This is a genomic window from Microbacterium soli (genome assembly GCF_039539005.1).
Lineage (GTDB): Bacteria > Actinomycetota > Actinomycetes > Actinomycetales > Microbacteriaceae > Microbacterium > Microbacterium soli.
Map to the genome: position 1 here is coordinate 628,128 of NZ_BAABCP010000001.1, position 56,652 is coordinate 684,779.

The following is a 56,652-nucleotide window of genomic DNA, read 5'->3' on the forward strand; positions in this document are numbered from 1 at the left end:
TCCGGCCGACACCCGCCCGCCGCGCTTGTTCACATCCGTGTCATAGCCGTCCGGCAGCGAGGAGATGAACTCGTCGGCGCCCACGGCGCGCGCGGCCGCCCGGATCTCGTCGAGCGTCGCGTCGGGCCTGCCCAGCGCGATGTTGTCGGCGACGGTTCCGCTGAACAGGTACGCCGCCTGCGTGACCATGACGATCGCCCGGCGCAGGTCCTTGGGATGCAGCGCCCGCAGGTCGACGCCGTCCAGCGTGATCACCCCCTCGGTGGGATCGTAGAAGCGCGACACGAGCTTGGCGAGCGTCGACTTGCCGGCGCCCGTCGTGCCGACCAGGGCGATCGTCTGCCCGGCGGGGATGTCCAGCGTGAACGTCGGCAGGATCGTCTTCTCGCCGTTGTACCCGAAGGCGACCTCATCGAAGCGCACGGCCCCGCGCGAGGTCCACAGGTCGACGGGCTGCTCGGGGTCGGGCACCGTCGGCACCTCCTCCAGCACTCCGGAGACCTTCTCCAGCGCCGCCGCGGCGGACTGATAGGAGTTCAGGAACCCCGCGATGTCCTGCATGGGGGCGAAGAAGTTCCGCACGTACAGCACGGCCGCCAGCAGCACGCCGACGCCCAGGGCGCCGTCGGCGACGCGGAGGCCGCCCCACAGCACGACGGCGGCGGTGGTCAGTGCCGAGACGGCCATGAGGCCGGGATCGAACGTGCCGAACAGGTTCATCGAGCGCCGGTTGATGTCGCGGTACTCGCCCGCCACCCCGCGGAAGGCGACGTCGTTGCGGGCCTCCTTGCGGAAGGACTTGACCGCGCGGATGCCGGTCATCGTCTCGACGAACTGCACGATGACCTTCGCGCTGATCACCCGCGACTCGCGGTACAGCAGCTGCGAGCGCCGGTGGAACCAGCGCATGAGCAGCACGAGAGGCACGCCCGCCAGCAACAGGACGATGCCGGACTGCCAGTCCGCGATCACGAGCGCGATGAACGTGAAGACGCCGAACAGCGCGCCGGAGACGAGGTTGTTCAGACCGCCGTCCAGGAGCTCGCGGATGGAGTCCAGGTCGCTGGTCTGCCGCGAGATGATGCGCCCCGAGGTGTACGACTCATGGAACTCCAGGCTCAGCCGCTGGGTGTGCAGGAAGATGCGCTTGCGCAGATCCAGCAGCACGGCCTGCGTGATGCGGGCGGCGAGCACGACGTAGTAGCCGATCAGCGCCGCGCCCGCGGCGCCCGCGACGAGGTACACGGCGGTGACCGCGATCGCCGGCATCCAGTCCGCCTCCTGCAGCAGCCGGGGCAGGGCGTCGTCGAGTGCGATCCCGATCAGGATCGGCCCGGCCACCTGCAGGCCCGTCGAGACGACGAGCACGAGCGCGGCCATCACGACGCGCAGGCGCAGCGGCCGCACGAGCGAGCCCAGCAGGCGCAGCGAACGCCGCCGGATGGCGCGGCTCTCCTCCTTGGTGTAGTTCGAGCGGTCCTCGCCCTGCGTCCCGACGACGGTCATGCCCGCACCTCCTTCTCGGCGGTGTCGGATCCGTCGGGGATGGTTCCGGTCCGGGCGGCCTCGTCGGCCTCCAGGCTGGAGATCACGTGACGATAGTGCGCGCTGGTGCGCAGCAGCTCGGAGTGCGTTCCGACGGCCGTGATCCTGCCCTTCTCCAGCAGCGCGACGCGGTCGGCGAGCGCCACGGTCGACGGGCGATGCGCGACGATGAGCGCCGTCGTCTCCGCCAGCACGCGCCGCAGCGCCTTCTCCACGAGCGCCTCCGTGTCGACGTCCAGCGCCGACAGCGGGTCGTCGAGGACGAGCACCCGGGGAGCCGCGGCGACGGCGCGCGCGAGCGCGAGGCGCTGACGCTGCCCCCCGGACAGGCTCAGCCCCTCCTCGCCGATGACGGTCTCCAGCCCCTCGGGGAGGGTGTCCGCGAACCCGGCCTGCGCCACGTCGAGCGCCTCGCGCAGCACCCGATCGGCCTCCGGGCTGTGCAGGTCGAGGTCGGCGCGGCCCAGCAGCACGTTCTCCCGCACGGACGCGGAGAACAGTGTGGCGTCCTCGAAGGCCATCGCGATGTGCCGGCGCAGCTCGGACAGCTCGAGGTCGCGGATGTCGACCCCGTCCAACGTCACGCACCCTCCCGTGACGTCGTACAGGCGCGCCGGCAGCGTGGTGAGCGTCGTCTTGCCCGAGCCGGTCAGACCCACCAGTGCCATCGTCTCGCCGGGGCGCAGCACCAGATCGATGCCGTCGAGCAGGTCGCGCTCCGCGCTCCCGGCATCCTGATACCGGAAATGCGCACCCTCGAAGGCGAGCTCCCCCCTCGGCTCGGACAGGTGCACGGGCTTCTCGGGATCGGAGATGGTGTTGACCTCGCGGTAGATGTCGAACAGGCGGTCCGTGGCCGTGCGCGCGTCGAGCATGAACGAGAACAGGAATCCGATCGACTCGATGGGCCAGCGCAGCACCGTCGCCATGGCGAAGAACGCGAACAGCTCCGCGACGTCGATCCCGCCGGCGAAGATGAGCAGGATGCCGGTGATCAGGCTCGCCCCGAAGGCGATCTGCGGCATGAAGTCGAGCCAGAACCAGATCATCCCCACCGCGCGAGCCTTGCTCAGCTCGGTCTCGCGGAGCGTCTCGGCCTGGCGGCTGAAGCTGCGCAGAGCGTGCTTGCCACGACCGAAGGCCTTGAGCACGCGGATGCCGTGCACGCTCTCCTCGACGCTGGTGGCGAGGTCCCCGGCCTGATCCTGACTGCGCCGGGCCAGAGTGCCGTAGCGCTTCTCGAACACGTACCCCGAGATCCACAGCGGGATCCCGGTGAGGAGGAAGATCGCCCCCAGCAGCCAGTGCCAGCGGAACAGCAGCACGGTGCCGATGCCGATCGTGAGGATGTTCACGATCAGCAGGATCAGTCCGAACGAGATCCACCGGCGGATGAGGCTGATGTCCTGCATCATGCGGCTCAGCAGCTGCCCGGACTGCCAGCGGTCGTGGAACGCGACGGGCAGGCTCTGCAGACGCGAGTACAGCTCCGCACGCATGCCGAACTCGATCTCGGTGGCGGGGGTGAGCACGAACCAGCGGCGCAGCCACACCATGACGGCCTCGCCGAGCGCGAGGGCCAGCACCCCCAGTGCGCCGCCGACGACGAGGGCGACCGCCCCGACGTCCGCCCGTGCGCCGGCGGCCTCGCCGAGTCCGCGGACGATCTGCTCGAGCACGATCGGCACCATGAGAGCGATGACGGCCGCGGCGAGCGCGCTGAGCGCACCGCCGACGAGACGCCCGAACGCGGGCCTGATGAACGGCTTCAGTCGCCACAGCGCGGCGAAAGTGGACAGGGACGACGAAGAGGAGGTGACAGACATGACTCTCGATGAGGTGGCGATCGGATGACGAAGAGGGGACGGATGCCGGGCATCCTTCGGTCGTGCGGACGGGCCACGGGAAGACCCCGCGGAGACGCCCTGCTCGCGCTATCCGCGCACGCGGAATGCGTGCGGGCCTGCGACGATGAACGGTGTGACGGTCGTCGTGACCATGTTCTCCCCCTCGGGCTCCGCGTCGTCAGCCGGTCGGCATGACAGCCTTCCAGCTTAGATCCCCTCCCGTGGAGATGACAACCACGCATCCGTGTTCCCGGTCGCCGGGAGCGTGTGCGGGGTCGTGTCAGGCGGCGAGCGCGCGCTCGCGCTCGAGCAGGCTGCGCTTGACCTCGATGCCCCAGGCGAAGCCGCCCATCGTGCCGTCGCCGCGCAGCACGCGGTGGCACGGCACGAACAGCGCGGGAGCGTTGCGTGCACAGATGGACGCCGCCGCGCGCACGGCACGCGGGCTGCCCAGCTCGATCGCGAACTCGGTGTAGGTGAGTGGATGACCGGGGACGATGCGGCGCAGCGCCGCCCAGCCCGCCCGCTGCAGCGCTGTGCCGTGCTGCCGCACCGCGACGGTGCCGATCGCCGTCAGATCGCCCGCGTAGTACGCGCGCGCCGCGTCGGCGGCATCCGTCACCCCGTCGGTGATGTCGGTGGGGCGCAACGACGGATGCACGCGATCGATGACGGCGACATGGTCGTCGCTCCAGCCCGACGCCAGCACGCGCTGCGCGTCGTCGGCGAGGATCGTCAGCGCCCCGTCGGGCGTCTCGATGGTCTGGATGACTGCGGTCATGTTCTCCGCTTCTCCTTCTCTGCTCCCGCCGCGCTCTCCGTCGCCCTCCCACCCGGACGGCGACGGGAACGGGGTGGACGGATGGGAGCGGCGCGCCACAGGTGGGCGGTGAGGTAGCTGCGCCATGGGGCGATGCGCCCCGCCCAGGCCTCGATGGCCCGGGGCTCCGAGGGCAGTCCGGATGCCGCGGCGCCGGCCCGCATGGCGACGTCGCCGGGCAGCAGCACATCGGGGTCGCCGATCACCCGCATCCGCACGTAGTCGGCCGTCCACGGGCCGATCCCCGGCATCGCCAGCAGCCGTGCGCGCTGCTCGGCGGCGGCGTCGCCGACGGTGAGCACGAGATCCCCGGATGCCAGCGCCGCAGCGGCCCCGGTGACGGCCCGGATGCGGGCGGACGGCCCGCGCAGCACCTCGGCGCCGTGCTCGGCGATGGCGGTCATGGTCGGGAAGAGGATGCCTCCGTCGACGGTGCGCTCGCCCAGCCGCTCGGTCAGCGCCGTCAGCACCGTGCGGGCGGCGGCGACGGTGATCTGCTGGCCGACCATGGCGCGGATCAGCATCTCGTGCGGATCGGCCGCGCCGGGCACGCGGATGCCGGGGATCGCCGCGACGAGCGGGGCGAGCGGCGGATGCGCGGACAACGCCTGATCGATGCCGGCCGGGTCGGCGTCGAGGTCGAACAGCCGGCGGGCGATGGCCACCAGCGGCGCGAGATCGCCGAGCCGGGTGACCCGGGCACGCAGCCGCAGAGCGCCCTTCGTGTCCTGACGGATCTCCAGGTGCGCCGGGCCGCCCGGCATGCGCAGGTGACGGGCGAACGACGTCGCGGTCGCGGTCTCCATGCCCGCCAGCGCGCGTGCGGACATCCAGGCGAACACACCCGCCGTGTCGATCGGCGTCCGGTGCGCGAGCACCAGGTCGATGGCACCGGGCGTCACGGCATCCGTCGATTCCGCATTCCGGTGGCGGCGCGTGGCGCGCAGCTGACCCGGCGTCATGTCGAACACCTGCCGGATGGTGTCGTTGCACTGCCGGATGCTCGTGAACCCCGCCGAGAACGCCACCTCCGAGACGGGCATGTCCGTCCCGACCAGCAGCATGCGCGCGGTGTGGGCGCGATGCGCGCGTGCGAGGGCGAGCGGACCCGCGCCGAGCTCGGCGGTGAGCAGCCGGGTCAGGTGCCGTGACGAGTATCCGAGCCGCCGCGCCAGCCCCGTCACGCCCTCCCGCTCCACGACGCCGGCGGTGATGAGGCGCATCGCGCGCGCCGCCGCGTCACCCCGCGCATCCCACGCCGGCGATCCGGGCGTGGCCTCGGGAAGGCACCGCTTGCAGGCCCGGTATCCGGCCTCATGCGCGGCCGCGCTGGTCGGGTAGAACGTCACGTTCGCCGGTTTCGGAGTGCGGGCGGGGCAGCTGGGGCGGCAGTAGATGCCGGTGGATCGCACGGCCATGACGAACTGGCCGTCGAAGCGGGCGTCACGCGCGCTGATCGCGCGGTACCGCTCGTCGAAGCTCGTCGCCGTGAAGGTCATGACTCCACTCTGGCACGCGCGCGCCACCTCGGCTGGCGGGAATCGGACATCTCGGTGCGACCGTCAGCGCGGGTCGAGGTGGATGCCGGCGAGCATGCAGCGCACCGAGCCGCCGGCCAGCTCGATGGGGGCGACGTCCAGCGGCAGGATGCGGCAGGACTCCGACACGATGCGCACCTGCTCAAAACTGAGCGCGCGCAGTCCGGTCTCGGAGATCACCAGCAGCCGTTCGCCGCCGCGACCGCGCAGCTCGAGCGCGTTGCCGGCGAAGGCGGCGACCTGCTGCGCGGACAGCGGGACCAGCGTCCGCCCCGTCTCCCGGATGCGGCGGGCGACCTCGGCGCGGCGCGCGTCGCCGACGATGGCGTCCAGCCCGATGAGCGCGATGTCGGTGCCGATGCACATCATGACGTTGGTGTGGTAGATCGGCATGCCGTCCGGGTCGGTGGCGTCGAAGACGACGGGCTCGTAGCCGAACACGGTGCAGAAGCGCTCCACGAGCACGGGGTCGCACCGTCGGGAGCGCACGGCGTAGGCGATGCGCGACACGTGGTCGAGCACCATCGCCCCGGTCCCCTCCAGGAACAGGTCGTCCGGCTCCAGCCCGGAGTAGTCGATGACCTCCTGCACCCGGTACTCGGCCTTGAGCATCTCGATGATGTCCGCCCGGCGCTCGCCCCGGCGGTTCGGGGCGTACATGGGATACACCGCGACCCGCCCGCCCGCGTGCGTGGAGAACCAGTTGTTGGGGAAGACGCTGTCGGGATGCCCGTCGCCGGTGTCCTCGAACACGTGCACGCGCACGCCTTCCGCGCGCAGCGCCTCGGCCACGCGCGTGCAGGCGTCGTAGGTCTCCCGGGAGACGTCGTGGTCGGCGGTTCTCTGGAACGCGTTGTCGGCCGCGGTCTGCGGGTTGGGGCGGAAGTGGTGGGGCCTGATGAGCACCACCGCTCCCGGCGCCTGCGCGGAGGCCGCTCTCACGTCAGGCTCGGTGCCGCCGCGCCCTGCGCGACGAGCGCGAAGAGGTTCTTGGGGTCCTCGGGCTCGGCGATGATGTCGATGTCGGTGCAGTAGTCGGTGCCGTCGACGGCCGATGCCAGGTAGCGCAGCGCGGCGAAGTCCTCGATCGCGAATCCGACCGAGTCGAAGATCGTGATCTGCTCGTCCGAGGTGCGCCCGGTCGCCTCGCCGCGCAGCACCCGCCACATCTCGGTGACGGGGTGCTCGGGGTCGAGCTGCTGGATCTCCCCCTCGATGCGGGTCTGCGGCGGGTACTCGACGAAGATGTCGCCGCGGAGCAGGATGCGCGGGTCCAGCTCGGTCTTGCCCGGGCAGTCGCCGCCGATCGCGTTGAGATGCACGCCCGGTGCGACCATGTCGTCGGTGAGCACGGTGGCGTTGGTCTTGTCGGCCGTGCAGGTCGTGATGATCTGCGCGCCCTCGACGGCGTCGGCGGCGCCGGAGGCGCGCACCACCTCGACGCCGAGCGGGCGCATGTTCGCCTCGAACACGTCCATCGCGTGCGGGTCGGTGTCCCAGATGCGCAGACTCCGGATGCCGAGGAGCGCACGGAACCCCAGCGCCTGGAACTCCGCCTGGCTGCCGGTGCCGATCATCGCCATCGTCGTGGCGCCGGCGGGAGCCAGCGCGCGGGCGACCATCGCGGACGTGGCGGCGGTGCGCAGCGCGGTGAGGATCGTCATCTCCGCCCACAGCGTGGGGTAGCCGCTGTCGACGTCGGCCAGCACGCCGAAGGCGGTCACCGTCTGCAGGCCGCGGGCGGGGTTGTCCGGGTGGCCGTTGACGTACTTGAAGCCGTACTGGCGGCCGTCGCTGGCGGGCATCAGCTCGATGACCCCGACCGTGGAGTGGCTGGCGACGCGGGCGGTCTTGTCGAACTCCTCCCAGCGGAGGAAATCCGCCTCCAGGGTCTCCGCGATCCCCGAGATCGCGCGCTCGATGCCGGTGTCGATCAGCCAGCGGCGCATGTTCGGAACGTCGACAAAACGGACCATGGCCCATCCCTTCCCTCGGTGTTTCCAGGCTAGGAAGGGCGGCTGTCACTTTCAATCATCAAGATGGATCATTTGATCCAATCAATGTCAGATCTGTGCATCTATGCGATACATTCTGTGCATGGCGATTCTCGATGATCTCGATCGGCGACTGCTGTCCCTGCTGCGCGCCAACAGCCGTGAGTCGGTCGTGAACCTCGCCCGCCGGCTGGGCGTGACCAGGGCGACCGTCGACAGCCGGCTCAAACGCCTCATCGACAGCGGCGTCATCGTCGGGTTCTCCGTGCGCGTGCGCGATCCCGCCGCGGCGTCCGTCGTGCGAGCCATCATGCTCATCGGCGTCGAGGGCCGCAACACACGCGACGTGATCCGCGGCCTGCGCGGCGTACCGCAGATCGCCGCGCTGCACACCACCAACGGCCGCTGGGATCTCGTCGCCGAGGTCAGCTGCGACAGCCTGAGCTCCTTCGACGAGACCCTCGCCACCATCCGCGGCATCGACGGCATCCGCGACAGCGAGACGAGCATCCTGCTCAGCTCCGCGACCGTGTGAGCGGCTGTGCGCGCGCCGCCCGCGGCTCCAGGCAGCGCGGAGCGCTGCCTGGAGCCGCGCGTGGGGTCAGTGGAAGAAGTGGCGCTCGCCGGTGAAGAACATCGTCACGCCCGCCTTGCGCGCCGCATCGACGACCTCATCGTCCCGCACCGAGCCGCCGGGCTGCACGATCGCGGAGATGCCGGCGTCCAGCAGCACCTGGGGGCCGTCCGCGAACGGGAAGAACGCGTCGGATGCCGCCACAGAGCCCGCCGCACGTGCCCCCGCGCGCTCCACGGCCAGGCGGCAGGAGTCCACCCGGTTCACCTGACCCATGCCCACGCCGACGGTCGCGTTGCCCTTGGCGAGCACGATCGCATTGGACTTCACCGCGCGACAGGCCTTCCACGCGAAGATGAGGTTCTCCATCTCGGCGTCGTCGGGGCGCTCACCGGAGACGAGCTCCCAGTCCTTGGCGACCGAGACGATGTCGTCCGGGAAGCGGTCGGCGTCCTGCAGCAGCAGACCGCCCGAGACCAGGCGCACGTCCATGCGCTCCTGCTGCCAGTCCTCGGGCAGCTTCAGCAGACGCAGGTTCTTCTTGGTCTTGAACACCTCGAGCGCAGCGGGCTCGAAGTCCGGGGCGACGATCACCTCGGTGAAGATGTCCTTCAGGTTCTCCGCCATCTTCAGCGTCACCGTGCCGTTGGCGGCGATCACTCCGCCGTATGCCGAGACCGGGTCGCACTCGTGCGCGCGCAGGTGGGCGCTGGCGATCGGGTCGAGCGCGTTGGGTGCGGTCGTGGCGATGCCGCAGGGGTTCGCGTGCTTGATGATCGCGACCGAGGGCAGCACCATGTCGTACGCGGCGCGCAGCGCGGCATCCGCATCGACGTAGTTGTTGTACGACATCTCCTTGCCCTGCAGCTGCGTGGCCTGCGCGATGCCGTGGCCGCCGGTGCGGGTGTAGATCGCGGCGCGCTGGTGCGAGTTCTCCCCGTAGCGCAGCGTGGACAGCCGCTCGGCCTTGATGGTCAGGTGCGCCGGCAGATCCGCCCCGTCGCCCAGGGTGCCTTCGGCGAACCACTGCGCAACAGCCGTGTCGTATGTGGCCGTGTGCGAGAACGCGCGCGCGGCCAGCTCACGGCGCTGCACGAGGTCGGTGCCACCCGCCTCCACCGCGGCGATGATGGCGGGGTAGGACTCCGGCGAGACGACCGTCGCGACGTTGGCGTAGTTCTTGGCCGCCGCGCGCACCATCGCAGGCCCGCCGATGTCGATCTGCTCGACGATGGCATCCGCCTCCGCACCCGAGTCGACCGTCTCCACGAACGGGTACAGGTTCGCGACGACGAGCTCGAAGGGCTCGATGCGCAGCTCGGCGAGCTGGCGCTCGTGGTCCTCCAGGCGCAGGTCGGCCAGCAGGCCGCCGTGGATCTTCGGATGCAGGGTCTTCACCCGGCCGTCGAGCATCTCGTCGACGCCGGTCACGGTCGCCACATCGGTGACCGGGTACCCCGCGTCCCGCACGGTCTGCGCGGTCGACCCCGTGGAGACGATCTCGACGCCCGCCTCGACGAGCGCCGCGGCGAGTTCGACGAGACCCGTCTTGTCGCTCACCGACACCAGCGCACGCCGGATCGGAACCAGGTCGCGGTGGCGATACAGCGAGGGATCGAGACGAGGGCCTGCCATGATGATGCTCCTTCAGACGTGTGCGGTCGGGTGGTCGTGTGGTCAGAGGACGAGCTCGCCGGCGGCGACGCGCCGTACGACGTCGATGAGCAGCCGCCGCTCGACGGGCTTGATGCGCGCATGCAGCGTCGCCTCGGTGTCGCCGGGGAGGATGTCGACCCGCTCCTGAGCGAGGATCGGTCCGGTGTCGACTCCGTCGTCGACGACGATGACGCTGGCACCGGTCTGCGCGGCACCGGCCGCGAGCGCGTCACGGACACCGTGCGCACCGGGGAACTCGGGGAGGTACGCGGGATGCGTGTTGACGATGCGCGGCGCGTAGCGCGCGACGACGGATGCCGGAAGCAGCCGCATCAGACCGCTGAGCACGATGAGGTCGGGCTCCCAGGCGTCCAACCGGGCGGCGAGCTGCTCCCCCCACTCCTCCCGCGTCGAGTAGGCGGAGTAGGGGACGACGAACGACGGGATGCCGAACTCCTCCGCATGGGCGAGCCCGTCGGCTTCGCGGTCGGCCCCCACCGCGACGACGCGGGCGGGGAAATCGACGTGGCTGGTCGCTTCGAGAAGGGCTCGGAGGTTCGAACCCGTACCGGAGATGAGAACGGCGAGCGTCAGCACTCGGTCAGTCTAGCGGGGCGGTGCCACCGGCTTTCGCCGTGCGTCGGCGGCCCGACTGCTCCTCCGCGAGCTCGTCGCGATGCCGTGGGGCCAGCAGCAGGATGCCGCAGCCGATGAGCACCTCGATGCCGACGGCCAGGGCCATCGGACCGGGTGCGGGACCCGCGTCGGAAAGGCGTCCGGGGCCGATGGATCCGGACGCCAGCACGGCGGCGAGGGCGGCGGCGCCGGCGGAGACGGCGGCGATGCCCCCGGCGATCGCCGCGCGCGGCCAGATGCCCACCCCGATGCGCTCCCAGACCAGCCGCGAGCGCACGATCCATCCCGCCAGGGCGCCGCAGGCGAGGGGGACGAGCACGATCACCAGCATCCACATCGACGCGTTCGCCGGGATCAGGCCCAGCACGGGGATGCCGGGCACGACTCCGAGTTCCGTGCCCGCGGGCGACGCGGAGGTGCCCGTGCCGAGCGCGAACCCGGGACCGGCCAGCCAGCTCGCCGACCACACCAGCAGCGTGGGCAGATACGCGAGGTGGGCGAGGGTCAGCATCGTCGCCCCCAGCGCGTCGACGCGAGCGGCCTCGAAGAGGGCGATGACCTCGCCGCCCCGCAGCACCGTCATGACCGTGAAGCCGACCGCCGCCGCTCCCGTCAGCCCCGCGATCGCGGCCGTCCCCCCGCGCAGCGACTCCGCCGGCACGGGAGCCCAGTCGCCCCAGCCGTCGACGACGTCGTGCAGGCGGTCCACGACGCCGCCGTCGCCCTCCGTCCAGGCGTGCTGCACGGCTCCGAGCAGGAGCCCCGCGAGATAGGCGGATGCGGGGATGAGCACAGCCGCCCACAGCGGCGCGCGCAGCACCGCCGACTGCGCGGACAGCCCCACCAGTGCGCTGATCGCGGTGAAGACCACGGCACCGGCGAGCACCCCGCTCGCCCAGAAGCCGGCGACCGCCGCGCGGCGTCCCGAGCGCGCCGCGAAGGCGACCGTGAAGAGCAGGATCGCCAGCGGCGGCACGGAGACCGCGAACTCCGCCGCCTCCCTCGCGATGCCGACTCCCACCAGCAGATCATCGGGCAGCCGGACCTCGAGCGGCACCCCATGGCCGAACTGCCACAACGTGCCGCTGACCGGCCACAGCGCACCCCAGTCGGCGTGCACGCCGAACGCCAGCACCCACAGCAGCGTGAACGGTGCGAGCACGACGACCAGCCCGACAGCGGCCGCGACGGCGGCGTCGAGGGCGGCGAGGAGCACCACGATGACACGTTGCATGACTCATCGAGCCTATGGCCCGCATCCGACAGTGTCGCTGAAGGCGCGCAACACGATAGATTCTCCAGCGGAGGTCATGATGACAACTGCCCCTGCGCAACCCGATGCCCGCACCGAGCCGCGTGGCGCGCTCGACCGATTCTTCGAGATCACGAAACGGGGGTCCAGCTTCGCCGCGGAGATCCGCGGCGGCGTGGTCACGTTCGTGACGATGGCGTACATCGTCATCCTCAACCCGATCATCCTCTCGTCCACGACCGACGTCGACGGCTCCCAGCTGAACTTCCTCCAGCTCAGCGCCGTCACCGGCCTCACCGCCGCGATCATGACCATCCTGTTCGGGCTGATCGCCAAGCTGCCGTTCGGCTTCGCCGCAGGCCTGGGCATCAACGCGTTCCTCGCCTTCTCCGTGGTCGGCGAGGTCACCTGGCCCGAGGCGATGGGACTGGTGGTCATCAACGGACTCATCATCGTCGTGCTCAGCGCTACGGGCCTGCGGCGCATGATCTTCGACGCGGTGCCGCTGCAGCTGAAGATCGCCATCACCGTCGGCATCGGCCTGTTCATCGCCTTCATCGGCTTCGTGAACGCCGGATTCGTGACGGCCGCGGCGTCCCCGCCGGTGGCCCTGGGCGTGGGCGGCTCGGTCGCCACCGTGCCGACCCTCGTCTTCGTCCTCACCCTGCTGCTGACCGGCATCCTGGTCGCGCGCAAGGTCAAGGGCGGCATCCTGATCGGCCTCGTCTCGGGAACGGTGCTGGCCGTGATCATCGAGGCCGTCTGGCACGTCGGCGCGAAGGGCGACGACAACGCCGGCGGCTGGGGGCTCTCGGTCCCGACCCTGCCGGAGCAGCTCATCAGCCTCCCCGATCTCTCCCTGGTGGGCCAGGTCGACCTGTTCGGCGCCTTCGGCCGGATCGGCGCGCTGGCGGCCCTCATGCTGGTGTTCACCCTGGTCTTCACGAACTTCTTCGACGCCATGGGCACCATGACCGGCCTCGCCAAGGAGGCGGGCCTCGCCGACGAGAAGGGCGACTTCCCGCGCCTGAAGTCGGCGCTGATCATCGAGGGCGTCGGCGCCGTCGTGGGCGGGGCGACCTCGGGCTCGTCCAACACCGTGTTCATCGAGTCGGGCGCAGGCATCGGCGAGGGCGCCCGCACGGGCTTCGCGAACGTCGTCACGGGCGTGCTGTTCCTCGTCGCGATGTTCTTCACACCGCTCGTGTCGATCGTGCCCACCGAGGTCGCCGCAGCGGCCCTGGTGATCGTCGGCGCGCTGATGATGAGTCAGATCCGGTTCATCGACCTGACGGACTTCTCCGCTCTGTTCGGGGTCTTCCTCACGGTCGCGGTCATGCCCATGACATACTCGATCGCCAACGGGATCGGCGCGGGGTTCATCGGCTGGGTGGCCGCACGGGCGTTCTCCGGCAAGGCCCGCGAGATCAGCCCGCTGCTGTGGATCGTCACCGCCGGGTTCGTGATCTTCTTCGCCCGCGGCCCCATCGAGGCGCTGATCGGCTGACGCGAACGCCCGAAGAGGGCGCCGGACGCCCGGAGGCGGCCGTCCGGGCATGACGAAGGCCCCGAGGTGAGGCTCGGGGCCTTCGTGCGACAGCTCAGATCAGAGACCCGCCACGATCGCCCGCATGAGCTCCGCGGTCTCGCTCGGCGTCTTGCCGACCTTGACGCCGGCGGCCTCGAGGGCCTCCTTCTTGGCGGCCGCGGTGCCGGCGGAGCCGGAGACGATGGCGCCCGCGTGGCCCATGGTCTTGCCCTCCGGCGCCGTGAAGCCGGCGACGTAGCCGACGACGGGCTTGGTGACGTGCGCCTTGATGTAGTCGGCCGCGCGCTCCTCGGCGTCGCCGCCGATCTCGCCGATCATGACGATCGCCTTCGTGTCGGGGTCCGCCTCGAACGCGGCGAGCGCGTCGATGTGCGTCGTGCCGATGACCGGGTCGCCGCCGATGCCGATGGCGGTGGAGAAGCCGATGTCCTTGAGCTCGAACATCATCTGGTAGGTCAGCGTGCCCGACTTGGAGACCAGGCCGATCGGTCCGGTGCCGGTGATGCTGGCCGGGGTGATGCCCGCCAGCGCCTCGCCGGGGGTGATGATGCCGGGGCAGTTCGGCCCGATGATGCGGGTCTTGTTGCCCTTGGACTTCGCATAGGCCCAGGCCTCCGCGCTGTCGCCGACGGGGATGCCCTCGGTGATGACCACGAGCAGCGGGATCTCGGCGTCGATGGCCTCGATCATGGCGTCCTTGGCGAACTTCGGCGGCACGAAGGCGACGGACACGTCGGCCCCGGTCTTCTGGATGGCCTCGGCGACCGTGCCGAACACCGGCAGGTCGACCTCGCCCTCACCGGGCTTGTCGTGGGTGACGGTGGTGCCGGCCTTGCGGGCGTTGACGCCGCCGACGATGTTCGTGCCCGCCTTGAGCATGAGGGCGGTGTGCTTGGTGCCCTCGCCGCCGGTGATGCCCTGGACGATGACCTTCGAGTCCTTGTTGAGGTAGATCGACATTTCTCGTTCCTTCAGTCTCTCGTCCGGCTCACGCGTTCGCCAGTTCGGCGGCCTTGTCGGCGCCCTCGTCCATGCCCGCGGCGGAGGTCACCAGGGGGTGGTTCGCGGCGGCGAGGATCGCGCGACCCTCCTCGACCTGGTTGCCGTCCAGTCGCACGACCAGCGGCTTGGTGGCGGAGTCGCCGAGGATCTCCAGGGCTTTGACGATGCCCTCCGCGACGGCCACGCAGGATGTGATCCCGCCGAAGACGTTGACGAAGACGCTCTTGACCTGCGGGTCGCCGAGGATGACGTCGAGCCCGTTGGCCATGACCTGCGCGTTGGCGCCGCCGCCGATGTCGAGGAAGTTGGCGGGCTTGACGCCGCCGTGCCTCTCACCCGCGTAGGCGACCACGTCGAGCGTGGACATGACCAGTCCCGCCCCGTTGCCGATGACGCCGACCTGGCCGTCGAGCTTGACGTAGTTCAGACCGGATGCCTTGGCCTTGGCCTCCAGCGGGTCCGCGGCGGCCTTGTCCTCCAGCTCCTCATGCTCGGGGTGGCGCACCTCGGAGCCGTTGTCGTCGAGGGAGACCTTGCCGTCCAGGGCGATGATGTCGCCCTCCTCGGTGAGCACCAGCGGGTTCACCTCGACGAGCGTGGCGTCCTCGCCCTTGTACACGGAGTACAGCTTGACGAACACGTCGGCGACCTTCGAGACGAGCTCGTCGGGGAACTCCGCCGCCTTGGCGATCTCGATGGCCTTGGTCTTGTTGATGCCGACCAGCGGGTCGACCTCCACGCGGGCGAGCGCCTCGGGCTTCTCGACGGCGAGCTGCTCGATCTCCATGCCCCCCTCGACGCTGCACAACGACAGGTACGAGCGGTTGGCACGGTCCAGCAGCACGGAGAAGTAGAACTCCTTCGCGATGCGCGCACCGGCGGCGACCATGACCCGCTTGACGACGTGTCCCTTGATGTCCAGTCCCAGGATGGCCCGGGCGGCCTCATACGCCTCGTCGGGGTTCTTGGCGACCTTGACGCCGCCGGCCTTGCCACGGCCTCCCGTCTTGACCTGCGCCTTGACGACGACGACACCGCCGAGCCTCTCCGCCGCTGCCTTCACCTCCTCGGGGGTGTCGGCGACGATGCCGGCGAGAACCGGCACTTCGTACTTCTCGAAAAGGTCTCGTGCCTGGTACTCGTAGAGATCCACTCTGCAGTCCTTCGCTGGTTGCGGCGGGTGGGACGCGACAGTTCTGTCGGGTGTCGAATCCGGTTCGACCCGATCCCCCAGCCTACTACCGTCGCCGGGATCGTCAGAATCCGGGTCCCCGGTCGTGCGCAGTCGTCGCGCTCCCCGCTTCCGGCGTGGAGGTCCTAGGCTCTCGGGTATGCAGGAATCCGCCCGCCCCCGCACCGGCGTCGTCGCCGCAGCGCTGGATCTGTTCGCCCGACAGGGCTTCGAGCAGACCTCCGTCGAGCAGATCGCGAAGGCGGCGGGCGTCTCGCGCTCCACGTTCTTCCGCCAGTTCGGCGGCAAGGAGGACGTGGTCTTCGTCGATCACGAGCAGATGCTCGACGATCTCCGGGCGTTCTTCGAGGAGCACCACGACGACCCGTGGGAGGCGGTCTGCGCGGCATCCGAGCGTGTCTTCGAGCACTTCGTGCGCGACCTCGAGCTGGCACGTCGCCGCTACCAGATCGTGCGGGAGGTGCCGGTGCTGCGCGAGCGCGAGATCGTGACGGTGTTCCGCTACGAGCGGCTCTTCGACCAGTACCTGCGCGATGCGCTGCCCGGCATCTCCCCCCTCGACGCGGTGGGCTTCTCGGCGCTGGTCACGGCCGTGCACAATCACGTGCTGCGCCAGCTGCTGCGCGGTGGGCGCGTGCCGGTGTCGGCCCTGCGGTCCGCGCTGGACGACGTGCGCAGACGCTACGGCGTTCTTCCGGGCGGGACGGAGGCCGCACCCGACGACGTCGTGGTGGCCGTCTTCCCGCGCTCGATGCCGATCGCGGAGATGTCACGGCGCGTTCAGGCCGAGCTGTCCTGATGCACCGCCAGGCCCGCTGCGCGAGCGGCCCGGGTCGCGGTCCGTCACGGTGCTGTCCGTCGCGGTGCTGTCAGTCGTCGCATCCGCACGTGCCCGCGGCGCCTCGCACCATGAAGCACACGTCGCAGACGCCGTAGTCGCGCTCCTGGGGCGGGGTGGCTCTGCGGGCACGGGGAGCGGATGCCGGCTTCACGGCCGGACGTGTGCGCGCGGAGCGGGTTCCGGCCGTCCGCCTGGCCGCGACGGAGGCGGACGGCAGCGCACTGGGCTGGTCGACGTAGAAGTAGGGCGCGCGGCCCTCGCTGGGAATCAGCGGCAGCGCCCGTCCGCCGACGAGGATCTGCTCCTGCTCGCTGAAGCCGTTGATGTAGGTGCGGCCGATGTGCAGGGCGGCGCCCTCGCGGCGCAGCGCCTCGATGTACCGGCCGCGGTCGATGAAGCTGATGATGCCCACCGCGTCGACGACGGCGCCGATGAACTCGTGGTTCTCGACGGGGATGCGGTGGGCGCGCAGCGCTTCGGCGAGAGATCGGTACGGGCGAGAGGTTCCTGTGGGGGTCGGCCCCTGCGGTTCGTTCATCGCGTCCATTCTCGCACCGTCCGCCGCTGCCCGATGCGTCGCCCTGAGTTCAGTGCAGGTCGGCGCGGCGGCTGGGCTGGACGCGCGGCGGCTCACCGGGCATCTTGGGGAACTCGGGCGGGAAGGGCAGCTCTCCGAGCCCGTCGCCCGCGTCGCGCTCCCACCACCGCAGCAGCGTGTCGATGCGGCCCGACGCATCCTGCATCCGCGCCCAGGGGTCCCCCACGGAGTCGAGCCGTGCGGGGATGCTCCGCACCGTGAACCGCATCGGGTCCACCTCATCGAGCTCCTCCCAGTGGATCGGTGTCGACACCGGCGCGCCCCTGCGCGCCCGCGGGCTGTACGCGCCCGCCATGGTGCGATCGCGGTTGGCCTGGTTGAAGTCGATGAAGATCCGCTCGCCGCGCTCCTCCTTCCACCAGTTCATGGTGACGGCATCCGGCATCCGCCGTTCCAGCTCCCTTCCTGCGGCGATCACCGCATGCCGCACGTCGAGGAACTCCCACTCCGGCACGATCGGGCAGAACACGTGCAGGCCGCGACTGCCGCTGGTCTTGATGAACGGCACGAGCCCCGCCTCCTGCAGCACGGCGCGCAGCGCGTGGGCTGCGGCGGCGGCCTCGGCCAGGCCGGTGCCAGGCTGCGGGTCGAGGTCGATGCGCAGTTCGACGGGCCGATCCGTGTCGGCGGCGAGGGATGCCCAGGGATGGAAGACGACCGTGTTCATCTGCACGGCCCACACGATCGCGCTGGTCCGATCGAGCACGAGCTGCGGATGCCGACGCCCGCTGCTGTAGGTCACGGTGACGGCGTCGACGAAGTCCGGCGTGCCCTTCGGCGGGTTCTTCGAGAAGAACCCCGCGCCCGTGATGCCGTCGCGGAAGCGCTCCAGCGACACCGGTCGGTGGCCGTTGGCGGCGAGGAACGGATCGGCGACGAGCTGCACGTACTCGGCGTACTCGGCCTTCGTGATGCCCGGGCCGTCCTCGACGGGCCAGACGACACGGTCGGGGCTGGACAGCGAGATCACCCGGTCGCCGTCGGAATCCGTCACCGTCACGCTCTTCCGCGGGGATGCCATGACCCGACACTAGGCGGTTCGGCCTCCGGACGACAGGGTCCGTGCTGCGCGTCTCAGTCGTCGCCGAGGTCGACGGCCAGCACCAGCACCGCACTGAGGTCGTCGCGCTCGATGACGATCGAGGGTCCGGCGATGTCGACGAGGACGCCGGCGATCTCGGGGTGGTCGCTGAGCACCTTCGCGAGCTGCTCGGGCTCGAACGGCATCGGCTTGTCCTTGCGGCCGAGCACGACGACCTCGAGCGGATGCGAGAACAGCTGCAGGAAGCGGCGCCCGTCGGCGGTGCGCGCCTCCGCGATGCCCACCGGCTGCCCATTGGCGCCGTCGTTGACGGCGACCCAGCTGCGGGTCTTCGCGAGCGCCTCGGCGACGCGGACGGGGGTGCCCTCATCCCGCGGCGCCGCCAGCAGCGTCTTCACGCTCATCGTCGCGTCGCCCTGGGCGAGCGCGCGCTCGAGCAGCTCCTTCGGGAGCACGACGCGATGCGGAGCGGAGGAGTTGTCGATGATGAGGCCGGTGAACTCGCCGGAGACGACCTGCTGGAACACGGCGGTCGCGGGTTGGGCGATGGCCGACGTCGCCGCCGCGTCCTCGGCGCCCTGCACGGATGCCTGAAGTGCGGCGCCCGAGCTGTAGGCGAGCATGAAGGAGCGGTCGCCGTCGCGGACGACGCCGACCGACAGCGGTTTGCCCTCCGCGATCTGCGCGCGGGCGTCGCCGTGCACGCGCAGGTACAGGTGCCCCTGCAGCGCCTGGCGCATGACGCCCAGGAGCTGCTCGTTGGTCGCGCCCTCCGACAGCTCCTCCAGCGCGACCCGCAGCAGCACGTTGTCGACGAGCCCCTCGACGGTGTGGGTCTGCTCGGGCGGCAGTGCGGGGGCCAGCGGCAGGCGCGGGACGGCCGTCTCGCCCTGCGGGACGAGCGGTGCGCCGGCCGCTGCGCGCGGGTTCGCCTGCGGCCCCTGGCCGGCGGATGCGGTCGGCTGCTCCTCGAGGCTCACCGCCGGTCCGGCCTCCGCCCCCACGCCGCGGAACGCCTGCACGGAGATGCTGACGACGGGCACCGGATCGGCCGCCACTTCGCCACCGGCGGCTGCGGGCTCCGTCTGCGCCACGGCCTCGGCCACGCCGTCCGACGGAGCCTCGTCGGATGCCTCGGGCCGGTCATCCGACGGGTCGACGTGCTTCTTGCGGCGGGGGAAGAGGGCCATATCTGCCAGCCTAACCGCCGCGTCCGAGCCCGCGACTACAGCTTGACGATCGGCGCGATCTTGATGAGCAGCTTCTTGCGCCCCGCCGTGTCGAACTGCACGTGGGCGATGCGCTTGGCGCCCTCTCCGGTGACGGCCTCGACGCGCCCCTCCCCGAAGTCGTCGTGGCGGATGCGGTCTCCCGCCGCCAGTTCGAGGTCTCCGTTGTCGCGCACCTTGCCCGTGACCTTGTTGGGGAAGCGGTCCATCGCGGTGGACAGGGGGGTGAGGCGGTCGCGCTGGGGCAGCGCCCGCACGCCGAAGTGGTCGTCCTTCGTCGAGCCCGAGCCCCACCCGCCGGGACGTCGCGCGTTCAGGGCCCGCGATCGCATCCCCCCTCGGGAGTTCACGTCGCCGGGCGACTGCCGCCAGTCGATGAGCTCCGCGGGGATCTCCTGCAGGAACCGGCTGGGCATCGCCACCGACACCTCGCCGAACTGCGCACGGGTCATCGCGAGCGACAGGTGCAGGCGTTTGCGGGCGCGCGTGATCCCCACGTAGAACAGCCGCCGTTCCTCCTGCGGCCCGCCCGGCTCCCCCGCCGAGATGCGATGCGGGATGAGGTCCTCCTCAACGCCGGTGACGAACACCGCGTCGTACTCCAGGCCCTTCGCGGTGTGCATCGTCATGAGGGACACCACGCCCGACGCGTCGTCGAGATCATCGGCATCCGAGACCAGTGCCACCTCGGCGAGGAAGTCGACGATCGTGCCGTCGGGGTTGTTGCGCGCGAAATCGCGAGCAACGGCGACGAACTCGTCGAGGTTCTCCAGCCGCGCCTCGTCCTGCGGGTCGCGGCTGGCGCGCAGCGCCTCGAAGTACCCGCTCTTCTCCAGCAGGATCTTCAGCCCCTCGGCGACCGAGGTGGCCGGCGGCACCTCCCCGGAAGCCGGGGTCAGGAGGTCCGCGGCCTCGGCGAGCACCGCGTCGAGCCGGCTGATCGCGGCCTGCAGCTTCGGACCCACGCCGAGTCCGTCGGCGTGGCGCAGTGCGTCGCGGAAGCTGATCCCCTGCTTCTCCGCGAACGCGCCGATCGCCGTCTCCGTCACGGCGCCGATGCCGCGGCGGGGCCTGTTGAGGATGCGGCGCACGGCCATGTCGTCGGCGGGGTTGGCGACCGCGACGAGGTACGCCAGGGCGTCCTTGATCTCCGCCCGTTCGTAGAACTTCGTGCCGCCCATGATCTTGTACGGAACGGCCGAGCGGATGAGGATCTCCTCCAGCGCGCGGGACTGCGAGTTGGTGCGGTAGAACACCGCCATCTCCGAGTACGGGTACCCGGCCCGGCGGAGCTCCTCGATCTCGTCGGCGACGAACTGCGCCTCGTCGTGCTGCGAGTACCCGGTGAACCCGACGATCTTGTCGCCGGGTCCCCGGTCGCTCCACAGGTTCTTCGCCTTGCGGTCGAAATTGTTGCCGATGACGGCGTTCGCGGCGGAGAGGATGTTCTGCGTCGAACGGTAGTTCTGCTCGAGCAGCACCACCTTCGCGCCGGGGAAATCGCGCTCGAACTCGGTGATGTTGCGGATGTCGGCCCCGCGGAACGCGTAGATCGACTGGTCGGAGTCGCCCACCACGGTCAGCGATGCCGCGGTGGCGTCCTCGCCCGGCGCGGGAGTCGGGTCGGGCTCGAAGATCATCATGCCGTCAGCGGCATACGGCTCGGGAGCCTTGCCCGCGACGGGCTTGGTGAGCTCCCGGATGAGCGAGTACTGGGCATGGTTGGTGTCCTGGTACTCGTCCACGAGAATGTGCCGGAACCGGCGCCGATAGGAGTCGGCGACCTGCGGGAACGCGCGGAACAGGAACACCGTCTGCCCGATCAGGTCGTCGAAGTCGAAGGCGTTGGCCTTCTGCAGCGATCGCTGATAGTCGGTGAACACCTCCACGAACTTCCGCTCCGCCGGGTCGGACATGTTGGCCTGACGGGCGTACCCCTCGGCGTCGAGCAGCTCGTTCTTGAGCTTGGAGATGCGGGACTGCACGGCACTGGGGGTGAAGCCGTAGGCATCCGCCTCGTGGTCCTTGACGAGGCGCTTGAGCAGCGCCCGGGAGTCGCCGGAGTCGTAGATGGTGAAGTTCCTCGTGAACCCGAACTGCTCGGCCTCGCGGCGCAGGATCCGCACGCACGCCGAGTGGAACGTCGAGATCCACATGCCCCGTGAGGCATCCCCCACCAGCTCGGCCACGCGCTCGCGCATCTCGCCGGCGGCCTTGTTCGTGAAGGTGATCGCCAGGATCTGACTGGGCCACGCCTCGCGGCGGTGCAGCAGCAGAGCGATGCGACGGGTGAGCACGCTCGTCTTCCCCGATCCGGCGCCTGCGACGATCAGCAGTGCATCGCCCCGATACGTGACGGCCTCGCGCTGCTGAGGGTTCAGCCCCGCCAGCAGCTCGTCATCTGCGGAGGAGCCGGGGCCGGCGGAGTCGGGAAGGATGAGTGGGGCATCGGTCATGGCCCTTCGAGTCTAGGCGGCGCCTCCGACAGCGCGCGCCGCGGAACGGCGCCCCTGCGCGGACCGTTCACCGGAACAGGAGATTCGCCTGGAACAGGACGATCCGACAGCATCCGTCCTGTTCTCGCCGAATCTCCTGTTCTCGTGCGATGGCGCGCGGCACCGCCGCACGACGCGGCACGGCCTCAGCCCCGGAACAGCGCCACGCCGAGGTCGGGATGGTCGACGAAGACGCCGTCCACCCCGGCATCCGCCAGCACCCGCCACTCCGCCTCGTAGTCGCCGAACGCCGCCTTCGCGCGCCCCATCCGGAACGGCGCGGACAGGAACCGGTTCTCCGGACGGCAGGTCCAGGTGAACACCCGCAGGCCGCGGGCGTGCGCATCCGGGACGATCGTGCTGCCGGGCCTCAGCAGCATCGCCTTGTCGACGCTGACGCCGTCCACCTCGCCGCGAAGGCCGTCCAGCCCCTCGGGCGTGACGAACCAGGCGTAGTCCCGCGCCGCACGACCCTGCTGCGAGACGAGATCGAAGGGCCGTCCGGACGCTTCGATGAGGAAGACGAAGGATGCCGCGATGCCGGTGTCCCTCAGCCGTGCCAGCACGCTCTGCTCGAACGATTCCACGATCAGCGGCAGCTCGCCCTCCGCCCACCCGCCGGCCCGCAGATCCCGCTCGATGAGCGGCACGAGGTCGAGATCGATCTGCTGGAAGTGGGTGGCGTGCTTGACCTCCAGGACCATGCCGATCTCGCGCCCGTGCTCGACGGACGCGCGCCGGATCATCGCCAGGAGGTCGGGGAGGCGGAGGATCGGCTGCAGCCCGTCGAAGCTGGCGCTGGAGGCGCGGATGCCGGGGAGCCGTTCGCGCGTGCGCAACGAGGCGAGCTCGTCCCAGGTGAAGTCCTCGGTGAACCACCCGGTCAGCGGCTGGCCGTCGATGCGCTTCGTGGTGCGGCGATCGGCGAACTCCGGATGCCGTGCGACATCGGTCGTGCCGGAGATCTCGTTCTCGTGCCGGATCACCAGCACGCCGTCCTTCGTGGCGACCACATCCGGCTCGACCGCGTCGACCCCCATGGCGAAGGCCAGCTCGTAGGACGATCGGCTGTGCTCGGGCCGATATCCGGGCGCACCGCGGTGTCCGATGATCAGCGGGGTTTTCCTGGGCACGCTCACAGCGTAAAGCACCCCGTTCACAGGCATCCGCCGTTATCGTTGAGACAAGAGTTGACCGATCCCTCGGGAGCAGAGGCCACCCATGAGCAATTTCGTCTTCAACAACCCGGCTTTCCAGCAGCAGGATCCGCGGAAGGCCGCCACGTACCCCGGAGCGCCTCGAGGCGCCCAGGGCACCTACGCACCGCCGCCCCCGCCCGCGGCCGCGCAGGCCGCGTCGTTCCAGCACGCCGGGATGGACGCCGCCGCGCACGCGCGGCTGGAGGGCATGTACTCCGCACCGTCCGCCGGCGCCATCGAGACCGACCGGATGACGGTCGAGGACACCGTCTGGAAGACCGCCGGGCTGTTCGGCATCCTGCTCGTCACCGCCGTCATCGGCTGGGTGTGGACGCTCGGTGGACTCGTCCCGCGATTCGGCGTGGCGGAGGGTTCGCTCGTACCGTGGATGGTGGGCGCCCTGGGCGGCTTCATCCTCGCCATGGTCGTCACCTTCACGTCGCGCAAGAAGGTGCGCCCTGCGCTCATCTTCGCGTACGCGGCCTTCGAGGGCCTGTTCGTCGGCGGCATCTCGGCGTTCTTCGAGACCGTCTGGCCGGGCGTGGTCATGCAGGCGACGCTCGCGACGGTCGCCGTGGTGGGCGTGACGCTCGCACTGTTCGCCAGCGGCAGGGTCCGCGCGTCCAAGAAGATGACGAAGATCGTCCTCATCGCCATGGTCGGCTACCTGGTGTTCCAGGTGGTCAACCTCATTCTGATGTGGACCGGCGTCGTCAACGCCGACCTCACCTTCGGCCTCTACAGCATGAAGATCGCCGGCATCCCCCTCGGTCTCATCATCGGCATCCTCGTCGTGCTCATGGCCGCGTACTCGCTCGTGATGGACTTCGACCAGATCCAGCAGGGCGTGCGCAACGGCGCTCCCCGCCCCTACGGCTGGGTGGGCGCCTTCGGCATCATGGTCACCGTCGTCTGGCTGTACGTGGAGATCCTGCGGATCCTCGCGATCCTGCGCGGCAGCGACTGACACCGTCGGGCCCGGGGCCGTCACCTCGCCCGCTCCCGCGGCGCGAGGCGCGGGAGCCCCGGCGGCAGACCGGGGTTCCCCTCCGGTCCCTGTGGCGCAACATGCCGTCTCGGCCCACCCGGGTGCGGCGCGTCGAGCCACGCGACGCTCAGCGGCGCGCGGGACCCGCGAGTGCCGTGCGGGTGGCTGCGGCGAGGGCGGTCATGGCCGCGTCCTCGCTCCACGCGGATGCCACCGCGGGGGCCTCCCCGGCCAGGCGCGCGCGCAGCGGGGCATCCGTGAGCACTCGACGGATGGCATCCGCCAGCGCACCCTCGTCACCGGACGGGACCAGCATCCCTCCCCCACGGCCCAGCGCGTCGCCGGGCCCGTAGCGCACGTCGTACGACACGACCGGGCAGCCGGCGGCGAGCGCCTCGACGATCGACAGCCCCTGGCCCTCGAACGCCGTGGCGGTGACCATGAGCTCCGCGCGGCGCAGCACGGCGTCCGGGTCGTCGGTGCGGCCCATCAACGCCACGCGGTCGCCCCCGTCGAGGGCCGAGATCAGTTCGGCGACGGATGCCGTGGACGGCCCGTCACCCCAGATCTCCAGGCGCGTGCCCGGCACATCAGCGGCGAGGAAGGCGCGCACGAGGTGATCGATGCGCTTGCCGGGAGCCAGGCGCGAGATGCTGACGACGAGCCCCGGTTCGCGCTCGGCGTCATTCACCGTGGGGAGACGGATGCCGTGTGGTGCGACGAGGTTCACGGCCTCCCCGCCGAACCGGGCCTGCACGTCGTCGCGCTGCGCCGGCGTGGGCCAGAGCACCGCGTCGAAGCGGTCGCTGACCGCGAACCAGCGCGTCCACAGCGCGTTGAGCGGGGCGTCCGGGGTGTACGGCGGTTCGAGGTGCATGGTGTGGATGGCGTGCACGATGCGAACTCTCGGGTTCGCCCACCCGGCCAGCAGCTCGCCCAGCTGCCGCGACTCGCAGATCACGACGACGGGCTTCTCGCTCGCGCCTGCGAGGTGATCGAGCCAGGCCCGGTACAGCCCGCCGAAGCCGGGGAGCGCGCCGACCGTGCCGCCGTGCTGGTCGTACACGCGCACCGCCGCCGCGCTCAGATGCCAGTCCGGGTTCCCGTGGATCACCGGCAGCGCGGCGTACGGCCGCCCCTCGGCATCCGTCAGCTCTCGATACTCCACCGCGCACTCCGCTTCCACGGACCGATCGGCGGACGCGGCGGCGGCGCGCAGCCACGGTGCCGCACCGCCATCGGGGGCGGAGGCCTCGTCGAAGAGGTTGCGGAGCGGGATGCCGGCGGGCAGCATCCCGAGGCGCGCGAACTCCTCGCGATGCGCGGCGTGCACCGCGGCATCCGCGGGGTCCACCGTGAGCACCTGCACGTCGGCGCCGTTCTCGGCCATCTGCCGGGCGCGGGAAGCCGTGGCGATCGTGTAGCCGCCGTCGAGTCCGGGGATCAGCCGGCTCGACAGGACGAGAAACGCCGCGTCGGGGAACAGTCCCTCCCCGGACGCGGCGTCACTCACAGCGCTCACTCCCACTCGATCGTCGCCGGCGGCTTGGAGGTCACGTCCAGCACGACGCGGTTGACCTCGCGCACCTCGTTGGTGATGCGGTTGGAGATCCGCGAGAGCACGTCGTAGGGCAGGCGCGTCCAATCCGCCGTCATGGCGTCCTCGCTGGAGACCGGGCGCAGCACGATCGGGTGGCCGTAGGTGCGGGCGTCGCCCTGCACGCCCACCGAGTGGACGTCCGCCAGCAGCACCACCGGGCACTGCCAGATCGTCTGGTCCAGACCCGCGGCGGTGAGCTCCTCGCGGGCGATGGCGTCGGCTTCTCGGAGGATGTCGAGCCGCTCGCGGGTCACCTCGCCGATGATGCGGATGCCCAGGCCCGGGCCGGGGAACGGCTGACGCCCCACGATGGCCTCGGGGATGCCGAGCTCGCGGCCGATCGCGCGCACCTCGTCCTTGAACAGGGCGCGCAGCGGCTCGACGAGCTCGAAGTCGAGGTCCTCGGGGAGCCCGCCGACGTTGTGGTGCGACTTGATGTTCGCGGTGCCCGTGCCACCGCCCGACTCCACGACGTCCGGGTACAGGGTGCCCTGCACGAGGAACTTCACGGGGGCGCCGCCGGTGGCCTTCGCCTCCTCGACGAGGTCGCGCTGGACCTGCTCGAAGGCGCGGATGAACTCGCGGCCGATGATCTTGCGCTTGGTCTCCGGGTCGGTGACCCCGGCGAGATGCCCGAGGAACGTGTCCACGGCGTCTACGGTGATCAGCCGCACGCCGGTGGATTCGACGTAGTCCTTCTCGACCTGCTCGCGCTCGCCCTTGCGCAGCAGTCCATGGTCGACGAAGACGGCCGTGAGCTGGTCGCCGATGGCCCGGTGCACGAGGGCCGTGGACACGGCCGAGTCCACGCCGCCGGACAGCGCGGAGATGACGCGGGCGTCACCGACCTGCTCACGGATGCGGGCGATCTGCTCGGAGATCACACTGTCGCTGTTCCAGTCGGCGGGCAGTCCCGCGCCCTTGTGCAGGAAGTTCTCCAGGATCTCCTGACCGTGGTCGGAGTGCCTGACCTCGGGGTGCCACTGCACGCCGTACAGTCTGCGCTCCTCATTCGCGAAGGCCGCCACCCTGGTGGCATCCGTCGTGGCGAGCACCTCGAAGCCCTCCGGCGCGCGGGAGACCTGATCGCCGTGACTCATCCACACGTTCTGCTCGGCGGGCTGGCCGCTCAGCAGGGTGCTCTCGCCGGCGTCGATGTGCGCATCCGTGGCACCGTACTCGCGCAGACCCGTGTTGGCGACCTCGCCGCCGAGCACCTGCGCCATGTACTGGAATCCATAGCAGATGCCCAGCGTCGGCACCCCGAGCTCCAGCACGGCGGGATCGAGCCGGGGAGCGCCCTCCTCGTACACCGACGACGGCCCACCGGAGAGGATGAGCGCCGCGGGGTTCTTCGCCGCGATCTCCTCGGCGGTCGCCGTGTGCGGCACGATCTCGCTGTACACACCCGCCTCACGGACGCGGCGGGCGATCAGCTGCGCGTACTGCGCACCGAAGTCGACGACGAGCGCGGGGCGGTGGTGGGTCTCGGTCTGCTCGGTCAACGGGAACCTTCCGGGGAGGTGGCGGGGATGGATGCGGCGGAGCCGGCGGCCGACTCGCGCTCGGCGAGATAGGCTCTCACGTCACGGGCGACGCGGGTCTCCATGAAGAAGGAAAGCAGCGGGACGACGCCGCCGAGAGCGAGCAGGATGAAACGCGGGAACCGCCAGCGCATCAGGCTCCACATCCGGAAGCAGGCGAAGAGGTAGACGACGTAGAACCAGCCGTGCACGATGAGCACGCCCAGCGAGAGGTTGACGCCGTCTCCCGTCGACTGCAGCCCCTCGGGGCCCTCGACCACGTCCGCGAACCAGAGGAATCCGCCCCTGCCGCCGAGGAAGAGCTCGAGGCGGATCGGCGTGTACTTCAGCACCATCTCGGTCACGAGCAGCAGCAGCATGACACCGGTGATGATCGACGCGATCTGATAGAAGGTCAGCGCGCCGCGGATCGCCGGAAAACTCGCGACTTTCGGTTCGGCCATGGTGCCATTCTACCGGCCGCCACCCGGGCCCTCCGCCGGTCAGACGCCGTGCGCGCTCGGCTGCCGACGGGGTGCGCGCAGGCGCGTTCCGCCCGCACACGCCTGCTACTCCTGCGGCCTCGCACGGGCCTGCGCGGCCTCCTCGAACTCCTCCGTCTCCCTCTCCCAGGCGTCCTTGGCGAGCCGGTACCAGAGGTAGAACGCGAAGCCGGCGAAGACCGCCCACTCGGCCGCATAGAAGATGTTCAGCCAGTTGACCGGCGATTTCAGCTCCGGGGCGGGGGAGCTGATGTCGACGAGACCGGCGGGAGCGGCGACGGATGCCAGGTACGGGCGGTACACGTCCAGCTGCTCGACATCGTGCCACCGGCTCAGCAGTGCGGCGGGCGACATCCGCACCAGTTCGGACGGGTCCGAGCGCGGCGGAACCTCGACGCCCTCGTCGTCGATGAGCCGTCCGGTGATCTCCGCGGTGACGGCGCCCCTGCTCTGCAGCGCCGCGGCGGCGGCATCCGCCTCCTCCCGCGTCTGCGCCCACCCGATCGCGACGGCGATCGAGGTCCGCTCGGCGACGCGCAGCTGACCGGTCACCCAGTAGCCCTCCGCACCGTCGTTGAAACGCTGCGAGACGACGATGAAGTCCTCCGGGACCCAGGTTCCCGAGGTCTCGACGCGCTGACCGCCGAGATGCTCGGCGAGGTACTGCCCGGGCCGGATCACCTCGGTCAGCGGACGCACCTGCTCGGTCACTCCGGGCTCCGGGGGCTCGGTGTCCACGGCGCGCGCGAGCTGCCACTGTCCGAGCCAGGCGAACACGCCCGCCACGACCAGGCACAGCGCGAGCACCCCGATCCACCGCCGGCGCAGCATGACCTCGCGCAGGGTCGGCGGGAAGTCCTGCGGTGTCAGCGGTGCGCTGTTCGTCATCCCAGCGCGTACGGTGCGAGGACGACCTCGACGCGCTGGAACTCCTTGAGGTCGGAGTACCCGGTCGTCGCCATGGACTTGCGCAGCGCACCGATCAGGTTGGCCGTGCCGTCCGCGACGGGGGCGGGCCCGTAGAGGATCTCCTCGAGGCTCGCCACGCCGTCCACGGCCACGCGTCTGCCGCGCGGCAGCTGCGGATGGTGCGCCTCGGCGCCCCAATGGAAGCCCTGACCGGGGGCGTCCGTGGCCCGTGCGAGCGCGACGCCCAGCATGACGGCATCCGCCCCCATCGCGAGAGCCTTGACCAGGTCGCCGGAGGTGCCCACGCCGCCGTCGGCGATCACATGCACATAGCGTCCGCCCGACTCGTCGAGGTAATCGCGCCGCGCCGCGGCGACGTCGGAGACGGCGGTCGCCATGGGCGCGTGGATGCCGAGGGTCGCGCGTGTGGTGGACGCCGCGCCCCCGCCGAATCCGACCAGCACGCCCGCGGCGCCCGTGCGCATCAGGTGCAGCGCGGCCGTGTAGGTGGCCGCACCGCCGACGATGACGGGCACGTCGAGGTCGTAGATGAACTTCTTGAGGTTCAACGGTTCGGCCACGCTCGACACGTGCTCGGCCGAGACCGTCGTGCCGCGGATGACGAAGAGGTCGACACCGGCCTCCACGACGGTGCCGTACAGCTCCTGTGTGCGCTGCGGGGTGAGAGAGCCGGCGACGGTGACGCCCGCCTCGCGGATCTCGGCGAGGCGCTGCTTGATGAGCTCGGGCCGGATGGGCTCCGAGTACAGCTCCTGCATGCGCACGGTCGCACGGTCGGCCGGCAGTGCGGCGATCTCGTCGAGCAGCGGCTGCGGGTTCTCGTAGCGGGTCCACAGGCCTTCGAGGTCGAGGACGCCGAGCCCGCCCAGCCTGCCCAGCATGATCGCCGTCTGCGGGCTGACCACGGAGTCCATCGGCGCACCCAGGACCGGGATGTCGAAGGAGAACGCGTCGATCGTCCACACCGTCGAGACGTCCTCCGGGTTGCGCGTGCGCCGTGACGGCACGACCGCGATGTCGTCGAACGTGTACGCACGACGTGCACGCTTGCTTCGGCCGATTTCGATCTCCATGCTCACCCGTCCAGACTACCCGGCCGCCCCGACACCGCCGCCCCGCTCCCCGCGCTCCTCCCCTCCCGCCCTTCCCCTCCCGCACCTCCCCATTCACCGAGAACAGGAGATTCGTCCGATACAGGACGGATCCCGGGATATCGTCCTGTCCTCATCGAATCTCCTGTTCTCAGACACACCGAACGCCCTGCACACCGCATCCCGCGCGGCACGTTGTCCCCAGCGGTCGGGATTCGGGGCTTCGACGCGGGCGGACCCGGCATCCTCGAAGGCATGAGCACTCCGCTGATGGTGTGGATGCGGCAGCACGACGGCGTCGCGCACAGCCGCGATCTGCGCGAGCACGGCTACTCCCCGTACGAGGTGCGGAAGGCGGTGGATGCCGGAGAACTGGAGCGCGTCCGACGATCCTGGCTGCTGACCCCGCACTGCTCGCCGGATCGCCGTGCCGCCGCAGCAGTCAGCGGGCGGGTGACGTGCGTGACGGCGGCGGCGCGTCTGAAGCTGTGGAGCGGGGAGTCCTCCGGCGTGCACGTGGCCGTGCCGCCGACGTCATCGAGGATCGCCCGACCGGGGCTGGTGCTGCACTGGAGCGCCGGTCCGGTGCCCGTCGCCCGCTTCACCGTCGACGATCCCGTCCTGAACGTGCTGCACCACATCGCCCACTGCCTCGCCCCGTCGGACGCGGTGATCGTCTGGGAGGCCGCACTGCGCAGGACGCTCGTCACGCTGCCGCAGCTGCGCCGCACGGACTGGCGAAGCACCGCCGTCGACGACGTGCTCCGCCGGGTGGGCCTGCTGTCGGATTCGATGCTGGAGACCACTTTCCTCGCCATCATGCGCAGCTGCGGAGTGGAGGTCCGTCAACAGGTGCTGATCGACGGGCACCGGGTCGACGGACTCATCGGTGAGCGCCTGATCATGCAGCTGGACGGGTTCGAGTTCCACAGCACGCCGAAGGACCGTCGCCGCGACCTGCGCCAGGACGCCCGGCTCGCGCTGCTGGGTTACACGGTCCTGCGATTCGACTACCAGCAGGTGATGTTCGACCAGGAGTATGTGCAGCAGACCATCCTCAACGCCGTCGCGCAGGGGCTGCATCTCGCGCGCCGGCGGTGAATCCCCTGCCGCCCGCCCTCTGACCCCTCGTGCTGTCACCGATAACAGGAGATTCGCTCGATACAGGACGGATGCCACGCACATCTTCCTGTTCTCGGTGAATCTCCTGTTCTGGAGAAAGGACAGCGAGACGGCAGGTGCACGACGCGGCAGGCACCGCGGTGGCGGGCGGGTCAGCGCGGCTCGGAGCCGCGCGCCAGCAGCTCGGTCAGCAGCGCTTCGGCGACCGGCGGCGGCAGCTGCTCGATCAGAGCCATGAGCTGCGCCATGGGGCGGCCGGAGGGCACCGCATCCGCCCCGGCCAGACGCAGCAGGCGCCACGAGACAGCAGGCCCCGGCACGCGCCCGCCCTCACCGTAGCCGAGCGCCCGCAGTCCCGCCGCCAGCATCCGCGCGTTCGCCCGCGGCCGTCCGCGCACGGAGTCGGATGCCGAGCGCAGGGCATCCGTGAATTCGGTGATGCGCTGCTCGAGCACCGGGGTGAAGGTGAGATGCGCACTGTGCGGGATGCGCACGCCGTCTGACTGCAGCCGGCCGGGCTGATGCTGGATGCGCCACCCGCGACCGACGAGGGCGTCCGCGAGATGGTACGGATCCACCTGCTGCTCCGGTGGGGCAGAGGCGTCGGCGACCAGCGTCATCGCCGGCCCGGTCGGTTCGCCCATCACGGACAGGCCGCGGATGCCGTCGACAGCCGTGCGCACGGCGGCTGCGACCCGCTGGATCGACCCGACGAGCTCGGCGTACCCGCGCTCCCCGAGGTGCTGCGTGATCGCCCACGCGGCGGCCAGCGGAGACGCGGAGCGGGAGCCGAGCAGGGTGGGGTTGACCACCGGGTACCCGGCCCAGCGCGTCGTCGCGAAGAACTGCGCACGATGCCGCCGCCGACCGCGATGCAGGAGCACCGAGACGCCCTTGGGCGCGTAGCCGAACTTGTGCAGATCGGCGGACATGCTCGTCACTCCGCGCGCACGGAAGTCCCAGCGCGGCAGCCCCGGCCACCACGGCAGCACGAAGCCGCCGAAGCACGCGTCGACGTGGCAGGAGATGCCCCGGTCGTCGGCCGCGGCGGCCACCTCCTCGATCGGATCGAGCACGCCGCTCGGGTACGCGGGGGCCGACACGACGACCATCGCGACGTCGTCACCCATCCGCTCGACGAGGTCCGCAGCGCGCACCGCGCCGTTCTCGCAGCACGGCACCGCGTCCACATCCAGATCGAACAGCAGCGCGGCCTTCTGGAAGGCGGCATGCGCATTCGTCGACGTCAGCAGCCGCGGCCGCCCGCCCTCCGGATGCGCGCGCCGCCACAGATCACGGGCGGTCTTCACCGCGAGCAGGCAGCTCTCGGTTCCCCCGCTGGTGATCGAGCCGACGACGGAGCGACCGCCGTGCAGCACCCGTCGTGTGAAGCCCACGAGGTCCCGTTCCATCACGGCGATCGAGGGGAACACCGTCGGGTCCAGCCCGTTCAGCGGCCGGGCGAGGCTCGCCGCGGCATCGGCGAGTTCATCGAGCTCCCCCCTGCCGGAGTCGTACACGTACGAGAGCACCCGCCCGCCGTGCGTGGGCGCGTCCCGCGCCCGCAGCGCCCGGAGCCGCCCGAGGATCTCATCGGTGTCCGCCCCCGCACTCCGTCTCGCGACGCTCATGCGGAGGTGCCCACGATGTCCTGCTCACGCAGCCGGTACCGGGCGAGCACGAACAGGCTCAGGACCATCAGCACGGCGGGGAGGACGCTGAACGACACGGCGATCCCCATCACGGCGGATGCCGGCTGCGTCACCGTCTCGCCGACCGTCGTCTCCACATAGTCGGTGGCGGCGAGCACGAGGGCGAGCACCGTGCCGCCCAGCGCCATCCCCGTCGTCTCGCCCGCCGTCCAGACCCCGCCGAAGATCCCGGAGCGGTTGTCGCCACCGGTCGCCGTGCGGTCGTAGGCGATGACGTCCGGCAGCATGGCCATCGGCAGCGTCTGCATGCCCGCGTAGGCGGCGCCGGCCAGCCCCACGGGCGCGAGGATCCACCACCCCGGCGACCACACCATGAGCGCGAGCACGAGCGTCGCCAGCAGGAACACGGCACTGGCGAGCCGGAACGCGCGCTCCTTGCCGATGCGGTCGGCGATGGCCTTCCACACCGGCGCCATGAGCAGCGCGGGGGCGATGAGCGCCACGAACAGCTGCGTCACCGCGGACTCGTCGTCCAGCACCCAGCGCGCGACGTACTGGGCGGCGGCGAGCATCAGGCCCGTCGCCAGGCCCTGCAGCATGAAGGTCACCAGCAGCACGCGGAACGGCTGGCTCTCGCGCAGCACGATGATCCCGTCCCGGTAGTGCTCGCCGATCGTCGCGCCGGGCCGCACCGGCAGCAGCGGACGCCGCGGCGCCACCCCCGCCGAGACCAGCATCCCGACGCCCAGGACGATGCCGGCGATGACGGCCATCAGGAGGTAGCCGCGCAGCGGATCGTCGGGGAACAGCGCGCGCAGCTCGGGCCCGCCCGCGCCGAACAGCAGGATGGCGAAGGTCAGCACCACCACCCGCCAGCTCAGCAGCCGCGTGCGCTCGCGGTAGTCGTCGGTGAGCTCGGCGGGCAGGGCGATGTACGGCACCTGGAACAGGCTGAAGCAGGTCGCGGCGGCCATGAACGCCACGAGCACCCAGATCGCGGCGGGCACGGCCCCGAACCCGGCGGGCACCGCGAAGGTCAGCACGAAGGCGATGGGGAGGCCGATGCCGCCGATGACCATCGCCCGGCGGCGGGATCCGGTGTGCGCGAGCGCCCGGTCGCTGAGTCCGCCGATGACCGGATCGATGAGCACGTCCCACACCTTGGCGGCCGTGACGATGGCACCGGCCGCGAGCGCCGTCACCCCCAGCGAGTCGGTGAGGTAGTACACGAGCACCAGGCCGGGGAGCGTCCCGAAGCCGCCCGTGCCGAGTGACCCGATCGCATAGCGCGAGATCTGCCCGCGCGTGAGCGAATTCGGCTCTGAACCCATGCCGATCACTCTAGTGCGGGTCGGCGACACTGCTCTCGAGCAGTCGTCCGGCGACCCCGCTGACCCAGCATTCCCCGTATGCGGGGGCGGGCGGATGCCGTGCATCCGCCCGCCCCGGGACTCCCCGTCGGGAGCGACTCAGCGCTTGTTGTAGTTCGGCGCCTCGACGACGATCTGCACGTCGTGCGGGTGCGACTCCTTCAGGCCCGCCGCGGTGATGCGGACGAACCTCCCCCGCTCCTTGAGCTCCTCGATCGTGCGCGCGCCGACGTAGAACATCGACTGGCGCAGGCCGCCGACCAGCTGGTAGGCCACCGCCGACACGGGGCCGCGGTAGGGCACCTGGCCCTCGATGCCCTCGGGGATGAGCTTGTCGTCGCTGGGGACGTCGGCCTGGAAGTAGCGGTCCTTCGAGTACGAGGTCTGCTTGCCGCGGGTCTGCATGGCGCCCAGCGACCCCATCCCCCGGTACAGCTTGAACTGCTTGCCGGACTGGAAGACGATCTCGCCCGGCGACTCGTCGGTCCCGGCCAGCAGCGAGCCCAGCATCACGGCATCCGCTCCCGCGACCAGCGCCTTGGCGATGTCGCCGGAGTACTGCAGTCCGCCGTCGGCGATCACGGGGATGCCGGCGGGAGCCGCGGCCAGCGACGCCTCGTACACGGCGGTGACCTGCGGCACGCCCACACCGGCGACGATGCGGGTGGTGCAGATCGATCCTGGGCCGACGCCCACCTTGACGGCGTCCACGCCGGCGTCGATGAGCGCCTGCGCGCCCTCGCGGGTCGCGACGTTGCCGCCGATGATGTCGATGTGCTCGAAGCTCGGGTCGGCCTTCAGCCGCTTGACGAGGTCGATGACGCCCTGCGACTGCCCGTTGGCGGTATCGACGACCAGCACGTCGACACCGGCGTCGCGCAGGGCCTCGGCGCGCTCCCAGGCGTCGCCGAAGAAGCCGATCGCGGCGCCCACGCGCAGGCGCCCCTGGTCGTCCTTCGTGGCCAGCGGGTACTTCTCGCTCTTGTCGAAGTCCTTGATGGTGATGAGCCCCGCGAGCCTGCCGTCCTCGTCGATCAGGGGCAGCTTCTCCACGCGGTGCTTGGCGAACAGCGCGATGACCTCCCCCGCCGCCACGCCCACAGGCGCCGTGACGAGGTTCTCGCGGGTCATGACGTCCTTGACGAGGGTGGTCTTGCGCTCGAAGCCCGAGACGAAGCGCATGTCGCGGTTGGTGACGATGCCGATCAGGCGACCGTCGCCGTCGACGACGGGCAGACCCGAGATGCGGTACTTCGCGCACAGACGGTCGACTTCGTCGACCGTGGCGTCGGCGGTCGTGGTGATCGGGTCGGTGATCATGCCCGACTCGCTGCGCTTGACACGGTCGACGTCGGCGGCCTGGTCGGCGATGGACAGGTTGCGGTGCAGGATGCCGATGCCGCCCTCGCGGGCCATGGCGATCGCCATGCGCGCCTCGGTGACGGTGTCCATGGCGCTGGAGAGCAGCGGGGTGGCGACCGAGATGCGCCGGGTGATGCGGGAGGAGGTGTCCGCCTCACTGGGGATCACGTCGGTGTGCCCCGGCAGCAGCAGCACGTCATCGTATGTGAGTCCGACGAAACCGAAGGGGTCGTGCTGCGGCATGTAACCTGCTCCTCTGCGCGGGCGAGCGCGATCGAATGGCGAGATGGGGCGGGGACGACTGCAGCCGGAGGACGGGAGCGGTGTCCGTCGTACACCGATTGTAAGCGCTGTGATGCTGGGAGGGGCGCTCAGGAGGATCCTCGTTACAGGGCGCGCTTGAGCGCCTCTTGAGGCTCAGGACGCGCGGCAGGGTTCGGGAAAGCGGCTCGGAGGGTTAGGCTCAAGTGCATGTCCGTCACCCGAACGGCCTCGCTGGGACCGCTCGGACGCACTCAACGTGGAGGCCCCGTGGGACTCAGAAACCCCGCGCGCAGGAGACCGCGATCCGGTCTTCTCGCTCTCATCGCAGCACTGGCATCCGTGATGCTGGCCGTGCTCATCGCCCCGGCCGCATTCGCGGCGCCGGGCGATGACCAGGAGAAGACCGACTTCTACTTCGCCGGGTCGATCACCTTCGAGGACGCCCCGATCGACGGCGTGGTCATCGGGGTCGACGGCGGCGGCTTCACCGCGGAGACGAAGACGGATGCCGAGGGCAAGTGGCGTCTGTATGTTCCGGAGAAGGACACCTACCGGCTGAAGGTCGACGAGGACACCCTGCCGGAGGGCGTCATCATCGACGCCGAGCAGCTCCCCCCGGGCGTGAGCCCCGTGGAGGGGAGCACCGGCGAGTTCGACGCCGAGTTCGGTCTGACGGGCACGAAGATCATCAACCTGTTCCTCGGCGAGGGCGAGCGCATCACGACCTCGTTCGCCGACCAGCTCATCGGCCGCACGATCGGCGGCATCAACTTCGGTCTGCTGCTGGGGCTCGCGTCGATGGGCGCGGCGCTCATCTACGGCACGACGCGGCTGGGCAACTTCGCGCACGGCGAGATGGTCAGCTGGGGCGGCGTGATCGCCGTGCTGTGCACGTCGTTCTGGAGCCTCCCGCTGTGGGTGGGCGTTGTCGCGGCCGTCATCGCGGGCGCGCTGCTGGGATGGGCGATGGATGCCGGGCTCTGGGGACCGCTGCGCAAGCGCGGCCTCGGCGTGGTGCAGCTCATGATCGTCAGCATCGGCCTCTCACTGGCTCTGCGGTACGTGCTGCAGTTCATGATCGGCGGCGGCACGCACCAGCTGCCCGGCGCCAGCCCGGATCCGATGCACTTCGGCCCGGTCACGCTGTCGTACATCGACATCACGGGCATGTCGATCAGCCTCGTCGCGATCCTCGCGATGGCGTACTTCCTCAACCGCACCCGCATCGGGAAGGCCACCCGGGCCATCTCGGACAACCCGCAGCTGGCCGCGGCATCCGGGATCGACGTCGACCGGGTCATCCGCATCGTGTGGATCATCTCCGGGACGCTGGCGGCGATGTCGGGCGTGCTGTGGACCTACTTCCGCCCGGGCGTGCAGTGGAACATGGGCATGCAGATGCTGCTGCTGATCTTCTGCGCCATCACGCTCGGCGGACTCGGATCGGCGATGGGCGCGCTGATCGGATCGCTCATCGTGGGCGTCGCCGTCGAGGTGTCGACGCTGTGGATCCCCACGGACCTGAAGTACGCCAGCGCCCTTCTCGCACTGATCATCGTTCTCCTCGTCAGACCGCAGGGTCTGTTCGGGCGCAGGGAAAGGCTGGGCTGACGCATGGATTTCGGAAGCATCTTCGGCAACACCCTGGTCTACCTGTTCCACCCCGTCACGATCGCCTACGCGCTGGCCGCCACGGGCCTTGCCGTGCACTTCGGATATGCGGGCCTGCTGAACTTCGGCATGGCCGCGTTCATGGCCGTCGGCGCCTACGGGTACGCGATCCCCGTGCTGTCCTTCGGGCTGCCGTGGTGGATGGGCATGATCATCGGCATGCTGGGCGGCGTGCTGTGCGCACTGGTCCTGGGCATCCCGACCCTGCGCCTGCGCGCCGACTATCTCGCCATCGCGACGATCGCGACGGCTGAGATCGTGCGCCTGCTGTTCCAGACCGAGCTCTTCAAGGAGTACACCAACTCCGCGGGGGGCCTGACCGGCTACAACCAGGCCGGCGGGTTCACCGACATGAACCCCATCCCGCCGGGCACGTACGGTTTCGGACCGTTCACCTACACCGCCGGGCAGCTCTGGGATCGGGTCTTCGGCCTGATCGTCCTGGTGCTGGCGATCCTGCTGGTGTGGGCGCTCATGCGCAGCCCGTGGGGCCGTGTGCTCAAGGGCATCCGCGAGGATGAGGACGCCGTGCGGTCGCTGGGCAAGAACGTCTTCGCCTACAAGATGCAGGCGCTCATCATCGGCGGTGTCATCGGCGCGATGGGCGGCGTCATCTTCGTGCTGCCCTCCTCGGTGCAGCCGGGCAGCTACTCCACCTCGCTGACGTTCTTCCTGTGGACGATCCTGCTGCTCGGCGGCGCCGCCACCGTGCTCGGCCCGACGCTGGGCGCCGTGCTGTTCTGGATGGTGTTCTCGTTCCTCGGGAACCTGCTGCCGCAGGCGGCCGCGGCCGGGTTCCTCCCGATCACCGAGACCCAGGCCGCCGTCGTCAACTGGATCTTCGCCGGTGTCGTGCTCATGCTGCTGGTGATCTTCCGCCCGCAGGGAATCCTCGGAGACAAGAGGGAGATGACCTTTGTCCGCTGAGAATCAGGGCTCGGACCAGAGCCAGAACACCGCCGACGTCGCGGAGACGCCCACCGGCAGCATCCGCCGTCCGAAGACCACGGGCCTGGCGACCGGACCCGCCGCACCGGGCGTCCCCAAGGTCGACCCCATCCTCATCGTCGACGGCGTGGAACGCCGCTTCGGCGGCCTGGCGGCCGTCGACATCGACCACCTGGAGATCCCGCGTCACGCGATCACGGCCCTCATCGGCCCGAACGGCGCGGGCAAGACCACCCTGTTCAACCTGCTGTGCGGCTTCGACCGGCCCAACGCCGGCAAGTGGTCCTTCGACGGGCGCAATCTCGCGGGCGTACCCTCGTTCAAGGTCGCCCGCATGGGTCAGGTGCGCACGTTCCAGCTCACGAAGTCGCTGTCGCTGCTGTCGGTGCTGGAGAACATGAAGCTCGGCGCGCCGCACCAGATCGGCGAGGGGTTCTGGGCGAGCATCCTGCCGTTCCTGTGGCGCAGGCAGGAGGCGGAGATCGAGGAGAAGGCCAAGGGCCTGCTCAAGCGGTTCAAGCTGGACGCCAAGGAGTCCGACTTCGCGGCCTCACTGTCGGGCGGTCAGCGCAAGCTCCTGGAGATGGCGCGCGCGCTCATGAGCGACCCGACGCTGGTGATGCTCGATGAGCCGATGGCAGGCGTCAACCCGGCTCTCACGCAGTCGCTGCTGGACCACATCCTGGATCTGAAGGATCAGGGGATGACGGTGCTGTTCGTCGAACACGACATGCACATGGTGCGCCATATCGCCGACTGGGTCGTCGTGATGGCGGAGGGCCGTGTCGTGGCGGAGGGCCCGCCGGAGGCCGTCATGGAGGAGCCTGCCGTGGTGGACGCGTACCTCGGCGCCCACCAGGACGTCGACCTCGGCGCGGTGACCGGGCGCATCGCCGTGTCCGGCACGGACACGGCGGCGGTGAAGGTGCGCGAGAGGATCGAGGCCGAGGCCAGCGCGGAGATCGAGGACGAAGGAGACAGGCCATGACCGACGCCCCGACCGGCGCCGCACAGGCGGCGGCGCTCAGCGACGAGGTGATCGTCGAGCTGACCGACGTCCACGCCGGGTATCTGCCCGGAGTCAACATCCTCAACGGCGCGAATCTCGTCGCCCGCAAGGGCGAGCTGATCGGCATCATCGGGCCGAACGGCGCAGGCAAGTCGACGCTGCTGAAGTCCATCTTCGGGATGGTGCACGTGCGCGGCGGGGACATCACCGTCAAGGGCGAGAGCATCGTCGGGCTCAAGGCCGACCGGCTCGTGCAGCGCGGCGTGGCGTTCGTGCCGCAGACGAACAACGTCTTCCCCTCGCTGACCATCGCCGAGAACCTGCAGATGGGCCTGTACCAGAACCCGAAGATCTACGAGGAGCGGCTGGAGTTCGTCACCGGGATCTTCGAAGAGCTGGGCAAGCGGCTCAAGCAGCGCGCGGGATCGCTCTCCGGCGGTGAGCGCCAGATGGTGGCGATGTCGCGGGCGCTCATGATGGATCCGTCGGTGCTGCTGCTGGACGAGCCGTCGGCCGGCCTGTCGCCCGTGCGTCAGGACGACGCGTTCATCCGCGTCTCCGACATCAACAAGGCCGGCGTCACGACGATCATGGTCGAGCAGAACGCCCGGCGCTGCCTGCAGATCTGCGACCGCGGCTACGTGCTCGACCAGGGCAAGGACGCCTACGAGGGCACCGGCCGCGAGCTGCTGGAGGACCCGAAGGTCATCGGGCTGTACCTCGGCACCCTCGGGCAGGACGACGCCGCGTAGGTCGTTCGCCGCAGAGCAGAGGAGAAGGGGCCCGGATGCCATGCATCCGGGCCCCTTCTGCTGCGCGTGTTACTTGATGCGCGTGTTGTTGTTGTCGGCGCCGTACTGGTACACGCCGATGGCGGCACCGGTCGGGTCGTGGTTCTCGTCGAACGTGACCTTGCCGGAGAGACCGTCGTAGTCGGCCTGGCCACCGCCGTTGATGATGTCGGCGCACTCGGCGAACGTGGTGCACGGCGTGCCGCCCTCGGTGCCGCCGGAGACGGCGACCATCTCACCGGCGATGTCCGCACCCTCGACCGAGCCGGCCTGCAGAGCCGCCAGCGCGATGAGGATGACCGCGTCGTAGGCCTCAGCCGAGTACGTGAGGTCGTTGATCTTGTCGTTGCCCGCGGCGGTCCATGCGGCGTTCAGCTGCTCGAGGAAGTCGTCAGGAAGCTCCGCGCCCGCGCGGGTGCCCTTCGAGCCCTCGAGGTTGATCGACAGGTTGTCCTTCTCGTAGTTCGAGAGGTTCCCGTCGACGAGGTACAGCTTGCTGGTGTCGACTCCGGCCGCCCCCAGCAGTGGGCCGATGGTCTTGAACTGCTCATAGGAGACGATGGCGACGGCCTCGGGGTTCGCCGCGGCGATCTCGGAGACCTGCGCGTTGAACTGCCCGTCGCCCTGGTTGTACGACGCCTCGGCGACGACCTTGCCGCCCGCTCCCTCGAACGTGTTCTTGATGGCCTCTGCCAGACCGGTGCCGTACGGGTCGTTCTGGTAGATGATGCCGAGGGTGGTGGCGCCGTCCTCGGCGATCTCGTTGGCCAGCACCTCGCCCTGCAGGTTGTCGCTCGGCGCCGTGCGGAAGTACAGGTCGTTGATGCCCGTGAACTCGGCAGAGGTGTTCGACGGGGAGACCATGACGATGCCCGCGTTGACGTTGCTGTCGAGGATCAGCTTGCTGACGCTCGACGACGCGGCGCCGACGAGCGCGTTGATGCCCTCGCCCTGGAGCTTGGTGATCGAGGTCTCGTACGCCTTGTTGTCGAGGTCGCCCTCATCGGCGTTGGACACGTCGACGGTGATACCCGCATCCGCCTCGTTGATCTGGTCGACGGCCAGCTGGACGCCGGCTTCCATCGGCGCCCCGAGGAAGGCCAGCTGCCCGGTCACCGGAAGCAGCGACCCGAGCTTGAGCGTGAGGTCCGCAGCGGGCTTCGCGTCACCGCCGTCATTGCCGTCCGGGGTCTCGGCAGGCGTGCTGCTGCAGCCCGCGACCACCATTGCGGAGGCGCTGAGCAGCGCGATCCCCGCGAAGATTCTCGCCGATCGCGAGCTCCTCAATGCGTTCATGTTGCTCCCTTGCGTAACTGAACGTGGATTACCACCTTCGGATGTGTTTCAGCCTATTCGGTTCCGCGGCCGGACCTGTAACCGGACGTGTCTCGGTCGCCTAACGATCCGCTGGGCGATCGCCGACACCGGACGCGAGGGGTTCGCGCCGGCCGTGCGGGCGTCACACCAGCCGCGCGGGCTCCGCGCGCCGGCCACGGCTCTTCTGCACGACGAGGTCGGTGATGAACACCGCCATCGCGACCCACACGAGGACGAACCCGATCCAGCGCTCGGCGGGCATCGGCTCGCCCAGCACCGCCCAGCCCAGCAGGAACTGCAGGATCGGCGTGATGAACTGGATCATGCCGACCAGCGACAGGTCCACACGCCTCGTGCCCGCGGCGAACAGCAGCAGCGGCACCGCCGTCGCGATGCCCGCGCACGACAGCAGCACGGTGTGCAGCGGACTGACCGTGCCCATCGTGATCCCGTCGCCCTGACCGACGACGAGGAGGATGACGGCGGCGATCGGGATGAGCCAGAAGGACTCCAGGGTCAGGCCGCTGACGGCGTCCACCGCGACCCCCAGCTTCTTCTTGACCAGACCGTACAGGCCGAACGAGACCGTGAGCGACAGCGCGATCCACGGGAAGGAGCCGTAGGCGACGATGATCACGGCGACGGCGACGGCGGCGATGCCGATCGCGATCCACTGGGCGAGGCGGATGCGCTCGTGCAGCACGAGCACGCCCAGCAGCACCGTGAAGATCGGGTTGATGAAGTAGCCCAGGCTGGTCTCGACGACCTGTTCGCTCATGGCGGCGATCACGAAGACCTGCCAGTTGATGTAGATGAGGGCGCCGGCGAGCGCACTGAGCGCCAGCAGCCTCGGCTGCCGCCGGATGGCGCGCAGCCTCCCCCACCCGCGCGTGACGGCCAGCAGCAGGATGCAGAACACGAGCGTCAGCAGCAGCCGCCAGGCGACCACCTCGAACGGCCCGGTGGGGGCGAGCACGATGAAGTACAGCGGGAACACGCCCCACAGCAGGTAGGCGCCGATCGTGTACAGGGCGCCTGCGGATCTCGTGCTCACCGCCCAAGCCTAACGGCGCGGCCCCGCCGTACGCCCCGGGGACGACGAGGGGTCCGGATGCTCAGCATCCGGACCCCTCGAGGACTTGCGTCAGAACGTCAGCGGACGACGACCGCGAGGACGTCGCGGGCCGAGAGCACGAGATACTCGTCAGCGCCGAACTTCACCTCGGTTCCGCCGTACTTGCTGTAGAGCACGCGGTCGCCCACGGCGACGTCGAGCGGAACGCGGTTGCCGTTGTCGTCGATGCGGCCGGGGCCCACTGCCACGACCTCGCCCTCCTGGGGCTTCTCCTTGGCGGTGTCGGGGATGACCAGACCGCTGGCGGTGGTCTGCTCTGCCTCGACCTGCTGGATGACGATGCGGTCCTCGAGCGGCTTGATGGAAACCGACACGGTGTACCTCTTCTTTCGTGACTGAGATCAGAAGACTGTTAGCACTCTCATGCCGAGGGTGCTAACTCCAGTGTAGGCCGTGCGCTGGCACTCACGCAATGCGAGTGCCAGTTCTTCGCGTTCCGGTTCCCCTGTCGCGGGTCGTCGCCTCCGCGTCAAGGAGGCGACCGGACGCGCCGGACATAGGCTTGCACGGTGGAGATCTCCGAGCTGACGGCGCTGCTCACCCACGAAGGACTCGACCTGCTCGACGAGCTGGGATCGATCGGCTCCTCCGCGGAAGCGACCCGCGCCGTGTCGCGGCTGCGCGCCGCCGGGCACTCCCCCGACCTGGTCTCCGCGGTGGTCGGGCAGGCGCATCTGCGCGCGCGAGCGCAGGCGAAGTTCGGTGAGTTCGCCGCACGGATGCTGTTCACCCGGGCCGGTCTCGAACAGGCCACCAGGCTGAACGTCGCTTCCCTGCACGCGGCCCGCATGCGGCAGGCCGGCATCACCGAGGTCGCCGACCTGGGCTGCGGGATCGGCGGCGACAGCCTGGCCTTCGCCGGCGCGGGACTGAAGGTCACGGCGATGGACGCTGACGAGGTGACCGCGGGCATCGCGGCGTACAACCTGGCTCCTTTCGGAGAGGATGTCGACGTGCGCAGGGGCTTCGCCGAGGACGCCGTGGACGCGGGCCCGGCGACGCACCCGGGCACGCGGGCGGTGTGGCTGGACCCGGCCCGCCGCACGGCCGGGCACAGCGAGACGCGTCGGCTGGCGGCATCCGACTGGTCGCCGGGACTGGGCTGGTGCCTCGACGTCGCGCGCACGCACCCGACCGGCATCAAGCTGGGGCCGGGGATGGACCGCGATCTCATCCCCCACGACGTCGAGGCGCAGTGGGTGAGCGTCGACGGCAGCGTGGTCGAGCTGGTGCTGTGGAGCGGCCCGCTCGCCCGCGAGGGTGTCCGGCGCGCGGCACTCGTCGTCTCCGGCGGACGGTCGCACGAGCTGACGGCAGCGGCGGATGCCGAGGACGTGCCGGTGCGCGCCCTCGGCGCCTTCCTGCACGAGCCCGACGGGGCGGTGATCCGCGCGCGTCTCATCGGCGACGCGGGGCGGATGCTGGAGGCCGGCATGCTCGATGGGAGGATCGCGTATCTCACGGGGGACTCCGCGGTGACGAGCCCGTTCGTGCAGTCGTTCCGGGTGCGCGAGACCATGCCCGCGCATGCGAAGACCATCAACGCGGCGCTGCGCGCCCATGACATCGGCCGTCTGGAGATCAAGAAGCGCGGGATGGACATCGACCCCGCGACGTTCCGGAAGAGGCTCAGCCTGCGCGGCTCGCAGGAGGCCGTGCTGATCCTCACGCGCACTCCCGAGGGCCGCATCGCGATCCTCGCCGACCGGGTCTGACACGCACCACGACCGGCCCGACCGGCCGACCGGACGCCGGTCCGCACCGGTCAGCCGATGTCGCCGGTCCTGTCGTCGATGGCCGTGCAGGCGCCCGTCGGGGCATCGCAGCCGACGACGTTCGCACGCTTCGTGAGCTCGGTGATCGTGAGGATCGGGCCACGCCACCTCGTCCAGGTCACGCTGTACAGGCTGTGCCCGTGCCCGAGCTCGACCGTCCCCTCGGCGAGCGTCGTGCCTTCGCGCGAGGGCGAGCAGCTGCGGTCCGCGACGAGCGTGTCGGGGTCGACGACCGCCACGCACTGCTCGTCGCCCGTCGACACGAACACGGGCAGGTCGCCGTCGTAGCCGACGATGCTCAGGTTCCGGAGGCCGAACCCCTCGTCCTCCAGCACGCGCAGGAGTGCGCGCTCCTGGTCGGAGTACTGGTGGATCCACGCGGTTTCCGGGCCCATGTCCCAGCGCTCGAGCATCACGGCCCATTCTCCGGACACCACCCGGGCGAGATAGGCCGTGTAGTACGTGACCGCGTCGTCCGTGGCCCGTTCCACCTGCGTGGCGATGATCCCGTTGCCGAAGCTGCCGCGCTCGGGATCGTCGCACTGGATGCCGTGCTCCTCGCCGACGACCATGACCACGCAGCGATCCCCATCGCGCGCGGCCGTCCACACGGCGGCGCCCTGCTTCTCGCCCGCGAAAGCGAGCGATCCGGGGTCGAAGTCGCCCTGCGCGTCGAGCTCGCCCTGGAGCTGCTGCTGCGCGGCCGTCATCTCAGGTGGCCCGGCGGGCGCCTCTGGCGAGAAGACCAGGCGGGCGATGCCGAGGCCGAGCACGAGCGCGACGACGGCGACCAGGGGGATCAGCAGACGGGAGCGCCGACGGATGCCGGGCTGAGCCGGCTGCTCCGGTGGGCGCCCCTCAGACGGGCGCCCCTCAGACGGGCGCCCCTCCTGCGGATTCTCTTCCGGCGAGTGCTCCGGGGCCGGCGCGCTCGCATCCTCGCTCCGCGGCGCCGTCAGCATCCGCAGCTCCTCCGCCTCTTCCGCCGTCAGCCCGCCGCCGGGCGCGAAGGCGCGTCGCTGCAGCTCGCGCAGGCGATCGGCATCCGCTCCCGAGATCATCCACCCACCGCCCCGGGGCGGCTGATCCGCAGCTGCGGACCGTAGCGACCGCCCATGTCGACGCTGTAGGTGGTGGTGCCGACGACCAGCTCCACCACGAGGGTCTCCGACGGCCGCGGTTCGTCGCCGGAGACGATCAGCTCGCCGCCGTTCACGATGGCCACACGGGATACGCGGCCCTGCGCCCCCGTCCAGACCGGTTGATCCCCGTCGTAGCCGGCGACCCCCAGGGTGGCCCCCTCGAAGCCCGCACTCACGAGCAGCTCGGCCTGCTCGAGCTCGACGCCGTCGAACTGCGAGCGCCAGTCGAACTCCCCGTTCACGGTCTCCCGCGTGATCCTGACGACGGGCGTGCCCGCGATGTCGTGAGACAGAACCGCCCACAGCGAGACCTCGCCGTCGTCGCCGGTGTAGTGGATCATCGTCTGCAGGGCCGACGGCCCAGCCTGCGGGCCCGCGGCATCCGACGGCAGGCAGGCGGAAGCCGGCTCGACCTCCGCGCGGGTGAGGATGAGGCAGTCGAGCCCGCCGTCGTCGCGGGAGCCCCGCCAGGCGTCGACGCCGTAGTCGCCGCCCATCAGCTGCAGGCTGCCCGCGTCGTATCGGCCGGACGCCTCCAGCTGCGCCCACGCGTCCTGCTGGACGGCGTCCAGACGCGGGCCGTCCGACCCGCCGAAGGCGACCCCGCCGATGGCGAGTCCCAGCAGCGCCGCGAGGACGGCGACGGCGGGGACGAGCAGGCGACGGATGCCGCGCCTCGGCGCCGCATGCTTCGCGGGCTCCGCAACGTTCTCGCCGTCTCCACCGGCGTCCCGCTCTCCGGCCCCCTCCGCTCGTGCGGCGCGCATCGCCGCGTCCGAGGGGTCGGAAGCGACCATAGGCGACACATCCTCGGAGGGAGAAGGGCCCGCAGTGCGGACAGGGTCCGGGACAGCAGACGCAGGCGCGGCCGGCCGCGCCCTGTTGTCGAGGTCGTGCAGCTCGGCCAGCTCGGCGTCGCTGAGCGTCCCCCCGGGTGCGTAGGCCCGGCGTTGAAGCTCACGCCGCCTGGCGGCGTCGCGGGCATCCGGCATCCCTCACCCCAGCGTCTCGAACTGCATCGTCGCCCAGATCAGCCATCCTGCACTGAACAGGGTCGCGCACAGTCCCAGCACGAGCGCCCAGGTGGCGACCTCGCGGTTCTCGATCGGACGGCGCAGCGACATCACCGCGGCGACCACGGCGACGACGGCCACCGGGATCCCCCAGCCGACGAACATCGAGGTCGCGAGCGCCACGATCGCGGCGAACAGCGCCCAGGGCGCCAGGCGCGCGTCATCGACCGGCGTGGGATCGGCGTCCGGCGTCCACGCGGCGGCGAACCCCTCGGCATCCGGATCCCGGTTCGTCCGCGCCACCGGCACCGGTGCCGTGGGCAGCCGGCTGTATCCCTTCGACGCGCCGGGCAGCGACGCCTCACTCTGCGGCTTCACCGCCTCGGGCGTGGGCCCCTCGATCTGCGGGTCGGTCATGCCGGGCTCACCTGGATCTGCGTCACCGGGAGGGTCGAGTCCGCGCCGAAGCCCAGGGTCGACGCATCCCGGCCGCCGGTGATCAGCTCGGCAGCGAGGCCGGCGATCATGGCCCCGTTGTCGGTGCACAGCGTCAGCGGCGGGATGCGCACGGTGACGCCCGCCGCTTCGGCGCGCTCGAGCGCCACCTCGCGCAGACGACGGTTGGCGATCACCCCGCCGCCCAGCAGCAGTCGGGGCACGCCGCGGTCCTCGCAGGCGGCGAGCGCCTTCGTGACGAGCACGTCGACGACGGCCTCGCGGAAGCTCGCGGCGACGTCAGCGGTGGGGATGTCCTGACCCGCCGCCTCGGCGCGCTCGATCCAGCGCGCGACGGCGGTCTTCAGTCCGGAGAACGAGAAGTCGTAGCGGTGCCTGGCCAGATCGGAGGCCTTCGACAGCCCGCGCGGGAACCGGATGGCCCTCGGGTCTCCGCCGACAGCGGCCCGATCGATCTGCGGCCCGCCGGGATAGGGCAGACCCAGCAGACGCGCGACCTTGTCGAACGCCTCGCCCGCCGCGTCGTCGACGGTCTCGCCGAGCAGCTCGACATCCGTCGTCAGGTCGCGCACGTGCAGCAGCGAGGTGTGCCCGCCGCTGACCAGCAGCGCGATCGTCGGGTACTCCAGCGGCTCCGACTCGTGGTCGGCGGAGGTGAGGATGTCGGCGGCGATGTGCCCGACGAGGTGGTTCACGGCGTACAGCGGCTTGTCCAGCGAGACGGCCAGGCCCTTCGCGGCTCCCACGCCGACCATGAGCGCCCCGGCGAGCCCCGGTCCGCTCGTGACGGCGATGGCGTCCAGGTCGTCGAGGCCCACCTGCGCCTCGGCGAGCGCCTGCTCGATCGCCGGCTGCAGCGCCTCCAGATGCGCGCGGGCGGCGACCTCGGGCACGACGCCGCCGTAGCGGGCGTGCTCGTCCATGCTGGAGGCGATGGTGTTGGACAGCAACCGGCGGCCGCGCACGATGCCGATGCCGGTCTCGTCGCAGCTGGTCTCGATGCCCAGCACCAGGGGTTCAGTCGTCATGCGGGCCTCTCTGCACGGTCGTCGCCTCGTCGCCGGGCGCCTCTCCACCGGGCGCGGCGGTGGGCGCCCACGCCCGCAGGTCCAGCCGCATCACGATGGCGTCCACGTCGTCGGGCTGATAGTAGTGGGCGCGGCGGCCGAGTTCAGTGAACCCCTCCGAGCGGTAGAGCCCCTCGGCGACGGGGTTGTCGGCGCGCACCTCCAGGAACAGCTCGCGGGCGCCGCGGGCGACGGCCTCGGCGATCAGCGCGCGCAGCAGCGCCCTCCCCCGCCCCTGCCCGCGGACGGTCTCGTCGAGCGCGATGGTCTGGATGTCGGCATCCGGTCCGCCGCGCAGCGCGCGCAGCCCGCCGTAGCCGACGACCGCGCCGTCCTGCTCGTCCACGAGGTAGTGGCTGTGCGGGGCCGAAAGCTCGGCGGCCATGGTCTGCTCGCTCCATGCGTCGGTGGGGAAGCTGCGGCGCTCGAGCGCCATGATCGCGCCGAGATCCCCCGCCGTGGCGATGCGCAGCGTCATGCGCTCACCCGCTTCGGGGCGCCCGGCTGCACGACATCCGGCGAGCGCAGGTACAGCGGCTCCGCGCCGGTGAGAGTGCGCGCGGCGGTGATCGCCCGCGCACCGACTCTGGCCAGAGCGGAGGCGGAGAGCTCGACCGTCTCGATCACGGGCTCCTCCAGCTCGGCACCGTGTGGGGCGAGCCGGGTGGGCGCGACGAGGTTGGGGATGCCGTCGGCATCCGTGCCGTCGAAGACGCTCACGGCGATCTCCCGGCGGCGCGCGTCGGTCACGACGGCGAACCTGCCGGGGATCGTGGCGGCCTCGGCGACGGCGTAGTGGCTGGGGACCGGTATGACGGGGATGCCGCGGCCGAGGGCGAACGTGCGCGCCGCGGCGATCCCGATCCGCAGGCCCGTGAAGGGGCCGGGGCCCATGCCCGCGACCACCTGCGTGATGCCCGGGCGTGCGACCTGTGCGAGCAGATCGCCGATGACCTCCGCATGCCCGAGCGGGTCGGGCGAGGCGGCCTCGGCGACGGTGCGCCCGTCGGCGTCGATGACGGCGACGGTGGTGCCCAGCGAGGTGTCGACGGCGAGAATCACCCTCTCAGGGTAGTCGGCTCCGCCCTGGTGCTCACTGGGTGACGGGTCGCGCGGCGCGGTGCTCGATCGTCACGAATCGGGGCGCGTCGGCATCCAGCTCCTCGTCGGCGAGCTCGGTCACGCCACCGACCGGCCGCTCGATCTCGATGTCCCACCACGCGTCGGCGACGGCCGCGGCCATGTCGCGCCCCCACTCGATGACGACCACCGACCGGGCGAAGTCGATGTCCAGGTCGTCGAGCTCCGCCGCGGACGCGAGCCGGTACGCGTCCACGTGCACGAGCGGCGCGCCGCCGGTCAGCGAGGGGTGCGTGCGGGCGATGACGAACGTGGGGCTCTGCACGGGCCCGCGCACGCCGAGCCCGGATGCCAGCCCCCGCGTGAACGTCGTCTTGCCCGCGCCCAGCGGCCCGGTCAGCACGATGAGATCGCCCGCCCCGAGCTGCTCGCCGATGCGCAGGCCGAGGTGCTCCATGGCATCCGTCGTCGCGATCTCCCGCCGCCCCAGGAACGCGGGGTCGATGCTCATGACACCGTCCTGCGCGGCACCCGGGCGCCGATGCGGGTGACGATCTCGTAGTTGATCGTGCCCGCGGCATCCGCCCACTCCGTCGCCGCCGGATGCCCGCGCGTCGGGTCGCCGAACAGCACGACCTCGTCGCCGACGGCCACCTGCTCGTCGCCCACGTCGACGACGAACTGGTCCATCGCCACGCGCCCGGCGACGGTGTGCGGCCGGCCGGCCACGAGCACCGGGCCTCGACCGGACGCCTGCCGGGGCACGCCGTCGGCGTACCCCAGCGGCACGAGCGCGAGCGTGGTCTCCCGCTCGCAGCGGTACGCGTAGTCGTAGGAGACGCCGGATCCGGCGGGCACGCGGCGCACGGCCGCCACCGACGCCCGCAGCGTCATCGCGGGGCGCAGGCCGAGGTCGGCGGAGCTGCGCCCGGGGAACGGGGAGAGGCCGTAGAGCCCGAGGCCGATGCGCACGGCATCCAGCCGCGCCTCCGGCAGGCTGATCGCAGCGGCTGTCGCGGCGAGGTGGCGGATCTCGGGACGGATGCCGAAGGACTCCGCCTTCGCGATGACCTCCGTGTACCGGGCCAGCTGGGCGAGGTCCTCCTCGACGCCGGTTCCGGAGAGGTGGCTGAAGATCCCCACGACGCGGATGCGGCCGATGCGCTCGAGCCGTGCGGCCTCGGCCAGCACGCGGTCCAGGTCGGCGTCGGCGACGCCGTTGCGGGACAGCCCGGTGTCGACCTTGAGGTGCACGGGTGCGGGGGCGGCGGGCATGGATGCCGGGGCCGCCTCGGATGCGGCGATGAGCTGCTCCCATGAGGAGACGCCCACCTCGATCCCCGCCTCGACGGCGTCGTCGAAGCGTCGTCCCGGTTCGTGTAGCCAGGCGAGCAGCGGTGCGGTGATGCCCGCGCGGCGCAGGGCGAGGGACTCCTCGATCGTGGCGGTGCCCAGGCGCGTGGCGCCGCCGGCGAGTGCGGCGGTGGCGACGGCCGCCGCGCCGTGGCCGTAGCCGTCGGCCTTGACGACGCCGATCACCTGCACGCCGGTCAGGGTGCGCAGGGTCCGCACGTTCTCGGAGACGGCGCCGAGGTCGATGGCCGCCTCGCGGAACGGGTTCGGGTACGTCATGCTCGCTCCTGGAGTTCCGTGGCCGTGCTGCGCTCGGCGACGACGAAGGCGGCCGCCAGCCCGGCGTCATGCGTGAGGGTCAGATGCACGTCGGTGATGCCGCGCTCCTCGACGACCGCGGCCGTGGAGCCGGTGAGCGCGAAGCGCGGCCGACCGGAGGGCTCCGAGGCGATCTCGATCTCGCTCCAGTACACGCCGTCGCTGCCGCCGAGCGCCTTGATCAGCGCCTCCTTGGCCGCGTACCTCGCCGCCAGCGAGCGCGGCCGCAGCCGCTGCTCCGCGGGCGTGAACAGCCGCTCCAGCAGGCGGGGCGTGCGGGCGATCGAGCGCTCGAACCGCGCGATGTCCACGAGGTCGATACCGGTGCCGATGATCACCCGATCAGCCTAGCCGGGGTGTCGGCGTGCACCGGAGCACGGTGCCCCGAACCGCAGGCGGCCCGGGAGGTGGTGTCGGGCCGGGAGGATGCTGCGCCGCGGGGGAGGAAAGTGCGGCGACGTACGCATACAAGCGTGAGAGCATCTCCCCAGCCGTCGAACCACATCCCCAGAAGTGGCCGTACGTCGCCGCACCCGACAGCCCACGCCCCAGCGCACACTGTCATCGCTCCGACGCGAATCCCCAGAATCGCATCGGTACGGCGGTGTCAGCCTCTCCGGATGAGTCTGACCATACGAGTATCGCATACAACTTTCGTCTAGCAAAGTCCTGGTCGAAAGTCGTGCCCTTCTGACTGAAAGTGCCCCCTTGAGGGGTCACGGCTGCAGCGGAGTCCGCCGCGGCAACGGGGTTCGGCGAGGCTCCGCATCCCCGAAGTTCACTCCACGGTGACGGACTTCGCGAGGTTCCGCGGCTGATCCACGTCGAGCCCCCTCGCCGTGGCGAGGGCCATGGCGAAGATCTGCAGGGGCACGACGGCCAGGACCGACTCGAACAGCGGCGAGGCGAGCGGGATGCGGATGACCTCATCGGCATAGGGCAGCACGGCGGCATCCCCCTCCTCCGCCACGACGATCACGCGGGCGCCGCGAGCGCGGATCTCCTGGATGTTGGAGACGACCTTGGAGTGGATGAGCGCCGAGTGCCGCGGAGACGGGACGATCACGAACACCGGCTGCCCGGGCTCGATCAGAGCGATCGGCCCGTGCTTGAGCTCGCCTGCGGCGAAGCCCTCCGCGTGGATGTACGAGATCTCCTTGAGCTTGAGGGCGCCCTCCAGCGCGATCGGGTAGCCGACGTGGCGCCCGAGGAACAGCACCGAGCGGGTGTCGGCCATCCAGCCGGCCAGCTGCGAGACGTGCTCGTTCTCCTCGGCGAGGACGTGCGCCACCTTCTCGGGCAGGCTCTGCAGCTCGGCGACCTCGGATGCGGCGGATGCCAGCACGCCGCGCACACGGCCCATGTGCAGGCCCAGCAGCAGCAGGGCGGTGATCTGGGCGGAGAAGGCCTTCGTCGATGCCACGGCGACCTCCGGTCCTGCGTGGGTGTACACCACGGCATCCGACTCCCGCGGGATGGTCGCGCCCTGGGTGTTGCACACCGACAGCGTTCTGGCGCCGCGCTCGCGCGCGTACTTGACGGCCATGAGGGTGTCCATGGTCTCACCGGACTGACTGATCGAGACGACCAGCGTCTCCGCGCCGATCACGGGATCGCGGTAGCGGAACTCGTGGGCCAGCTCGACCTCGACGGGCACCCGCGCCCACTGCTCGATCGCGTACTTGCCGACCATGGCCGAGTATGCGGCGGTGCCGCAGGCGGTGATGATCACACGGTTGATGCCGGAGAACAGGTCATCGAGACCGTCCAGCTCCGGGATGACGACCCGGTCGCCGCGGATGCGCCCGCGGATGGTGTTCGCGACGGCCTCGGGCTGCTCCGCGACCTCCTTGGCCATGAACGACGACCAGCCGCCCTTCTCCGCGGCAGCGGCGTCCCAGGAGACCTCGAAGGGCTGCGCCTCGACGGCATTGCCCTCGAAGTCGGTGACGGTCACCTCCGACGGGGTGATGGCGACGATCTGGTCCTGGCCGATGGCCAGGGCGCTGCGGGTGTGCTCGACGAACGCCGCGACGTCGGAGCCGAGGAAGTTCTCCCCCTCGCCCAGGCCGATCACCAGCGGCGAGTTGCGGCGCGCGCCGACGACGAGACCGGGCTCGTCCTGGTGCACGGCCAGCAGCGTGAACGCCCCCTCGAGCCTGTTCACGACCGTACGGAACGCCGTGCGCAGGTCTCCGGATGCCCGGTACTCGCGCCCCAGGAGGGCGGCGGCGACCTCGGTGTCGGTCTCGCTGAGGAAGGTCACGCCCTCGGCGGCCAGCTCGGCGCGGAGCGCGGCGAAGTTCTCGATGATGCCGTTGTGGATGACGGCGAGCCGGCCGTCATCCGCCAGATGCGGGTGAGCGTTCACGTCGGTGGGGCCGCCGTGCGTGGCCCAGCGGGTGTGTCCGATGCCCGTCGTGCCGTCGGCGAGTGCGGCATCCGCCAGCGAGTCGCGCAGCACGGCAAGCTTGCCCGCCTTCTTGCGCATCCCGAGTGCGCCGTTCTCGTCGATGACGGCGATCCCCGCCGAATCGTAGCCGCGGTACTCGAGACGGGCCAGGCCCGCGAGAAGGATGTCCTGGCTGGGCCGCGGGCCCACGTATCCGACGATTCCGCACATGCGTTCAAGAATAATGCCGCGATCCTCCGCCCCCGTTCAGGAGGGCCTCGGCTCAGACCTTCCGCAGCTGCACGCTCTCCACGGCATGGTCGGCGCCCTTGCGCAGCACCAGCGTCGCACGGTGCTTGGTCGGCATGACGTTCTCGACGAGGTTGGGCATGTTGATGTCGTTCCAGTACCCGAGCGCCGTGGTCACCGCCTCCTCGTCCGTGAGGTGCGCGAACACGTTGAAGTACGACGACGGGTTGCTGAACGCCCCCTCGCGCAGCGCGAGGAACCGGTCGGTGTACCAGCGCTCGATGTGCTTCGGGTCGGCGTCGACGTAGATCGAGAAGTCGAACAGGTCGCTCACCGCGACGTCGTTGGGCGCGGGCGGCGGCTGCAGCACGTTGAGGCCCTCGACGATGACGACGTCGGGCCGGCGCACGACGACGTTCGCGTCCGGGACGATGTCGTAGCGGATGTGCGAGTAGAACGGCGCGCGCACCTCGGCCGCACCGCTCTTGACCTCCGTGAGGAAGGAGATCAGCGCACGGCGGTCGTACGACTCCGGGAACCCCTTGCGCCCCATCAGCCCGCGGCGCTCCAGCTCGGCGTTCGAGTAGAGGAACCCGTCCGTGGTCACGAGCTCCACGCGCGGGGTGTCCGGCCAGCGGCTCATCAGCTCGCGCAGCAGCCGGGCGATGGTCGACTTGCCGACCGCCACGGACCCGGCCACGCCCACGACGAACGGCGTGGTCGAATCCTCCTCCTGCAGGAACGCGCTGGTCGCCGCTCCCAGCCGCCGGATCGACGAGGCGTACAGGCTCAGCAGGCGGCTCAGCGGCAGGTACACCTCGCGCACCTCGTCCATGCTGAGACGGTCGCCGATGCCGCGGATGCCGACGATCTCGGTCTCGCTGAGCGGCTGGTCCAGCCCCGCCGACAGGCGCGCCCAGTCGGCGCGGTCGATCTCACGGTACTGAGACAGCGGCAGGTTCGTGGCTGCGGTCACGGATGCCATCGTATCCGCCGGACGCCCGGACCACGGCATCCGCTCCCCCGCGCATCCGCAGGTGCATCCGCCGCCGTGCCCCGGTGCGTCGTTCCCGGCGCAGCCCAGGCGCGCTCCGATACGCTCGACGGGTGCGCGTACTTCTCACCGGCGGCGCCGGATACATCGGGTCCCATGTCGCTCTCGTGCTGCTCGAGCGCGGTGATGACGTCGTCGTCCTCGACGACCTCTCCAACAGCAGCGCGGAGTCGCTGCACCGCGTGGAGCGGCTCGCCGGCAGGCAGGTGCGGCTGGTCGAGGCCGATCTCGCCGACCGGGCGGCGACGGATGCCGCACTGTCGGGCGTGGACTTCGACGCGGTCATCCACCTCGCGGGGCTCAAGGCCGTCGGCGAGTCCGTGTCGCAGCCGTCGCGGTACTACCGCACGAACCTCACCTCCGCGCTGAACCTGCTCGACATCATGCGGGAGAAGGACGTGCGCAGGCTGGTGTTCAGCTCGTCCGCGACGGTGTACGGCACCCCGGATGCCGGGATCGATCGCCTCGACGAGACGCAGCCGACCGGCCGCGGGGTGACCAACCCGTACGGCTGGACGAAGGTGATGATCGAGCAGATCATCACCGATGTGCAGCACGCCTGGCCCGAGCTGGAGGCCGTGCTGCTGCGCTATTTCAACCCGGTGGGCGCGCATCCGTCCGGCCTGATCGGAGAGGACCCCTCCGGCATCCCGAACAACCTCATGCCGTTCGTCGCACAGGTGGCCGTCGGCCGCCGCGAGAAGCTGGCGGTGTTCGGCGACGGGTACCCGACGCACGACGGCACGGGCGTGCGCGACTACATCCATGTGATGGATCTGGCCGAGGGCCATGTCGCCGCGCTGGAGCACCTGCGCGCGGGCGTCGCGGCGTACAACCTCGGCTCCGGCGAGGGGCACAGCGTGCTGGATGTCGTGAAGGCGTACGCGCAGGCCAGCGGCAGGGACATCCCGTACGAGATCGTCGGCCCGCGCGCGGGCGACCTGGCGACCCTGATCGCCGATCCGGCGAAGGCCAATGAGGAGCTGGGCTGGCGCACCACCCGCTCGCTGGCGGACGCCTGCCGGGACTCCTGGTCATGGCAGTCGCAGAACCCGGACGGCTTCGCCGGGGCGTGAGCCCCGAGTCCCCTTCGAGGAGGTGCCGGGTCCCGCCGCCCCGGTGCGCGCACCGTCGCGCCCGTGCGTGCGCCACGCGGGCCGCGGAGGTCCTAGGCTGTGGAGCATGCATCGATCTGAGGATCGCGGCCTTCTGGGGAGGCCAGGCAGCGGAATCGACGCACCCACGGCACGGACTCGCCGTGAGCGTCGCCTGCTGCGTGCGGACCCCGAAGCACCGCTGCCGCCTGTCCCGTACGACAGTCGGCCGCCGACCCCACCGAAGGCGACGATGAGCCCCGCATCCGAGTTCTCCCTCGCGAGACTGTTCGAGAGCACCCACGAGCCCGTCCCCGACCTGCGGCCGAACATCCTCACCGTCTGCACCGGGAACATCTGCCGCTCCCCCCTGGCCGAGACCGTGCTCGCCACCCGGATCGCAGATCTCGACGTCCGGGTGCACAGCGCCGGAACACAGGCTCTGGTCGGCCATGCGATGCCGCCGGAGGCACGCGAACTCGCGGAGCGCAACGGCGTCGCGCCGGCCGGCGCAGCCGCTCACCGAGCGCGCCTGCTCACCGAGTCGTTGATGCACGCCGCCGACCTCGTGCTCACCATGACCGCCCAGCACACCACCGCCGCCGTGCAGCTCGCGCCCCGCCGGATGCACCGCACCTTCACGGTACGGGAGTTCGCACGGCTGGCCGCGACCCTCGACGACGGCGTGCTGCGCAGCGTCGCGCGGGGAGCCGGCACCGCCCGTGCCCGGTTCAACGCCCTGGTGCAGGCCGTCTCCGATCAGCGCGGAGTCGCCCCGCGCGCCGTCGAGAACGAGGACGTGGTCGACCCGTATCGGCAGTCCGCCGCCGTATACGAACTGTCCGCGTCGCAGATCATCCCCGCGCTGGACCAGGTGGAACGGGTCGCGCGGCTCGCGCTGCAGCGCTGAACCCGGACCGGTGCAGGAGCGCCGGGCAACGGAGGCTCAGACGCCTCGGCGCGCACCCTTCGCGTACTGCAGCAGGGCGGCGCCGCCGCGTCGCCAGCGCATCAGCCGATGCGCCCACGCCTGGCGCATCGTGGGCAGCTCGCCCGCGTCGTTGCGCGGGATGTCCTCTCGGGAGATCCACAGCGCCGAGGCGAGCACGGCGGGCTTGCGATGCAGGGGAGCCACCTTCAGCGCATTCAGCCAGGACACGGCCGCGCCGTCCTCGACCGTCGCCCGATTGACGTTCCACAGCCGCTGCTGCCGGTCATCGGCGTCGACCTCGTGGGAATGGCCGATCAGCTCGAGCAGCTCCCGCAGCACCCACTGCGCACGCCCGACGCGGGCGACATCGATGAACTCCGCGCGCTCGGCCGCCGTGAACCCGTCGCTCAGCAGGGCCGCGACCTGCTCGAGCTCATCGGCAT

At 70.6% G+C, this 56,652-nt stretch carries 51 protein-coding genes (2 of these 51 running past the window's edge); 12 read left to right on the top strand and 39 right to left on the bottom strand.

Features of this window, described 5'->3' with window-relative positions; all coding sequences use genetic code 11:
• From ABD770_RS02920 to ABD770_RS02945, 6 genes are all read right to left on the bottom strand, one after another.
• On the bottom strand, positions 1 to 1,506 hold the 5' portion of the coding sequence (locus ABD770_RS02920; RefSeq protein WP_344817997.1) for an ABC transporter ATP-binding protein. Its footprint begins 303 nt before the window's first position; only the first 1,506 of its 1,809 coding nucleotides appear in the window; its start codon is at positions 1,504 to 1,506; its stop codon lies beyond the left edge, outside the window.
• Positions 1,503 to 3,371, bottom strand: coding sequence for an ABC transporter ATP-binding protein (locus ABD770_RS02925; protein WP_344817998.1), 1,869 nt, complete (start codon positions 3,369 to 3,371; stop codon positions 1,503 to 1,505). The genes ABD770_RS02920 and ABD770_RS02925 overlap by 4 nt, the downstream gene beginning before the upstream one ends.
• Positions 3,372 to 3,672: 301 nt before the next feature.
• Entirely contained in the window at positions 3,673 to 4,173 is a 501-nt protein-coding gene (locus ABD770_RS02930; protein WP_344817999.1) for a methylated-DNA--[protein]-cysteine S-methyltransferase, read from the bottom strand.
• Positions 4,170 to 5,711, bottom strand: coding sequence for an Ada metal-binding domain-containing protein (locus ABD770_RS02935; RefSeq protein ID WP_344818000.1), 1,542 nt, complete (start codon positions 5,709 to 5,711; stop codon positions 4,170 to 4,172). Before ABD770_RS02935 ends, ABD770_RS02930 begins: the two co-directional genes overlap by 4 nt.
• A gap of 63 nt (positions 5,712 to 5,774) precedes the next feature.
• Entirely contained in the window at positions 5,775 to 6,692 is a 918-nt protein-coding gene (ctlX, locus tag ABD770_RS02940) for a citrulline utilization hydrolase CtlX (RefSeq protein WP_344818001.1), read from the bottom strand.
• Entirely contained in the window at positions 6,689 to 7,726 is a 1,038-nt protein-coding gene (locus ABD770_RS02945; protein ID WP_344818002.1) for an ornithine cyclodeaminase, read from the bottom strand. Before ABD770_RS02945 ends, ctlX begins: the two co-directional genes overlap by 4 nt.
• 121 nt (positions 7,727 to 7,847) lie before the next feature.
• Here ABD770_RS02945 and ABD770_RS02950 point away from each other — a divergent pair, with 121 nt between their 5' ends.
• Positions 7,848 to 8,279: an Lrp/AsnC family transcriptional regulator gene (locus ABD770_RS02950; protein ID WP_344818003.1), complete on the top strand. Its 432-nt coding sequence runs from the start codon at positions 7,848 to 7,850 to the stop codon at positions 8,277 to 8,279.
• 66 nt (positions 8,280 to 8,345) lie between these two features.
• Here ABD770_RS02950 and purH read toward each other — a convergent pair whose 3' ends face one another.
• From purH to ABD770_RS02965, 3 genes are read right to left on the bottom strand one after another with little or no spacing between them, the layout of a single operon-like run.
• Positions 8,346 to 9,953 carry a bifunctional phosphoribosylaminoimidazolecarboxamide formyltransferase/IMP cyclohydrolase gene (purH, locus tag ABD770_RS02955; protein WP_344818004.1) on the bottom strand — a complete coding sequence of 536 codons (1,608 nt, stop codon included), beginning with the start codon at positions 9,951 to 9,953 and terminating at the stop codon, positions 8,346 to 8,348.
• 42 nt (positions 9,954 to 9,995) lie between these two features.
• Positions 9,996 to 10,571 carry a phosphoribosylglycinamide formyltransferase gene (purN, locus tag ABD770_RS02960; RefSeq protein ID WP_344818005.1) on the bottom strand — a complete coding sequence of 192 codons (576 nt, stop codon included), beginning with the start codon at positions 10,569 to 10,571 and terminating at the stop codon, positions 9,996 to 9,998.
• Between the two features lie 4 nt (positions 10,572 to 10,575).
• A complete protein-coding gene (locus ABD770_RS02965; RefSeq protein WP_344818006.1) occupies positions 10,576 to 11,844 on the bottom strand; it encodes a cell division protein PerM in 1,269 nt (422 codons plus the stop codon).
• Between the two features lie 79 nt (positions 11,845 to 11,923).
• Between ABD770_RS02965 and ABD770_RS02970 the strand changes: the two genes are divergently transcribed.
• Positions 11,924 to 13,369, top strand: a complete 1,446-nt coding sequence (locus ABD770_RS02970) for an NCS2 family permease (RefSeq protein WP_344818008.1) — start codon at positions 11,924 to 11,926, stop codon at positions 13,367 to 13,369.
• A gap of 99 nt (positions 13,370 to 13,468) precedes the next feature.
• Here the strand turns inward: ABD770_RS02970 and sucD are convergent, their stop codons facing one another.
• Positions 13,469 to 14,371 carry a succinate--CoA ligase subunit alpha gene (sucD, locus tag ABD770_RS02975; protein ID WP_344818009.1) on the bottom strand — a complete coding sequence of 301 codons (903 nt, stop codon included), beginning with the start codon at positions 14,369 to 14,371 and terminating at the stop codon, positions 13,469 to 13,471.
• A 28-nt stretch (positions 14,372 to 14,399) separates the two neighbouring features.
• Positions 14,400 to 15,566, bottom strand: coding sequence for an ADP-forming succinate--CoA ligase subunit beta (sucC, locus tag ABD770_RS02980; RefSeq protein WP_344818010.1), 1,167 nt, complete (start codon positions 15,564 to 15,566; stop codon positions 14,400 to 14,402).
• A 178-nt stretch (positions 15,567 to 15,744) separates the two neighbouring features.
• On the opposite strand from sucC, the gene ABD770_RS02985 reads away from it, so the two are divergent.
• Positions 15,745 to 16,404: a TetR/AcrR family transcriptional regulator gene (locus ABD770_RS02985; protein ID WP_344818011.1), complete on the top strand. Its 660-nt coding sequence runs from the start codon at positions 15,745 to 15,747 to the stop codon at positions 16,402 to 16,404.
• A gap of 70 nt (positions 16,405 to 16,474) precedes the next feature.
• On the opposite strand, the gene ABD770_RS02990 is transcribed toward ABD770_RS02985, so the two are convergent.
• The 5 genes from ABD770_RS02990 to ABD770_RS03010 all read right to left on the bottom strand — a co-directional run bounded on the left by ABD770_RS02990 (position 16,475) and on the right by ABD770_RS03010 (position 22,943).
• Positions 16,475 to 16,984 carry a hypothetical protein gene (locus tag ABD770_RS02990; protein WP_344818012.1) on the bottom strand — a complete coding sequence of 170 codons (510 nt, stop codon included), beginning with the start codon at positions 16,982 to 16,984 and terminating at the stop codon, positions 16,475 to 16,477.
• A 49-nt stretch (positions 16,985 to 17,033) separates the two neighbouring features.
• Positions 17,034 to 18,065 carry a non-homologous end-joining DNA ligase gene (gene ligD, locus ABD770_RS02995; protein WP_344818013.1) on the bottom strand — a complete coding sequence of 344 codons (1,032 nt, stop codon included), beginning with the start codon at positions 18,063 to 18,065 and terminating at the stop codon, positions 17,034 to 17,036.
• Between the two features lie 53 nt (positions 18,066 to 18,118).
• Positions 18,119 to 19,276, bottom strand: coding sequence for an SseB family protein (locus ABD770_RS03000; RefSeq protein ID WP_344818014.1), 1,158 nt, complete (start codon positions 19,274 to 19,276; stop codon positions 18,119 to 18,121).
• 35 nt (positions 19,277 to 19,311) lie between these two features.
• Complete coding sequence (locus ABD770_RS03005) at positions 19,312 to 21,771, bottom strand: ATP-dependent helicase (RefSeq protein ID WP_344818015.1); 2,460 nt, start codon at positions 21,769 to 21,771, stop codon at positions 19,312 to 19,314.
• 185 nt (positions 21,772 to 21,956) lie between these two features.
• Complete coding sequence (locus ABD770_RS03010) at positions 21,957 to 22,943, bottom strand: glycerophosphodiester phosphodiesterase family protein (RefSeq protein WP_344818016.1); 987 nt, start codon at positions 22,941 to 22,943, stop codon at positions 21,957 to 21,959.
• Between the two features lie 88 nt (positions 22,944 to 23,031).
• On the opposite strand from ABD770_RS03010, the gene ABD770_RS03015 reads away from it, so the two are divergent.
• Positions 23,032 to 23,976, top strand: a complete 945-nt coding sequence (locus ABD770_RS03015; RefSeq protein WP_344818017.1) for a Bax inhibitor-1/YccA family protein — start codon at positions 23,032 to 23,034, stop codon at positions 23,974 to 23,976.
• A 148-nt stretch (positions 23,977 to 24,124) separates the two neighbouring features.
• On the opposite strand, the gene ABD770_RS03020 is transcribed toward ABD770_RS03015, so the two are convergent.
• The 5 genes from ABD770_RS03020 to ABD770_RS03040 all read right to left on the bottom strand — a co-directional run bounded on the left by ABD770_RS03020 (position 24,125) and on the right by ABD770_RS03040 (position 29,626).
• Positions 24,125 to 25,519: a glycosyltransferase gene (locus ABD770_RS03020; RefSeq protein ID WP_344818018.1), complete on the bottom strand. Its 1,395-nt coding sequence runs from the start codon at positions 25,517 to 25,519 to the stop codon at positions 24,125 to 24,127.
• Entirely contained in the window at positions 25,516 to 27,102 is a 1,587-nt protein-coding gene (gene guaA / locus ABD770_RS03025) for a glutamine-hydrolyzing GMP synthase (RefSeq protein ID WP_344818019.1), read from the bottom strand. Before guaA ends, ABD770_RS03020 begins: the two co-directional genes overlap by 4 nt.
• The gene (locus ABD770_RS03030; RefSeq protein WP_344818020.1) at positions 27,099 to 27,584 is read right to left on the bottom strand and encodes a DUF3817 domain-containing protein; all 486 of its coding nucleotides are present in this window, start codon (positions 27,582 to 27,584) and stop codon (positions 27,099 to 27,101) included. The genes guaA and ABD770_RS03030 overlap by 4 nt, the downstream gene beginning before the upstream one ends.
• A gap of 105 nt (positions 27,585 to 27,689) precedes the next feature.
• The gene (locus ABD770_RS03035; protein ID WP_344818022.1) at positions 27,690 to 28,511 is read right to left on the bottom strand and encodes an SURF1 family protein; all 822 of its coding nucleotides are present in this window, start codon (positions 28,509 to 28,511) and stop codon (positions 27,690 to 27,692) included.
• Positions 28,508 to 29,626: a GuaB3 family IMP dehydrogenase-related protein gene (locus ABD770_RS03040; protein ID WP_344819858.1), complete on the bottom strand. Its 1,119-nt coding sequence runs from the start codon at positions 29,624 to 29,626 to the stop codon at positions 28,508 to 28,510. The genes ABD770_RS03035 and ABD770_RS03040 overlap by 4 nt, the downstream gene beginning before the upstream one ends.
• A 273-nt stretch (positions 29,627 to 29,899) precedes the next feature.
• Here ABD770_RS03040 and ABD770_RS03045 point away from each other — a divergent pair, with 273 nt between their 5' ends.
• The gene (locus tag ABD770_RS03045) at positions 29,900 to 30,745 is read left to right on the top strand and encodes a DUF559 domain-containing protein (RefSeq protein ID WP_344818023.1); all 846 of its coding nucleotides are present in this window, start codon (positions 29,900 to 29,902) and stop codon (positions 30,743 to 30,745) included.
• A 173-nt stretch (positions 30,746 to 30,918) separates the two neighbouring features.
• Here the strand turns inward: ABD770_RS03045 and ABD770_RS03050 are convergent, their stop codons facing one another.
• The 3 genes from ABD770_RS03050 to guaB form a co-directional block, all read right to left on the bottom strand.
• Positions 30,919 to 32,397: a pyridoxal phosphate-dependent decarboxylase family protein gene (locus ABD770_RS03050; RefSeq protein WP_344818024.1), complete on the bottom strand. Its 1,479-nt coding sequence runs from the start codon at positions 32,395 to 32,397 to the stop codon at positions 30,919 to 30,921.
• The gene (locus ABD770_RS03055) at positions 32,394 to 33,749 is read right to left on the bottom strand and encodes an MFS transporter (RefSeq protein ID WP_344818025.1); all 1,356 of its coding nucleotides are present in this window, start codon (positions 33,747 to 33,749) and stop codon (positions 32,394 to 32,396) included. The genes ABD770_RS03050 and ABD770_RS03055 overlap by 4 nt, the downstream gene beginning before the upstream one ends.
• 138 nt (positions 33,750 to 33,887) lie before the next feature.
• Positions 33,888 to 35,393, bottom strand: coding sequence for an IMP dehydrogenase (guaB, locus tag ABD770_RS03060; RefSeq protein WP_344818026.1), 1,506 nt, complete (start codon positions 35,391 to 35,393; stop codon positions 33,888 to 33,890).
• Positions 35,394 to 35,681: 288 nt separating this feature from the next.
• Here guaB and ABD770_RS03065 point away from each other — a divergent pair, with 288 nt between their 5' ends.
• The 4 genes from ABD770_RS03065 (at position 35,682) to ABD770_RS03080 (ending at position 39,794) form a co-directional block, all read left to right on the top strand.
• A complete protein-coding gene (locus tag ABD770_RS03065; RefSeq protein WP_344818027.1) occupies positions 35,682 to 37,025 on the top strand; it encodes a branched-chain amino acid ABC transporter permease in 1,344 nt (447 codons plus the stop codon).
• Positions 37,026 to 37,028: 3 nt separating this feature from the next.
• On the top strand, positions 37,029 to 38,012 hold the full coding sequence (locus ABD770_RS03070) for a branched-chain amino acid ABC transporter permease (RefSeq protein WP_344818028.1): 984 nt from the start codon (positions 37,029 to 37,031) through the stop codon (positions 38,010 to 38,012).
• 61 nt (positions 38,013 to 38,073) lie between these two features.
• Positions 38,074 to 39,021, top strand: a complete 948-nt coding sequence (locus tag ABD770_RS03075) for an ABC transporter ATP-binding protein (RefSeq protein WP_344819859.1) — start codon at positions 38,074 to 38,076, stop codon at positions 39,019 to 39,021.
• A complete protein-coding gene (locus ABD770_RS03080; protein ID WP_344818029.1) occupies positions 39,018 to 39,794 on the top strand; it encodes an ABC transporter ATP-binding protein in 777 nt (258 codons plus the stop codon). Before ABD770_RS03075 ends, ABD770_RS03080 begins: the two co-directional genes overlap by 4 nt.
• A 69-nt stretch (positions 39,795 to 39,863) precedes the next feature.
• Here the strand turns inward: ABD770_RS03080 and ABD770_RS03085 are convergent, their stop codons facing one another.
• The 3 genes from ABD770_RS03085 to groES all read right to left on the bottom strand — a co-directional run bounded on the left by ABD770_RS03085 (position 39,864) and on the right by groES (position 42,599).
• Positions 39,864 to 41,129 carry an ABC transporter substrate-binding protein gene (locus ABD770_RS03085; protein ID WP_344818030.1) on the bottom strand — a complete coding sequence of 422 codons (1,266 nt, stop codon included), beginning with the start codon at positions 41,127 to 41,129 and terminating at the stop codon, positions 39,864 to 39,866.
• Positions 41,130 to 41,292: 163 nt separating this feature from the next.
• Positions 41,293 to 42,204, bottom strand: coding sequence for an EamA family transporter RarD (gene rarD / locus ABD770_RS03090; protein ID WP_344818031.1), 912 nt, complete (start codon positions 42,202 to 42,204; stop codon positions 41,293 to 41,295).
• Between the two features lie 98 nt (positions 42,205 to 42,302).
• Positions 42,303 to 42,599 carry a co-chaperone GroES gene (gene groES, locus ABD770_RS03095; RefSeq protein WP_067242196.1) on the bottom strand — a complete coding sequence of 99 codons (297 nt, stop codon included), beginning with the start codon at positions 42,597 to 42,599 and terminating at the stop codon, positions 42,303 to 42,305.
• Positions 42,600 to 42,794: 195 nt separating this feature from the next.
• Between groES and ABD770_RS03100 the strand changes: the two genes are divergently transcribed.
• On the top strand, positions 42,795 to 44,000 hold the full coding sequence (locus ABD770_RS03100) for a THUMP-like domain-containing protein (RefSeq protein ID WP_344818032.1): 1,206 nt from the start codon (positions 42,795 to 42,797) through the stop codon (positions 43,998 to 44,000).
• A 50-nt stretch (positions 44,001 to 44,050) separates the two neighbouring features.
• Here ABD770_RS03100 and ABD770_RS03105 read toward each other — a convergent pair whose 3' ends face one another.
• The 11 genes from ABD770_RS03105 to coaA all read right to left on the bottom strand — a co-directional run bounded on the left by ABD770_RS03105 (position 44,051) and on the right by coaA (position 54,115).
• The gene (locus tag ABD770_RS03105; RefSeq protein ID WP_344818033.1) at positions 44,051 to 45,121 is read right to left on the bottom strand and encodes a hypothetical protein; all 1,071 of its coding nucleotides are present in this window, start codon (positions 45,119 to 45,121) and stop codon (positions 44,051 to 44,053) included.
• Positions 45,118 to 45,999: a hypothetical protein gene (locus ABD770_RS03110; RefSeq protein WP_344818035.1), complete on the bottom strand. Its 882-nt coding sequence runs from the start codon at positions 45,997 to 45,999 to the stop codon at positions 45,118 to 45,120. The genes ABD770_RS03105 and ABD770_RS03110 overlap by 4 nt, the downstream gene beginning before the upstream one ends.
• A 198-nt stretch (positions 46,000 to 46,197) precedes the next feature.
• Positions 46,198 to 46,632, bottom strand: a complete 435-nt coding sequence (locus ABD770_RS03115) for a hypothetical protein (RefSeq protein ID WP_344818036.1) — start codon at positions 46,630 to 46,632, stop codon at positions 46,198 to 46,200.
• A complete protein-coding gene (tsaD, locus tag ABD770_RS03120; RefSeq protein WP_344818037.1) occupies positions 46,629 to 47,699 on the bottom strand; it encodes a tRNA (adenosine(37)-N6)-threonylcarbamoyltransferase complex transferase subunit TsaD in 1,071 nt (356 codons plus the stop codon). The genes ABD770_RS03115 and tsaD overlap by 4 nt, the downstream gene beginning before the upstream one ends.
• Entirely contained in the window at positions 47,689 to 48,216 is a 528-nt protein-coding gene (gene rimI / locus ABD770_RS03125; protein ID WP_344818038.1) for a ribosomal protein S18-alanine N-acetyltransferase, read from the bottom strand. Before rimI ends, tsaD begins: the two co-directional genes overlap by 11 nt.
• The gene (gene tsaB / locus ABD770_RS03130; RefSeq protein ID WP_344818039.1) at positions 48,213 to 48,800 is read right to left on the bottom strand and encodes a tRNA (adenosine(37)-N6)-threonylcarbamoyltransferase complex dimerization subunit type 1 TsaB; all 588 of its coding nucleotides are present in this window, start codon (positions 48,798 to 48,800) and stop codon (positions 48,213 to 48,215) included. Before tsaB ends, rimI begins: the two co-directional genes overlap by 4 nt.
• A 31-nt stretch (positions 48,801 to 48,831) precedes the next feature.
• The gene (gene tsaE / locus ABD770_RS03135; RefSeq protein WP_344818040.1) at positions 48,832 to 49,329 is read right to left on the bottom strand and encodes a tRNA (adenosine(37)-N6)-threonylcarbamoyltransferase complex ATPase subunit type 1 TsaE; all 498 of its coding nucleotides are present in this window, start codon (positions 49,327 to 49,329) and stop codon (positions 48,832 to 48,834) included.
• Complete coding sequence (gene alr / locus ABD770_RS03140; protein WP_344818041.1) at positions 49,326 to 50,450, bottom strand: alanine racemase; 1,125 nt, start codon at positions 50,448 to 50,450, stop codon at positions 49,326 to 49,328. Before alr ends, tsaE begins: the two co-directional genes overlap by 4 nt.
• The gene (locus ABD770_RS03145) at positions 50,447 to 50,827 is read right to left on the bottom strand and encodes a holo-ACP synthase (RefSeq protein WP_344818042.1); all 381 of its coding nucleotides are present in this window, start codon (positions 50,825 to 50,827) and stop codon (positions 50,447 to 50,449) included. The genes alr and ABD770_RS03145 overlap by 4 nt, the downstream gene beginning before the upstream one ends.
• 440 nt (positions 50,828 to 51,267) lie before the next feature.
• Positions 51,268 to 53,112 carry a glutamine--fructose-6-phosphate transaminase (isomerizing) gene (gene glmS, locus ABD770_RS03150; RefSeq protein ID WP_344818044.1) on the bottom strand — a complete coding sequence of 615 codons (1,845 nt, stop codon included), beginning with the start codon at positions 53,110 to 53,112 and terminating at the stop codon, positions 51,268 to 51,270.
• A gap of 52 nt (positions 53,113 to 53,164) precedes the next feature.
• Complete coding sequence (gene coaA, locus ABD770_RS03155) at positions 53,165 to 54,115, bottom strand: type I pantothenate kinase (protein ID WP_344818045.1); 951 nt, start codon at positions 54,113 to 54,115, stop codon at positions 53,165 to 53,167.
• A 122-nt stretch (positions 54,116 to 54,237) separates the two neighbouring features.
• Between coaA and galE the strand changes: the two genes are divergently transcribed.
• Positions 54,238 to 55,260 carry a UDP-glucose 4-epimerase GalE gene (galE, locus tag ABD770_RS03160; protein WP_344818046.1) on the top strand — a complete coding sequence of 341 codons (1,023 nt, stop codon included), beginning with the start codon at positions 54,238 to 54,240 and terminating at the stop codon, positions 55,258 to 55,260.
• A gap of 106 nt (positions 55,261 to 55,366) precedes the next feature.
• Complete coding sequence (locus ABD770_RS03165; protein WP_344818047.1) at positions 55,367 to 56,188, top strand: arsenate reductase/protein-tyrosine-phosphatase family protein; 822 nt, start codon at positions 55,367 to 55,369, stop codon at positions 56,186 to 56,188.
• A 36-nt stretch (positions 56,189 to 56,224) separates the two neighbouring features.
• Here ABD770_RS03165 and ABD770_RS03170 read toward each other — a convergent pair whose 3' ends face one another.
• On the bottom strand, positions 56,225 to 56,652 hold the 3' end of the coding sequence (locus ABD770_RS03170) for a hypothetical protein (RefSeq protein WP_344818048.1). The gene runs 484 nt beyond the window's last position; only the last 428 of its 912 coding nucleotides appear in the window; its start codon lies off the right edge, out of view; it ends in the stop codon at positions 56,225 to 56,227.

Excerpts from the sequence above, each read along its gene's own strand:
- ABD770_RS02925 (WP_344817998.1), bottom strand. The coding sequence starts at position 3,371 with ATGTCTGTCACCTCCTCTTCGTCGTCCCTGTCCACTTTCGCCGCGCTG.
- ABD770_RS02930 (WP_344817999.1), bottom strand. The coding sequence starts at position 4,173 with ATGACCGCAGTCATCCAGACCATCGAGACGCCCGACGGGGCGCTGACG.
- ABD770_RS02935 (WP_344818000.1), bottom strand. The coding sequence starts at position 5,711 with ATGACCTTCACGGCGACGAGCTTCGACGAGCGGTACCGCGCGATCAGC.
- ABD770_RS02945 (WP_344818002.1), bottom strand. The coding sequence starts at position 7,726 with ATGGTCCGTTTTGTCGACGTTCCGAACATGCGCCGCTGGCTGATCGAC.
- ABD770_RS02950 (WP_344818003.1), top strand. The coding sequence starts at position 7,848 with ATGGCGATTCTCGATGATCTCGATCGGCGACTGCTGTCCCTGCTGCGC.
- purH (WP_344818004.1), bottom strand. The coding sequence starts at position 9,953 with ATGGCAGGCCCTCGTCTCGATCCCTCGCTGTATCGCCACCGCGACCTG.
- ABD770_RS02965 (WP_344818006.1), bottom strand. The coding sequence starts at position 11,844 with ATGCAACGTGTCATCGTGGTGCTCCTCGCCGCCCTCGACGCCGCCGTC.
- ABD770_RS02970 (WP_344818008.1), top strand. The coding sequence starts at position 11,924 with ATGACAACTGCCCCTGCGCAACCCGATGCCCGCACCGAGCCGCGTGGC.
- sucD (WP_344818009.1), bottom strand. The coding sequence starts at position 14,371 with ATGTCGATCTACCTCAACAAGGACTCGAAGGTCATCGTCCAGGGCATC.
- ABD770_RS02985 (WP_344818011.1), top strand. The coding sequence starts at position 15,745 with ATGCAGGAATCCGCCCGCCCCCGCACCGGCGTCGTCGCCGCAGCGCTG.
- ABD770_RS02990 (WP_344818012.1), bottom strand. The coding sequence starts at position 16,984 with ATGAACGAACCGCAGGGGCCGACCCCCACAGGAACCTCTCGCCCGTAC.
- ligD (WP_344818013.1), bottom strand. The coding sequence starts at position 18,065 with ATGGCATCCCCGCGGAAGAGCGTGACGGTGACGGATTCCGACGGCGAC.
- ABD770_RS03000 (WP_344818014.1), bottom strand. The coding sequence starts at position 19,276 with ATGGCCCTCTTCCCCCGCCGCAAGAAGCACGTCGACCCGTCGGATGAC.
- ABD770_RS03005 (WP_344818015.1), bottom strand. The coding sequence starts at position 21,771 with ATGACCGATGCCCCACTCATCCTTCCCGACTCCGCCGGCCCCGGCTCC.
- ABD770_RS03015 (WP_344818017.1), top strand. The coding sequence starts at position 23,032 with ATGAGCAATTTCGTCTTCAACAACCCGGCTTTCCAGCAGCAGGATCCG.
- ABD770_RS03030 (WP_344818020.1), bottom strand. The coding sequence starts at position 27,584 with ATGGCCGAACCGAAAGTCGCGAGTTTTCCGGCGATCCGCGGCGCGCTG.
- ABD770_RS03035 (WP_344818022.1), bottom strand. The coding sequence starts at position 28,511 with ATGACGAACAGCGCACCGCTGACACCGCAGGACTTCCCGCCGACCCTG.
- ABD770_RS03040 (WP_344819858.1), bottom strand. The coding sequence starts at position 29,626 with ATGGAGATCGAAATCGGCCGAAGCAAGCGTGCACGTCGTGCGTACACG.
- ABD770_RS03045 (WP_344818023.1), top strand. The coding sequence starts at position 29,900 with ATGAGCACTCCGCTGATGGTGTGGATGCGGCAGCACGACGGCGTCGCG.
- ABD770_RS03050 (WP_344818024.1), bottom strand. The coding sequence starts at position 32,397 with ATGAGCGTCGCGAGACGGAGTGCGGGGGCGGACACCGATGAGATCCTC.
- ABD770_RS03055 (WP_344818025.1), bottom strand. The coding sequence starts at position 33,749 with ATGGGTTCAGAGCCGAATTCGCTCACGCGCGGGCAGATCTCGCGCTAT.
- guaB (WP_344818026.1), bottom strand. The coding sequence starts at position 35,393 with ATGCCGCAGCACGACCCCTTCGGTTTCGTCGGACTCACATACGATGAC.
- ABD770_RS03070 (WP_344818028.1), top strand. The coding sequence starts at position 37,029 with ATGGATTTCGGAAGCATCTTCGGCAACACCCTGGTCTACCTGTTCCAC.
- ABD770_RS03080 (WP_344818029.1), top strand. The coding sequence starts at position 39,018 with ATGACCGACGCCCCGACCGGCGCCGCACAGGCGGCGGCGCTCAGCGAC.
- ABD770_RS03085 (WP_344818030.1), bottom strand. The coding sequence starts at position 41,129 with ATGAACGCATTGAGGAGCTCGCGATCGGCGAGAATCTTCGCGGGGATC.
- ABD770_RS03105 (WP_344818033.1), bottom strand. The coding sequence starts at position 45,121 with ATGATCTCGGGAGCGGATGCCGATCGCCTGCGCGAGCTGCAGCGACGC.
- ABD770_RS03110 (WP_344818035.1), bottom strand. The coding sequence starts at position 45,999 with ATGGTCGCTTCCGACCCCTCGGACGCGGCGATGCGCGCCGCACGAGCG.
- ABD770_RS03115 (WP_344818036.1), bottom strand. The coding sequence starts at position 46,632 with ATGACCGACCCGCAGATCGAGGGGCCCACGCCCGAGGCGGTGAAGCCG.
- tsaD (WP_344818037.1), bottom strand. The coding sequence starts at position 47,699 with ATGACGACTGAACCCCTGGTGCTGGGCATCGAGACCAGCTGCGACGAG.
- rimI (WP_344818038.1), bottom strand. The coding sequence starts at position 48,216 with ATGACGCTGCGCATCGCCACGGCGGGGGATCTCGGCGCGATCATGGCG.
- tsaE (WP_344818040.1), bottom strand. The coding sequence starts at position 49,329 with ATGAGCATCGACCCCGCGTTCCTGGGGCGGCGGGAGATCGCGACGACG.
- alr (WP_344818041.1), bottom strand. The coding sequence starts at position 50,450 with ATGACGTACCCGAACCCGTTCCGCGAGGCGGCCATCGACCTCGGCGCC.
- glmS (WP_344818044.1), bottom strand. The coding sequence starts at position 53,112 with ATGTGCGGAATCGTCGGATACGTGGGCCCGCGGCCCAGCCAGGACATC.
- coaA (WP_344818045.1), bottom strand. The coding sequence starts at position 54,115 with ATGGCATCCGTGACCGCAGCCACGAACCTGCCGCTGTCTCAGTACCGT.
- ABD770_RS03165 (WP_344818047.1), top strand. The coding sequence starts at position 55,367 with ATGCATCGATCTGAGGATCGCGGCCTTCTGGGGAGGCCAGGCAGCGGA.